At 70.4% G+C, this 57,671-nt stretch carries 49 protein-coding genes and 1 tRNA gene (2 of these 50 only partly in view); 16 read left to right on the top strand and 34 right to left on the bottom strand.

Going from position 1 to position 57,671, the window contains the following annotated elements; all coding sequences use genetic code 11:
• The 3 genes from AB4Y74_RS05905 to AB4Y74_RS05895 form a co-directional block, all read right to left on the bottom strand.
• Positions 1-633, bottom strand: partial view of a CDP-alcohol phosphatidyltransferase family protein gene (locus AB4Y74_RS05905; protein WP_441798186.1) — the 5' portion only. The gene continues 186 nt to the left of window position 1, outside the view; 633 of the gene's 819 nt are visible here — the first part of the coding sequence; it begins with the start codon at positions 631-633; the stop codon falls past the left edge of the window.
• Between the two features lie 2 nt (positions 634-635).
• Entirely contained in the window at positions 636-1,679 is a 1,044-nt protein-coding gene (locus AB4Y74_RS05900; RefSeq protein ID WP_441798185.1) for a glycosyltransferase family 2 protein, read from the bottom strand.
• Between the two features lie 237 nt (positions 1,680-1,916).
• The gene (locus AB4Y74_RS05895; RefSeq protein ID WP_441798184.1) at positions 1,917-3,632 is read right to left on the bottom strand and encodes a trypsin-like peptidase domain-containing protein; all 1,716 of its coding nucleotides are present in this window, start codon (positions 3,630-3,632) and stop codon (positions 1,917-1,919) included.
• 145 nt (positions 3,633-3,777) lie between these two features.
• Between AB4Y74_RS05895 and AB4Y74_RS05890 the strand changes: the two genes are divergently transcribed.
• Positions 3,778-4,977 carry an aminotransferase class I/II-fold pyridoxal phosphate-dependent enzyme gene (locus AB4Y74_RS05890; RefSeq protein ID WP_441798183.1) on the top strand — a complete coding sequence of 400 codons (1,200 nt, stop codon included), beginning with the start codon at positions 3,778-3,780 and terminating at the stop codon, positions 4,975-4,977.
• A 21-nt stretch (positions 4,978-4,998) separates the two neighbouring features.
• Here AB4Y74_RS05890 and AB4Y74_RS05885 read toward each other — a convergent pair whose 3' ends face one another.
• Genes AB4Y74_RS05885 through AB4Y74_RS05855 form a run of 7 tightly spaced genes read right to left on the bottom strand, consistent with a single transcriptional unit; the run spans position 4,999 to position 11,063 of the window.
• Positions 4,999-5,835, bottom strand: a complete 837-nt coding sequence (locus tag AB4Y74_RS05885; RefSeq protein ID WP_441798182.1) for a carbon-nitrogen hydrolase family protein — start codon at positions 5,833-5,835, stop codon at positions 4,999-5,001.
• Complete coding sequence (locus tag AB4Y74_RS05880) at positions 5,832-7,607, bottom strand: sensor histidine kinase (protein WP_441798181.1); 1,776 nt, start codon at positions 7,605-7,607, stop codon at positions 5,832-5,834. The genes AB4Y74_RS05885 and AB4Y74_RS05880 overlap by 4 nt, the downstream gene beginning before the upstream one ends.
• A complete protein-coding gene (locus AB4Y74_RS05875; protein WP_441798180.1) occupies positions 7,604-8,011 on the bottom strand; it encodes a response regulator in 408 nt (135 codons plus the stop codon). The genes AB4Y74_RS05880 and AB4Y74_RS05875 overlap by 4 nt, the downstream gene beginning before the upstream one ends.
• A gap of 7 nt (positions 8,012-8,018) precedes the next feature.
• Positions 8,019-8,177, bottom strand: a complete 159-nt coding sequence (locus AB4Y74_RS05870) for a hypothetical protein (protein WP_441798179.1) — start codon at positions 8,175-8,177, stop codon at positions 8,019-8,021.
• On the bottom strand, positions 8,174-8,974 hold the full coding sequence (locus AB4Y74_RS05865) for a PHP domain-containing protein (protein WP_441798178.1): 801 nt from the start codon (positions 8,972-8,974) through the stop codon (positions 8,174-8,176). Before AB4Y74_RS05865 ends, AB4Y74_RS05870 begins: the two co-directional genes overlap by 4 nt.
• On the bottom strand, positions 8,971-9,984 hold the full coding sequence (locus AB4Y74_RS05860; RefSeq protein ID WP_441798177.1) for an ATP-grasp domain-containing protein: 1,014 nt from the start codon (positions 9,982-9,984) through the stop codon (positions 8,971-8,973). Before AB4Y74_RS05860 ends, AB4Y74_RS05865 begins: the two co-directional genes overlap by 4 nt.
• Complete coding sequence (locus AB4Y74_RS05855; RefSeq protein WP_441798176.1) at positions 9,981-11,063, bottom strand: response regulator; 1,083 nt, start codon at positions 11,061-11,063, stop codon at positions 9,981-9,983. The genes AB4Y74_RS05860 and AB4Y74_RS05855 overlap by 4 nt, the downstream gene beginning before the upstream one ends.
• 118 nt (positions 11,064-11,181) lie before the next feature.
• On the opposite strand from AB4Y74_RS05855, the gene AB4Y74_RS05850 reads away from it, so the two are divergent.
• Positions 11,182-11,255 (top strand) — tRNA-Met (locus AB4Y74_RS05850).
• A 126-nt stretch (positions 11,256-11,381) separates the two neighbouring features.
• Positions 11,382-12,536: an ROK family protein gene (locus AB4Y74_RS05845; protein WP_441798175.1), complete on the top strand. Its 1,155-nt coding sequence runs from the start codon at positions 11,382-11,384 to the stop codon at positions 12,534-12,536.
• A 9-nt stretch (positions 12,537-12,545) separates the two neighbouring features.
• Here the strand turns inward: AB4Y74_RS05845 and AB4Y74_RS05840 are convergent, their stop codons facing one another.
• The 4 genes from AB4Y74_RS05840 to AB4Y74_RS05825 form a co-directional block, all read right to left on the bottom strand.
• Positions 12,546-13,019, bottom strand: a complete 474-nt coding sequence (locus AB4Y74_RS05840) for a hypothetical protein (RefSeq protein ID WP_441798174.1) — start codon at positions 13,017-13,019, stop codon at positions 12,546-12,548.
• Positions 13,019-14,212: an ROK family transcriptional regulator gene (locus AB4Y74_RS05835; protein WP_441798173.1), complete on the bottom strand. Its 1,194-nt coding sequence runs from the start codon at positions 14,210-14,212 to the stop codon at positions 13,019-13,021. The genes AB4Y74_RS05840 and AB4Y74_RS05835 overlap by 1 nt, the downstream gene beginning before the upstream one ends.
• Positions 14,213-14,384: 172 nt before the next feature.
• Positions 14,385-17,324 carry a UPF0182 family membrane protein gene (locus AB4Y74_RS05830; protein ID WP_441798172.1) on the bottom strand — a complete coding sequence of 980 codons (2,940 nt, stop codon included), beginning with the start codon at positions 17,322-17,324 and terminating at the stop codon, positions 14,385-14,387.
• A 105-nt stretch (positions 17,325-17,429) separates the two neighbouring features.
• Complete coding sequence (locus AB4Y74_RS05825) at positions 17,430-18,569, bottom strand: YlbL family protein (protein WP_441798171.1); 1,140 nt, start codon at positions 18,567-18,569, stop codon at positions 17,430-17,432.
• Positions 18,570-18,742: 173 nt separating this feature from the next.
• Here AB4Y74_RS05825 and AB4Y74_RS05820 point away from each other — a divergent pair, with 173 nt between their 5' ends.
• Both AB4Y74_RS05820 and AB4Y74_RS05815 read left to right on the top strand, forming a co-directional pair.
• Positions 18,743-20,104, top strand: coding sequence for a zinc-dependent metalloprotease (locus tag AB4Y74_RS05820; RefSeq protein ID WP_441798170.1), 1,362 nt, complete (start codon positions 18,743-18,745; stop codon positions 20,102-20,104).
• A gap of 78 nt (positions 20,105-20,182) precedes the next feature.
• Positions 20,183-20,989, top strand: coding sequence for a hypothetical protein (locus AB4Y74_RS05815; RefSeq protein WP_441798169.1), 807 nt, complete (start codon positions 20,183-20,185; stop codon positions 20,987-20,989).
• On the opposite strand, the gene AB4Y74_RS05810 is transcribed toward AB4Y74_RS05815, so the two are convergent.
• Positions 20,934-22,733, bottom strand: a complete 1,800-nt coding sequence (locus AB4Y74_RS05810) for an ATP-dependent helicase (RefSeq protein ID WP_441798168.1) — start codon at positions 22,731-22,733, stop codon at positions 20,934-20,936. The two genes, AB4Y74_RS05815 and AB4Y74_RS05810, sit on opposite strands and share 56 nt — an antisense overlap.
• Positions 22,730-23,749, bottom strand: coding sequence for an NAD(+) diphosphatase (gene nudC / locus AB4Y74_RS05805; protein WP_441798167.1), 1,020 nt, complete (start codon positions 23,747-23,749; stop codon positions 22,730-22,732). The genes AB4Y74_RS05810 and nudC overlap by 4 nt, the downstream gene beginning before the upstream one ends.
• 61 nt (positions 23,750-23,810) lie before the next feature.
• Between nudC and AB4Y74_RS05800 the strand changes: the two genes are divergently transcribed.
• On the top strand, positions 23,811-24,884 hold the full coding sequence (locus tag AB4Y74_RS05800; protein WP_441798166.1) for a phosphotransferase: 1,074 nt from the start codon (positions 23,811-23,813) through the stop codon (positions 24,882-24,884).
• On the opposite strand, the gene AB4Y74_RS05795 is transcribed toward AB4Y74_RS05800, so the two are convergent.
• The gene (locus tag AB4Y74_RS05795) at positions 24,815-28,186 is read right to left on the bottom strand and encodes a UvrD-helicase domain-containing protein (RefSeq protein WP_441798165.1); all 3,372 of its coding nucleotides are present in this window, start codon (positions 28,184-28,186) and stop codon (positions 24,815-24,817) included. The two genes, AB4Y74_RS05800 and AB4Y74_RS05795, sit on opposite strands and share 70 nt — an antisense overlap.
• Positions 28,183-31,326: an ATP-dependent helicase gene (locus AB4Y74_RS05790; RefSeq protein WP_441798164.1), complete on the bottom strand. Its 3,144-nt coding sequence runs from the start codon at positions 31,324-31,326 to the stop codon at positions 28,183-28,185. Before AB4Y74_RS05790 ends, AB4Y74_RS05795 begins: the two co-directional genes overlap by 4 nt.
• Positions 31,327-31,452: 126 nt before the next feature.
• Between AB4Y74_RS05790 and AB4Y74_RS05785 the strand changes: the two genes are divergently transcribed.
• Both AB4Y74_RS05785 and AB4Y74_RS05780 read left to right on the top strand, forming a co-directional pair.
• The gene (locus AB4Y74_RS05785; RefSeq protein ID WP_441798163.1) at positions 31,453-31,677 is read left to right on the top strand and encodes a DUF3107 domain-containing protein; all 225 of its coding nucleotides are present in this window, start codon (positions 31,453-31,455) and stop codon (positions 31,675-31,677) included.
• Between the two features lie 9 nt (positions 31,678-31,686).
• Complete coding sequence (locus AB4Y74_RS05780; RefSeq protein ID WP_441798162.1) at positions 31,687-31,989, top strand: hypothetical protein; 303 nt, start codon at positions 31,687-31,689, stop codon at positions 31,987-31,989.
• 97 nt (positions 31,990-32,086) lie between these two features.
• Here AB4Y74_RS05780 and AB4Y74_RS05775 read toward each other — a convergent pair whose 3' ends face one another.
• Positions 32,087-32,803, bottom strand: a complete 717-nt coding sequence (locus AB4Y74_RS05775; RefSeq protein ID WP_441798161.1) for a ferritin-like fold-containing protein — start codon at positions 32,801-32,803, stop codon at positions 32,087-32,089.
• Between the two features lie 125 nt (positions 32,804-32,928).
• Here AB4Y74_RS05775 and AB4Y74_RS05770 point away from each other — a divergent pair, with 125 nt between their 5' ends.
• Positions 32,929-34,437, top strand: a complete 1,509-nt coding sequence (locus AB4Y74_RS05770) for a DEAD/DEAH box helicase (protein WP_441798160.1) — start codon at positions 32,929-32,931, stop codon at positions 34,435-34,437.
• Positions 34,438-34,538: 101 nt separating this feature from the next.
• Here AB4Y74_RS05770 and AB4Y74_RS05765 read toward each other — a convergent pair whose 3' ends face one another.
• Both AB4Y74_RS05765 and AB4Y74_RS05760 read right to left on the bottom strand, forming a co-directional pair.
• Complete coding sequence (locus AB4Y74_RS05765; RefSeq protein WP_441798159.1) at positions 34,539-35,666, bottom strand: coiled-coil domain-containing protein; 1,128 nt, start codon at positions 35,664-35,666, stop codon at positions 34,539-34,541.
• 53 nt (positions 35,667-35,719) lie between these two features.
• Positions 35,720-36,592 carry a PHP domain-containing protein gene (locus tag AB4Y74_RS05760; RefSeq protein ID WP_441798158.1) on the bottom strand — a complete coding sequence of 291 codons (873 nt, stop codon included), beginning with the start codon at positions 36,590-36,592 and terminating at the stop codon, positions 35,720-35,722.
• 24 nt (positions 36,593-36,616) lie between these two features.
• Here AB4Y74_RS05760 and AB4Y74_RS05755 point away from each other — a divergent pair, with 24 nt between their 5' ends.
• Positions 36,617-38,143, top strand: coding sequence for an aminopeptidase P family protein (locus AB4Y74_RS05755; protein WP_441798157.1), 1,527 nt, complete (start codon positions 36,617-36,619; stop codon positions 38,141-38,143).
• Here AB4Y74_RS05755 and AB4Y74_RS05750 read toward each other — a convergent pair.
• Positions 38,140-38,787: a general stress protein gene (locus AB4Y74_RS05750; RefSeq protein WP_441798156.1), complete on the bottom strand. Its 648-nt coding sequence runs from the start codon at positions 38,785-38,787 to the stop codon at positions 38,140-38,142. The two genes, AB4Y74_RS05755 and AB4Y74_RS05750, sit on opposite strands and share 4 nt — an antisense overlap.
• A 78-nt stretch (positions 38,788-38,865) precedes the next feature.
• On the opposite strand from AB4Y74_RS05750, the gene AB4Y74_RS05745 reads away from it, so the two are divergent.
• The 3 genes from AB4Y74_RS05745 to AB4Y74_RS05735 are packed head-to-tail and all read left to right on the top strand — an operon-like array spanning position 38,866 to position 41,855.
• The gene (locus AB4Y74_RS05745; RefSeq protein ID WP_441798155.1) at positions 38,866-40,188 is read left to right on the top strand and encodes a magnesium transporter MgtE N-terminal domain-containing protein; all 1,323 of its coding nucleotides are present in this window, start codon (positions 38,866-38,868) and stop codon (positions 40,186-40,188) included.
• Positions 40,175-40,696 carry a DUF1003 domain-containing protein gene (locus tag AB4Y74_RS05740; protein ID WP_441798154.1) on the top strand — a complete coding sequence of 174 codons (522 nt, stop codon included), beginning with the start codon at positions 40,175-40,177 and terminating at the stop codon, positions 40,694-40,696. Before AB4Y74_RS05745 ends, AB4Y74_RS05740 begins: the two co-directional genes overlap by 14 nt.
• Entirely contained in the window at positions 40,689-41,855 is a 1,167-nt protein-coding gene (locus tag AB4Y74_RS05735; RefSeq protein WP_441798153.1) for an Mrp/NBP35 family ATP-binding protein, read from the top strand. The genes AB4Y74_RS05740 and AB4Y74_RS05735 overlap by 8 nt, the downstream gene beginning before the upstream one ends.
• Before the next feature lie 93 nt (positions 41,856-41,948).
• Here the strand turns inward: AB4Y74_RS05735 and AB4Y74_RS05730 are convergent, their stop codons facing one another.
• The 3 genes from AB4Y74_RS05730 to AB4Y74_RS05720 are packed head-to-tail and all read right to left on the bottom strand — an operon-like array spanning position 41,949 to position 45,208.
• The gene (locus AB4Y74_RS05730) at positions 41,949-43,442 is read right to left on the bottom strand and encodes a pyridoxal phosphate-dependent decarboxylase family protein (protein WP_441798152.1); all 1,494 of its coding nucleotides are present in this window, start codon (positions 43,440-43,442) and stop codon (positions 41,949-41,951) included.
• On the bottom strand, positions 43,429-44,799 hold the full coding sequence (locus AB4Y74_RS05725) for an MFS transporter (RefSeq protein ID WP_441798151.1): 1,371 nt from the start codon (positions 44,797-44,799) through the stop codon (positions 43,429-43,431). Before AB4Y74_RS05725 ends, AB4Y74_RS05730 begins: the two co-directional genes overlap by 14 nt.
• Before the next feature lie 43 nt (positions 44,800-44,842).
• Positions 44,843-45,208: a twin-arginine translocase TatA/TatE family subunit gene (locus AB4Y74_RS05720; RefSeq protein WP_441798150.1), complete on the bottom strand. Its 366-nt coding sequence runs from the start codon at positions 45,206-45,208 to the stop codon at positions 44,843-44,845.
• A gap of 98 nt (positions 45,209-45,306) precedes the next feature.
• Between AB4Y74_RS05720 and AB4Y74_RS05715 the strand changes: the two genes are divergently transcribed.
• Entirely contained in the window at positions 45,307-45,939 is a 633-nt protein-coding gene (locus AB4Y74_RS05715) for an O-methyltransferase (RefSeq protein ID WP_441798149.1), read from the top strand.
• A 72-nt stretch (positions 45,940-46,011) separates the two neighbouring features.
• On the opposite strand, the gene AB4Y74_RS05710 is transcribed toward AB4Y74_RS05715, so the two are convergent.
• The 3 genes from AB4Y74_RS05710 to dapE form a co-directional block, all read right to left on the bottom strand.
• Positions 46,012-46,185, bottom strand: a complete 174-nt coding sequence (locus AB4Y74_RS05710) for a DUF3117 domain-containing protein (protein ID WP_310128484.1) — start codon at positions 46,183-46,185, stop codon at positions 46,012-46,014.
• Between the two features lie 68 nt (positions 46,186-46,253).
• Positions 46,254-47,531 (bottom strand): hypothetical protein, encoded by a 1,278-nt coding sequence (locus AB4Y74_RS05705; protein WP_441798148.1) that lies wholly within the window; start codon positions 47,529-47,531, stop codon positions 46,254-46,256.
• Positions 47,500-48,597 (bottom strand): succinyl-diaminopimelate desuccinylase, encoded by a 1,098-nt coding sequence (gene dapE, locus AB4Y74_RS05700; RefSeq protein ID WP_441798147.1) that lies wholly within the window; start codon positions 48,595-48,597, stop codon positions 47,500-47,502. Before dapE ends, AB4Y74_RS05705 begins: the two co-directional genes overlap by 32 nt.
• A gap of 18 nt (positions 48,598-48,615) precedes the next feature.
• On the opposite strand from dapE, the gene dapD reads away from it, so the two are divergent.
• Positions 48,616-49,605: a 2,3,4,5-tetrahydropyridine-2,6-dicarboxylate N-succinyltransferase gene (gene dapD, locus AB4Y74_RS05695; RefSeq protein ID WP_441798146.1), complete on the top strand. Its 990-nt coding sequence runs from the start codon at positions 48,616-48,618 to the stop codon at positions 49,603-49,605.
• A gap of 82 nt (positions 49,606-49,687) precedes the next feature.
• Here the strand turns inward: dapD and AB4Y74_RS05690 are convergent, their stop codons facing one another.
• From AB4Y74_RS05690 to pdhA, 3 genes are read right to left on the bottom strand one after another with little or no spacing between them, the layout of a single operon-like run.
• A complete protein-coding gene (locus AB4Y74_RS05690; protein ID WP_441798145.1) occupies positions 49,688-51,022 on the bottom strand; it encodes a dihydrolipoamide acetyltransferase family protein in 1,335 nt (444 codons plus the stop codon).
• Entirely contained in the window at positions 51,022-52,032 is a 1,011-nt protein-coding gene (locus tag AB4Y74_RS05685) for an alpha-ketoacid dehydrogenase subunit beta (protein ID WP_441798144.1), read from the bottom strand. The genes AB4Y74_RS05690 and AB4Y74_RS05685 overlap by 1 nt, the downstream gene beginning before the upstream one ends.
• The gene (pdhA, locus tag AB4Y74_RS05680) at positions 52,029-53,189 is read right to left on the bottom strand and encodes a pyruvate dehydrogenase (acetyl-transferring) E1 component subunit alpha (protein WP_441798143.1); all 1,161 of its coding nucleotides are present in this window, start codon (positions 53,187-53,189) and stop codon (positions 52,029-52,031) included. The genes AB4Y74_RS05685 and pdhA overlap by 4 nt, the downstream gene beginning before the upstream one ends.
• A gap of 183 nt (positions 53,190-53,372) precedes the next feature.
• On the opposite strand from pdhA, the gene AB4Y74_RS05675 reads away from it, so the two are divergent.
• On the top strand, positions 53,373-53,837 hold the full coding sequence (locus AB4Y74_RS05675) for an Lrp/AsnC family transcriptional regulator (RefSeq protein WP_441798142.1): 465 nt from the start codon (positions 53,373-53,375) through the stop codon (positions 53,835-53,837).
• A gap of 161 nt (positions 53,838-53,998) precedes the next feature.
• Here AB4Y74_RS05675 and AB4Y74_RS05670 read toward each other — a convergent pair whose 3' ends face one another.
• The 3 genes from AB4Y74_RS05670 to AB4Y74_RS05660 form a co-directional block, all read right to left on the bottom strand.
• The gene (locus AB4Y74_RS05670; protein ID WP_441798141.1) at positions 53,999-56,287 is read right to left on the bottom strand and encodes a polyribonucleotide nucleotidyltransferase; all 2,289 of its coding nucleotides are present in this window, start codon (positions 56,285-56,287) and stop codon (positions 53,999-54,001) included.
• Positions 56,288-56,580: 293 nt separating this feature from the next.
• Positions 56,581-57,339, bottom strand: coding sequence for a fructosamine kinase family protein (locus AB4Y74_RS05665; RefSeq protein WP_441800399.1), 759 nt, complete (start codon positions 57,337-57,339; stop codon positions 56,581-56,583).
• A gap of 18 nt (positions 57,340-57,357) precedes the next feature.
• A protein-coding gene (locus AB4Y74_RS05660) for a VanZ family protein (RefSeq protein WP_441798140.1) crosses the window boundary here: on the bottom strand, positions 57,358-57,671 show its 3' portion. It continues 103 nt past the right edge of the window; only the last 314 of its 417 coding nucleotides appear in the window; its start codon lies off the right edge, out of view; the stop codon is at positions 57,358-57,360.

Raw genomic sequence — 57,671 nt, 5'->3', positions numbered from 1 at the left:
CAGGAAGCGGGCCGCGCGGCGCAGCGTCGCCACGACACCGTGGGTGGGTGCGTACTCGGACTGCGTGTCGGCGAGCTTGGGCAGCCCGGCGTTCGCGCGAGCGACGCGCACCATGTCGTTGAGTGCCTTGTTGAGCACGATCACCAGAGCGAGCAGGGTGCCGAGGTTTGTCCACAGGTAGTCCTGCGGCGCCTCGAACGGGTAGCCCGCCGCGCGGATGCCGAGCGCGATCGCGATGAGGGTCTCCGTCGAGTAGTGACCGACGTTGTCCAGGAAGATGCCCGCAGGCGACGACGTCCCGCGCCAGCGCGCAACCTCCCCGTCGCAGCAGTCCACCAGCATCTGCAGTTGTCCGAGGACGAGCGCAAAGGCCGCACCCCCGATTCCGGGGATCAGCAGGGAGGCGGCGGTGGCCCATCCGGTCAGAATCATCAGCCCGGTCACACCGTTGGCCGAGATCGAGGTCTTCAGCAGGATCCACGTCAGGTACGGTGACAGGTTCCGCAGATACAGCGAGGCCGTCCAGTGTTCGGCGTTGCGGCGTCCGCGCACCTCGGGGGGTTGCGCAACCGCCCTGAGTTCGGCGATCGACGTCGGACGGGCGCCGTGCGCCGCGGGTCCCGGTGCGGTCATGCCTACCTTCCCGTGTGGGCGGTGATGTTGCGGGTGAGCGACAGGTATCCGAGCACGAAACCGACCCCCCAGCTGAAGTGGATGCACGGCAAGACTACGAGAAACCACAGGAACGGGCGAAAACCGTCGCGGCGGCCCCAGAGCAGTGCGGACACGACCACGATGACGATGTACAGCGCCAGGATGGCGAAGCCCCAGAGCAGCCACGGTGCCGCGCCGAGGATCGCCTGCACGATCCCGCCCAGGCCGAGCAGTGTGCCGACGGCGACGCCGATCACCATCACGGGAGGCGCGAAGTAGCGGAGCCCGTTGGAGGCGGGGAAGCGCCGGGCGAGCTCGCCGCGCCAGATGCCGGTCGAGAAGAACTGGCGAGCGAGCCGGTACAGGTTGGGGCGCGGCCGGTAGGTGACCTTCAGCCGGGGCGTGAACCAGACCGTGCCGCCGGTGGTCCGGAGGCGCCTGTTGAGCTCCCAGTCCTGGCCGCGCTTGATCTCTTCGTCGAAGAGGCCGACCTCGATCAGGCGGTCGCGGCGGAAGACGCCGAGGTAGACCGTCTCGGCCGCTCCGGCCTCGCCGCCGACGTGGAGTTTGGTGCCGCCGAGGCCCACGCGGCTGCCGTATGCGCGCGCGACCGCGCGCTCGAAATCGGTGGTGCCCTGCGCATCCATCAGGCCGCCGACGTTGTCGGCGCCGGTCTCGACGATCGTCTCGACCGCGATGCGCGCGTAGTCGGGCGGCAGGACGCTGTGCGCGTCCACCCGGATCACCACGGGGTACCGCGACTCGCGGATCGCCAGGTTGAGCCCGGCCGGGGTGGAGCCGACCACGTTGTCGACGACACGGATGCGGTCGTCGACCGAGGCCAGCTCTTCCACCAGCTCGGTCGTGCCGTCCATGCTCGGCCCGAGGGCGATCGTGACCTCGAACGGCCCGGCGTAGTCCTGGCCGAGAAGACTGTCGACAGCGGCCCGGACGTGGGTGACCTCGTTGAGGACGGGCATCACGTACGAGACACCCGGCAGGGTGTTCACGGTGTCGTCCGGCATCTGATCCTTCGGTGTAGCGGGTCGGCGACGAGCCTATCAGCCGGCCCCTGCGACGATCCCGGGAGCCGCCCTGGTCGCTGAACGGGAGGAGACCTGCCGTCTCGGGGGCCCGCACTTCCTCCGTTCCCGACATATCGCCAGCCGACGCGAGACGTTCTCCTCCGTTGCCGGGTACGGGCACCGCACGAGGGAAGGCCGCCCCGCAGGTGCGGGACGGCCTTCCGACGTGGGGACGGGTCACTCCGCCTTGAGCGTTCCCAGGGTGACCGTCGCGGTCTTGGTCTGGCCGTCGCGGATGAACGTGACGTCGGCCTTGGCGCCGGCGGCCTGTGCGCGTACCTGCGCGGTCAGGTCGGTGGCGTCGGTGATCGGGGTGCCGTTGAAGTTGACGACGACGTCGCCCGCCTTGAGCCCCGCGTCGGCCGCGGCTCCGCCGCCGCTGACGCTCTTGACGAGCGCGCCGACCGTGGTGGCTTTGCTGTCACTGCTGGCGTCGGCCACGGAGGCCCCGAGCAGACCGTGCGTCGCCGATCCGTTCTTGATGATCTCGGTCGAGACGCGCTTGGCGAGATCGGACGGGATGGCGAAGCCGACACCGATGCTGCCGGACTGCGAGCCGTCGGAGCTGGTGCCGCCGGCACTCGCGATCGCCACGTTCACGCCGATCAGCTCGCCCTTGCTGTTGAGCAGCGCGCCGCCGGAGTTGCCCGGGTTGATGGACGCGTCGGTCTGGATCACCGGAAGGGAGATCGTGCCGGAACTCTGCGTCTGCGGCTGCTGCGAGCCGGAACCGCCCTGGTCGGGGAAGTTGAAGTTGAACGGGTTCTGGCTGCCGCCGCCGCTGTTGGAGTCGCCCTTCGGGGCAGCAGAAGAGGCGATGCTGATGCTGCGGTTGAGGGCGCTGACGATGCCGTCGGTGACGGTGCCGGACAGCCCGAGCGGTGCGCCGATGGCGATCGTGGTGCTCCCGACGTTCAACTTGCCGGAGTCGCCCCAGCTGATCGGGGTCATTCCGGACGCGTTGTCGAGCTTGATGACGGCCAGGTCGGTCGTCGGATCCGTGCCCACGATCTTGGCAGTGTAGATCTTGCCATCATTGTCGGTGACCGTGACGGCGACGTTGGAGGCCTGCCCGTCGAGGGTCACGACGTGCGTGTTGGTGAGCACGTAGCCATCCGAGCTCAGGACGATGCCGGAGCCGGTGCCGCCCGAACTGGATGCGCTCACCGAGATGGTGACGACGCTCGGAGACGCCTTGGCGGCGACAGCCGTCACGGTGCTCGCGTTGTTGGCGTCGTTGACCGTGATGTTCTGTGGGCCCGAGACGGTCTTGATGGTCGCGTTGCCCGCGTCCGTGGCGGCGAAGATGCCCACGCCTGCGCCGGCGCCGGCGACTCCACCGATCAGCGCGCCGATGGCGAGCGTCGCGATGATGAGGCCGGAGTTGCCGCGCTTGGCCGGCTTGCCCGCGGGGGCGGTGGTGGTCGTCGCACCCGGCGCGGTCGCGTAGGGCGGCTGGCCATTGGCGGCGTAGGGCTGCTGGCCGTAGCCGGCGGGCTGCCCGAACGAACCGTTGCCGTAGTGCGGCTGCTGCTGGCCGTACGGCTGGCCGTAGGGCTGCCCGTACGGCTGAGGCTGCACCGGCTGGGTCGGCTGCGTGTGGTGGGCAGCGGGCTGCACGGGCACGGTCGGCTGCTGCGCGGTCGGCTGCTGCGCGGTCGGCTGCTGCGCGGTCGGCTGCTGCGCGGTCGGCTGCGGCACCGTCGGCTGCTGAGCCGTCGGCTGCTGAGCCGTCGGCTGCTCGGCCGTCGGCTGCGGTGCGGCCGGGGTCTCGGGGGCGGCCGTCTCGGCGGCCGGGGTGTGCTCGGAACCGGCGGCAGCATCCACGACCGCGTCGGTGTCGGCGTCGTGCTGGGGCTTCGCGGGCTCCGGGGTGTTCGGGGTGTCGGTCATGGTGTTGCTCCTTCCAAGCACGATCAGCTTGGGACGCGAACCTGGACGTTTTATTTGCCGATGCTGTGGACGACCTTCTGCATGTCGATGACTCTCCACAACGTATCCGATGGGCCAGCCGCGAGTAAGGCCGTAGCGTTGTCCCATGACGATTCCTGGAGCGTGGCGCCGAGCCGCCGGCGGCGCGGGCCTCCTGGGCGCCGACGGCACCGTGCGACCGACGATCTTCGCCGAGATGAGCTCCCTGGCCATGCGAACCGGCGCCATCAACCTGGGCCAGGGTTTCCCGGACGAAGACGGGCCCGCCGAGGTCCTGGAGGCAGCTGTCGCCGCGATCCGCGACGGCGAGAATCAGTACCCGCCGGGGATCGGCATCTCCGATCTCCGGGTGGCCGTCGCCGAGCATCAACGTCGCTTCTACGGTGTCGAGCTGGACCCCGATCGCGAAGTGCTCATCACCGCGGGGGCGACTGAGGGCATCGCCGCAACGCTCCTCGCGCTGCTGGAGGCGGGCGACGAAGTGGTCACGTTCGAGCCGTACTACGACGAGTACGGCGCGATCATCGCCCTCGCCGGAGGAGTGCACCGCACCGTCCCGCTTGAGCCGCCGGCCTTCCGTCCCGATCTCGATCGGCTGCGCGCGACCGTCAACGACCGGACGCGCGTCATCCTGGTCAACACCCCGCACAACCCGACCGGTGCGGTGCTCGACCGGGAGACCCTGACCGCCGTGGTGGAGCTCGCCGAGCTGCACGACGCGATCATCGTCACCGACTCCGTCTACGAGCACCTGACGTTCGGGCCGGAACACATCGCCGTCGAGACGCTCCCCGGCGCACGGGCCCGGACCATCGCGATCTCCTCCGGCGGAAAGACGTTCAACACGACCGGCTGGAAGGTCGGCTGGCTGACCGCTCCGGCGGAGCTGGTCACGGCGGTGCTGGCGGTGAAGCAGTTCCTCACCTACGTCAACGGCGCCCCGTTCCAGCCCGCGATCGCGATAGGACTCCGTCTGCCCGACGCATACTTCTCCGGCATTGCCGACGCTCTCGCGCGCAAGCGCGACCTGCTGTCCGACGGCCTGCGCGCGGCCGGCTTCGGCGTGTTCCCGTCCGACGGGACTTACTTCGTGGTGGCGGATGCGGCGCCGTTGGGGTTCCCGGATGCGGTCGAGCTGTGCCGGACGCTGCCCGAACTCGCCGGCGTGGTCGCGGTACCGCTCGGCGCGTTCGCGCGCGACGAGTACGCCACGCGCACCGCAGCCCTGGTCCGATTCGCGTTCTGCAAGCGTGTCGACGTGCTGGAGGAGGCGGCCCGGCGGCTCGCCTCGATCAGCGCCCGCTGAGAAGCGGACGGATCGCGACGCTCAGATCGGGCTGACCCGGTACCGTCGCAGCCGTAGCGCGGGGTTGCGCTCGCGCACCTCGCGGATGCGCGCCGAAGAGACTTCGGCGAGCGCCACACCCGTCGTCTCACCGAGCCCGGCGAGCGTCACGCCCATCGGGTCGATCACGGCGCTCGCGCCGACACCGATCGACGGCGGATGGTCGGCGGCGGCGATGTAGAGCGTGTTCTCGATCGCGCGAGCGGCGAGCAGTGTGTTCCAGTGGTGCTCTTTGAGCGGCCCGCGGACCCATTCCGCCGGGACCGCGACGAGGTCGGCGCCCGCGTCGGCGAGCCGGCGGGTGACCTCGGGAAAGCGCAGGTCGTAGCAGGTCTGCAGACCGACGACGATGCCGTCCACCTCGAAGGTCTGCGGCTCCTCGAGGTCGCCCGCGACCACCCACTCCGACTCCTGGGCGCCGAACGCGTCGTAGAGGTGCTGCTTGCGGTAGACCGCGACGACGTCGCCGGTCGGGTCCACCGCAACAAGCGTGTTGGAGAACTTGCGGGGCGTGGCGGTCTTCTCGACGAGGCCAGCCACGACGAACACGCCGTGCTCGCCGGCGGCGGCGGCGAGCCCGCCGACGAACTCACCCTCGATCGGCTCGGCGTTCCGTGCGAACGACGGGCCGAGCGGGTCTGTGAAGTACGAGGAGTACTCGGGGAACACGACGAGTCGTGCACCCCGCGACGCGGCGACCGCGATCAGGCCGGCCACGACATCCCGGTTGTGGACGCGGTCCTCCCCCGGCGCGAACTGCGCGACCGCCACCGCCACCGCCCGGTCGTCGATGGTGAGCTCTCCGGGGCGGTCTGTCACGGCGCCATCTCCGCCCGCGGGATCGCCGCGGTCACCGGCTGCGGGGTCTCGACCGGCAACACGATGCTGATCGACGTGCCGATGCCCTCATCGCTCGCGATGTCGAGGCGGCCGCCGTGTGCGGTCACGATCGCCTTGGTGATCGTCAGGCCCAGCCCGACGCCCGGCACCGCGTTGCGCGTGGCGGTGGACGCCCGGAAGAAGCGCTGAGACAGCTGGCTCAACTCCACGGCGGGGATCCCGATGCCTGTGTCGGTGACGGCGATCACGGCTTGTTCGCCGTCCGGCCGCAGCGAGACGGTCACCGTCCCTCCCGACGGCGTGAACTTGAGCGCGTTCGAGACCAGGTTGTCGACGGCCTGTCCCAGCCGCACCGTATCGCCACGGACCACCAACGGCGACTCGGGTACGTCGCTGACCAGAATCACCCCGGCATTCGCCGCAATCGGCCGGGCCGACTCGACCGAAGCGGACACGACCCCGCCCAGCTCCACATCCTTGATGTCGAGCGGGAACCGGCCGGACTCCACCTGCGCGGTGAACAGCAGATCACCGACCAGCCGTAGCAGCCGGTGCGCATTCCGCTCAGCGACGCCGAGGTACTGCAACTGCTCCTCCGACAGCGGCGCGTCCTCGTCGTCGCGCATCAGCTCCAGGTAGCCGAGGATCGAGCTGAGCGGCGTGCGCAGCTCGTGCGAGATCAGGCCGACGAACTCGTCCTTCAGGCGGGCGAACTCGCGCGCCTGCGTCATGTCGGTGGCCACGAAGATGAAGCCCACCCGGTGACCGTTCTCGTCGAGTCGCGGGGTGGCGGCGACCTGCACGGCCACCCGCTTGCCGTCCGGGCGGAGGTACGTCCAGTCGCGGACGTCGGCGGAGCCGGCCCGGACGGTGTCGACGAGGGCGGAGAACTCGTCGACGCTGGAGACGGTGGTCAAGCGCGCATCCATGTCCTGGAGCCGCTGCTCGATCTCCGATGTCAGGTGGAAGTCGATGACATGGTGCTTGCCGTCGACCACCTGCTTCTCGGTGAGACCGAGCATCTTCTCGGCGCCGGGGTTCCACACGTCGATGAGGCCGTCGAGGTCCGTACCGATGACCGACTGCTCGGTGACGGCGTTCCAGATGCTCTGGATGAGACGATTCGCGGTTTTGAGACGCGCCTCGTTGAGCACCAGCTCGTTCTGCGCCGAGACCGCCTGAGCGAGCAGCGCATCCTGCTTCTCGCTCGACTCGTGCGCTGCGGCCAGCTGGATGCGCATCCGGTGCGCGATCTCATTCACGACGACGGCGACGATCAGGTAAATGACGGGTGAGAAGAACGCCCTGACCACGTCCCCGCCGGTGCGTGCTCCGTCGACGAACAGCGGAGCCAGCAGCACGACGAAGGTGGTCAGTGCCGCGATGAGGATGTTGATGCGCCCGGCCTCCGAGGCGATCCACACGAAGGGAAGGAGCGTCAGCACCACGAACGGAGAGGCTCCGGATCCGGTCCCCAGCCGCAGCAGGCCCACGGCGAGCAGGGACAGCGTCGGCACGACCACTGCCCACTCCGGGTGGAGACGCCGCCACGGGATGACGAACGAGAGGATGGACGCGACGGTGACGAGCGCGATACCGGCGACGAAGATCGGGCCGTTGGTGATGGGCACGCCGTTGGGGACGACCGCGATGATCACGGCGATGCCGAAGCCCAGGATGGTCGGCACCTGCTTCATGAAGGCCGACGGGGAGTCGATGGGGATGCGGCTCAGCCACCGGTCGATGGTCATGCGGGCTCCCCCAGTTCGAGCATCTCGCGGATGCGCGTCGACAGCAGGCGCGGACTGAACGGCTTCACGATGAAGCTGTCCGAGCGGTCGGCCACGACCCCATGGTCGGTCAGCAGCTGCACCGACGCGGAGACCATCAGGATCAGGGTCGACCGGGTCAGGTCGTCGGCTCGGATCGCCTCCGCGACCTCCACACCGTTCATGCCGGGCATGGAGATGTCCAGGACGGCGAGGTCGATGCCCCCGGCGCGAACCGCATCCAGGGCGGCCTTCCCGTTGTCGACGGCAGCGACGATCTCGACGCCGGCGCGGTTCGCCGCGATGGTCATCAGGCCTCGGATGTCGTCATCGTCGTCGGCGATGACGACGCGCTTGCTGCGCGAACCGGCCGCGGACTCAGACACGGACGACTCAGACATGCAGGAACACCACCCGCACCACGACGATGGCGGCGCAGACCAGCAACGCGATCCCGGCGTAGAGCGGCAGGCGGTACTCCCAGCGCCGGTTCCGCTCCAGCTCGTCCTGGATGCGCTCCCGCAGTTCGGCTGGAGGTTCTACCGGACTCATCGTGCTCGCTCCCTTTCGGTGGGCTCCCGCTCGGCGCCGACCAGGGCGGCCGCCGCGCCGAGAAGGGCCGGGACGCGCTGGTAGCGACCGACGTCGGTCGCGAGGTGACTGTCGGTGGAGGCAACGATACGCGCACCGGCGTCCTGCAGGGCAGCGATCGCGGCAGGCCCAGGACACCCCCACTTCTCGTTGACCTCGACGATGGTGCCGGTCGCGGCCGCCGCCTGGGCCCAGGCCAGCAGGCGCTCGTCGCCGAGCTGCGCCTCATCCAACCCCACCTTCGGCAGGATCGAGAACCAGTGCGCGAGCTGCGCGTGCGGCGTTCGCTCGCATGCCCGGATGCTCGCCTCGATGAGCAGATCGAGGGCGTCCTCGTCGGAGAGTCCGGCGTCGAGCCGCTCGCGCGTCGCACGCGGAGACCAGGGGCCGTCCGTGCCGGGGAACTGGTGGTCGCCGATGACGACCGCATCCACCCCGCCCGGGCCGACCACCAGGTCGGCGGGGGTGTCCACGGCGCCTGTGGCGTCGAGCAGCTTGGCCTCCACACCGGTCAGGACGCTCAGTCCGGCCGGGATGCGCTCGGCCGCCACCGCGGTGACGAACTCCGGCACCCACGTGGTGGCGCCGCGCACGTGGTCGGTGAGACGGACCGTGCGGAGGCCTGCGGCGGACGCCGCGGCGATGTTCTCGGCGAGCGTGCTCTGGGCGTCGTCGGAGAACGTCGAGTGGACGTGGAAGTCACCGAGCAGTAGGTCGGGCAGCAGGCCGGGCACCCGGCCCGCCTTCGTCCCGCTCACTCCTCGGGTCCCTCCGTGTGGGCGGCGTTCTCGGAGAGGAGGACATCGCTCGGACGCAGGAAGACATCCTCGAGGAAGCGCACGTTCGCCAGTTCCTCGAAGTCGACCGCGGACGGCACCGGCCGCCCGAGCACCAGATCGAGCAGCAGCGACGGCATGTCGACACCCGACGCGATGGTGAGCGGCATGGCTCCCGGGAAGCGCGGGTTCACCTCCAGCAGTGCGGGGACGCCGTCCGTGCTGTAACGCAGCTGGACGTTGGCGACGCCGGTGAGGCCGATCGCCCGCGCGACGTCAGCAGCGGTGTCCGACAGCTCCGGCCGGCGTACGGTGCGTCCGGCGATCGAGACTCCCGAGTCGACGCGCTCGCGCGACCGCGGGACAGCGGCGATCACATCGCCCTCCAGGCTCGCGATCACATCCACCGAGAACTCCTCGCCGGGCAGGTTCTCCTGGATGATGATGCTCTCGTCGGTGCCGAGCGCCTCCAGGGTGCCGCGGTCCGGGATCAGGCGGACGCCGCGGGAGCCGGCGCCGGAGCGGGGTTTGACGATCACGGGGAAGGTCCAGTCGGCTCCGACGCCCTCCCGGTTCAGCAGCCGAGTGACGGGCACGCGCGCCTGGCCGGTCACGCGCTGGACCAGCGCGAACTTGTCGAGGCAGGTGACCAGGGTCTCGTGCGACGGCGCAGCGAGCTTCGTGCCGGCTGCCTCCAGTTCGTCGCGGCGGGCGGCGAGCCCGGGAAGCTCCACGTCGACCGTCGAGAACAGCACATCGATGCCGTCGCCGCGGCTCATGTCGATGAGCGCATCCACGAACCCGTCCGACGTGCCGGGCGGGACGATCCTGCGGCGATCCTCCGGGACCAGGTACAGGCCACTCGCCCAGCCGTCCATGTCGGCCGCGAACACGTCCACGTCCTCGCGGGCGAGCAGCGAGCGGATGACGGCGACGCCGGCAGGGCCGCCGGCGCCTGTGACCAGGACGCGGGTGCGGGTGGAGTCGGTCATTCAACGGTCCTGTTCAGTCGGTTTCCGGAGAGGCGGGCCGCAGCATCCAGCGAAGACGCGGGCATGGAGATATCCGCGGTGTCACGGATCACCTCCAGGGGTTCGCAGCTCTTGCCGCCGCCGAAGCGCGACCAGTAGCGGGCGGTGGCCAGCACGAAGTCGGGCTCCAGGTAGGAGCGCAACTCCGTCTGCGACCGGAAGCAGTCGATGAGCTGCAGCTTCGTCTCGGTGAACCCGTCGATCGGCACGAAGCGTGTCGGCCGGAAGTCGATGGTCGCCGAGGGGCTCTGGTAGCAGCACACCGTCCGCACCGATCGGGTGGCGACATCGGTGGCGGCGTGGACCGCCCGGTGGTCCTGGTGCCGGTCGTGCGAGGAGTGCGTGTAGACGATGTCCGGCTGGATCTCGGCGACGACGCGCTCGATGATGCCCACCGTCGGGTCGGCCGCGGAGATCTGCGTGTCCTGGAGGTCCTCGAGGAACAGCCGCGCACCGAGCAGCTCGGCCGAGGCGAGCGATTCGTGCTGGCGGTCGTTCGCGTCCCCGCCGCGCGCGCCGCGCGACATGGTGAGAATCACGACCTGGTTGCCCGCGTCCCGGTGTGCCGCAAGGATGCCGCCGACGCCGATCTCGACGTCGTCGGGGTGCGCGCCGACGGCGAGCACCACCTGCTGACGTTGCGCCGAGCGCTTCACGCGGCCTTCCGCAGCGAGGCGGTGCACGATCGCGACCAGCTCGGCCGAGGCGATCGGCTTGGTCAGGAACTCGTCCGCCTGCGAGCGAAGCGCCGAAACGGCGTAATCGACGGAGACGTGTGCGGTCATGACGACGACCGGCATCCCCGGATACTGGCTGCGCAGCTCCTTGAGCAGGTCGAGACCGGAGATACCCGGCATCTCGATGTCGGTGATCACCAGGTCCGGTTCGAACTCGGCGATCCTGGCCAGGGCGAGTGACGGATCGGTTATCGCGATCGCGACCGCATCAGCGCGCTTCTCGAGCACTGTCTTCATGAAGAAGGCCACATCCGGGTCGTCCTCGACCACCGCCACCCGGTACTTCGTCACCGCACTCGCCATCGCATCCCCTGTCTCGGAACGACTCTAGTAGGACGACCGGTCCACACGACGGAACGCCCCGACGAGGTGTTCGCGATTTCACCCCGCTCGATTCCCGTGCTAGAGTCATTTCTTGTGCCGCGGGGTGGAGCAGTTCGGTAGCTCGCTGGGCTCATAACCCAGAGGTCGCAGGTTCAAATCCTGTCCCCGCAACTGAAGAAAGACCCTCTGATCGGGAATCATCCCGGTCAGAGGGTCCTTTTGCATGTCTGGCGTTGCCATTACCCCGACCGGCTGCCGCTTCGCTAGGGTCGTCGCAACGAGACTTCGGGAGCAGCAGTGGCAGAGGAGCACGGAAAGGCGACGCAGGCCGCCGTCCGCGAGCGGAACCTCACGACCGCTCTCCAACTGGTGCTGTCCGGCAACGGGACTGCCACCCGGGCGGGGATCGCCCGGAGAACGGGGCTCACCAGCGCCACCGTGTCCTCCCTTCTCGCCGGGCTCATCGCCGACGGCCTGGTCACGGAGGGCCAACTGGCCGAGAGCACCGGCGGCAAGCGCGCGACGACGCTGCGCGTGGCCGCCGAGAACCACGTGCTGCTGTCGCTGATCGTGCAGCCCGGCCTCGTGCGCGGCGCCGTCATCGACCTGCTCGGCAGCGAGGTCGCGACCGCGGCACAGCGTCCGGCGACCCCCGGTTCGCTGGAAGACGTCCGCTCGGTCGTCCGCAGACTCGTCGCGGCGACGTCGGCGCGGATCGTCGCCGTCGGCGTCCAAGTGCCCGGCATCGCGGACGGGCCCCTCATCCGCGAGTCTGTGCAGCTCGGCTGGACGGACGTCGACCTCGGGCGCGAACTCTCCGGCATCGTCGATGCGCCCATCCACCTCATCAACGACGCGGATGCGGAGGCGATCGCCGACACCACAGCCGCCGACGACCCCGGCGCGGACGACTTCGGGGCCAGCCAGCTCTTCGTCTCGCTCAGCACGGGTGTCGGTGCGGCCGTCATCATCGATGGCGAGGTCGTCGCGGGTGCATCGCATCGAGCCGGTGAGATCGGCCATGTGCCCGTGCTCTTCGGTGCGGACGCTCCGCTGTGCGCCTGCGGCAATCGCGGGTGCCTCGAAGAGATCGTCTCGGTGACGAGCCTGCTCGGCCTCCCCCACGGCACCGACCTGGAAGCTCTGGACCTCGCCGCCCTGGCGGCCACGCCCGACTCCCGGCATCGCATCGCGGACGGCGCTCGGGTGCTCGCTCGGGCGCTCCTGCTCGTCGGCGCTGCGCTCGACGTGCCGAACATCGTCATCGGCGGCGCCGCGCCCCGGCTCGGGCCCGAGTTCATCGGCCACCTGCGCGCGGAGGCCGCGCGGCATCCGGTCAAAGCGGCCATGCCCCTCGGGTTCCGGTACGCGCGTGTCGCCCAGGACCAGCCGTACCGTGGCGCAGCCCAGTACGCGCTGCGGTCGGCGCTCGGCATCAGCTGGGTGGGCTGACGCTGCAGCTCAGGATGCGGTGAGCAGCGCCAGCAGGGCGGCGCCGCGCCGGCGGTCGTGGCCGAACGTCGCGATGTCGGCGTACGAGGGCTCTGGGCGCTGGCCCATGTCCACGACGAGGACGGAGCGGCAGGTCGCCCGAACCGCATCCACCACCTGGCGGGTCCACCGGGATGCGGCGTTGTCCGCGCCGACCACGACGACGGGCGTCGCGGTGGCGAGAACCAGCTCCGGGTCGTCGGAGGGTCCGACGGAGACGACCGGGTTGCCGCCCCAGCGCGCCGCGGCCGGACTCCCCGGCTGCGCCCACGCCTCCTGAAGCGTGTACCAGCGGGGCACCCCGAGGACATCGTTGTCGAGCGTCGCCAGCCGCACCACCGTGCAGCGGCTCTGGAAGCGGGGCAGCGTGTCCCGGACACCCGGGGCGAATCCCAGCCGCACGGGAGACTCCGCACGGACCTCGGGCTCGGCGACCAGCGTCATCAGGACACCCCCAACTGCGCGGAGAGCACCATCACCACGCAGCCGCGGAGGACGATGTCGCGGCCGAGGCCCGTCATCCGGATCGTGACACCCGAGTGGAAGCCGGCCATCGTGCGGTTGCGCAGCGTCTCGCCCACCGCGTCGAGCAGGACTCCGTCGATCAGCTCCTCAGGGCCGCTCAGCACCACCTCGGAGAGGTTGAGGGCTCCGACGATCGGTGCGAGGGCCACACCGAGGCGCTGCCCCGCCTCCCGCAGCACCGGGGCGGCGGAGCCGCCGTCGGCCTCCGCGGCCGCGACGCGCGACTCCAGCCGGGGCACGGCGAGCCACGCCTCCAGGCAGCGCTCGCGGTCGTACGGGGCCTCCGGATCGCCATCCGTGCCGACCATGACCTGACCGATCTCACCCGCGGCGAACCGGCTGCCGAAGACGAGCGCGCCGGCGACCAGCAGGCCGGAACCGACACCGTGCCCGAGCTTCACCAGCATCATGTCGCCCTGCGCATCGGCGAAGCCGTGCTCGGCGAGCACCGCGACGTTGGCGTCGTTGGCGACGAACACGGGCAGAGCGGTTCGCTCGGCGACACGGCGCTGGAGCGGCTCATCGATCCAGCCGAGGTTCGGTGCCGCGGCGACGGTGCCCTCCGCATCCACGATGCCCGGCGACCCGATCCCGATGCCCAGCACGGGTGCGGTCGTGGCAGCGACGAGACGGTCGACCAGAGCAAGGACCTTCTCCGTGGCCTCCTCGCCCCTGCTGCCGGCAAGCTCCACCTCGACCGCGCTCAGGATGCGCCCGTCCATGTCGAGCACCGCGCCGCGGAACACGGCGTGCTCGCTGAGGTCCACACCGATGATCTGGGTGGCGCCCCGATTGACGTCGAGCAAGACTGCGGGCTTGCCCGGGCGGGCGTCGTCGCGCTGGCCGAGCTCGACGACGAGGCCCTCGGCGATCAGCTCCCCGATCAGATCGGAGATGGTGACGCGCGTGAGACCCGTCGTGCGGGCGAGGTCGGCTCGGCTCACCCTCCCTGAGCGGTAGAGCGACTGAAGCACGAGCGAGCGATTGTGGCCGCGCGCGTGCTCGGGGAGCACCTTCGTGTGCGGGCGGAGGGCCCGGCCGGGGACGAGTCCTCGGTCGACCTGCGCGGGCCGGTCGGCGACGGCGGAACGCGCGCCCTGGTCGATCACCATGTTTGTTAGTAAAGCTGACAATCAAAGTATGCGCAACCGTTCAGCCCGAGTTTCCCCGAGAACGCCAGAAGGTCGGACACGCATGCCGGGCTCCCTGCGAAGACTTCGAACGGGCCCCGAACATAGCGAAACGGCCCGCGCACTGGTGCGCGGGCCGCCTCGCCGGCTCGTCCTACTTCGCCGCGGGCTGCCCCTCGGCCGCCACGGCGTCGGAGATCGCCTGCTGCAGACGCTTCTGCGCTTCACCGTAGGCAGCGAAGTCACCCGACTTCAGAGCTGCCTGGCTGTCCGAGAGCGCCTGGTTCGCGCGCTGCAGGGCCTCCTGCAGGGCGGTGTTCGAGCCGGACGAGGAACCGCTGCCGGTCCCTCCCCCGGCCGTGCCGCCGCCGGTCTCGCCGCCGGTCTGACCGCCGGTGCTTCCGCCGCTGGACGGGACGTTGTTGTCGCCGGCGTTCGCGCCCGAGTCACCACCGAACAACGCATCCAGAGCCTGGTCGAGGGTGTCTTCGAACTCGATCTTGTCGCCGAAGGCGACCAGCACCTTCTGCAGCAGTGGGTAGCTGGTCTCACCCGACGACCGGACGTAGACCGGCTGCACGTAGAGCAGACCACCACCCACGGGCAGAGTCAGCAGGTTGCCGTTGATGACCTCGGATTTACCCTGCCGCAACAGGTTCAGCTGTTGCGAGACCGTCGGATCGGAGTCGAACTGGTTCTGCATCTGGCCGGGACCGGGAATGGTGTCGCTCGACGGCAACTGCAGGAGCCTGAGTTTGCCGTAGCCGGACGAGACCTTGCCCTTCGTATCGCCGGCATCCGCATCCACGGCCAGATAGCCCTTTAGCACCGACCTGCTCGACTCGCTCGTTCCCGCAGGGATGAAGGTGGAGTAGAGCGAGAAGGCGGGAGCATCCTGCCCCGGCATCTTCATCGTCAGGTAGTACGGCGGCTGGAGGGCCGGGTTGCTCGACGGTGAGGTCGGGTCATTCGGCGTCGTCCAGGCGTCCTCACGGGAGTAGAACGATCCCGCGTCGTCGACGTGGTACTGGCCGAGCACCGAGCGCTGCACCTTGAACAGGTCGGACGGGTAGCGCACGTGGCTCATCAGCTGCGCGCTCATGTCGCTCACCGGCTTGATCGTCGACGGGAAGACCTTCTGCCACGTTTTCAGCACCGGGTCCGAGGTGTCCCAGGCGTACAGCGTCACCGAGCCGTCGTAGGCGTCGACCGTGGCCTTCACCGAGTTCCGGATGTAGTTGATGTCGTCGAACGCGTATGCGGGCTTCGGGGTGTCCTTGTCGGCCGTCGCCTCACTCAGGCTGCCGACGTGCGAGTACGGGAACTGGTCGCTCGTGGTGTAGCCGTCGATGATCCACTTGACCCGGCCGTCCACGACCGCGGGGTACGCCTGCGAGTCGACCGTCAAGTAGGGCGCGACCTTCTCGACCCGCTTGACCGGGTCGCGGTCGTAGAGGATCTGCGAGTCGCTGTTCACGGCGTCGGACAGCACGATCTGCTCGTCCTGGAACTTCAGCGCGTAGACCAGCCGCTTGAAGATGTTGTCGAGCTTCGGGCCGCCGTTGCCGTTGAACGTCGTGTACGTCTGCTGAGCCCCGTCGGAACCGCCCGGGTAGTCGAGCTCGACCTTCTTGCCGCCCTGCGGCGCACCGACGATCGAGTACGTGGGCGACTGCTCGCCGAAGTAGATGCGCGGCTGGTACTCGCCCAGCGTCCCGGTGGACGGGATGCCGGACTCCATGAAGACGGGCTGGCCGTCAGGCGAACGCTGGTTGCCGTACGCGGCCACGAGCCCGTAGCCGTGCGTGTACACGATGGTGTCGTTGAACCAGTTGCGCGTTCCGCCCAGGCCCGACTGCTGCAGCTCGCGCACCGCGACCACCGCATCCTGCTGCGTGCCGTTGAGGTTGTAGCGGTCGACGTTGAGCTTCTCGGGGAACGCGTAGTACTGACGGAACTGCTGCAGCTGCCGGAACGACGGGCTCACCACGGCGGGGTCGAGGATGCGGATCTGCGCCGTGGTCTGCGCGTCCTGACGCAGCGCGCCCTGCTCGGCCGTGGTCTTGGCGTTGTAGGGGATCGTCTCGATATCGCTGAGGCCGTACGCCTCGCGGGTGTAGTCGATCCCCTTCTGCACGTAGGGCGACTCCAGCGTCTTCTGGCTGGGGTCGACCTGGAACCGCTGCACCACCCACGGCACGATGGCGCCGACGACGAGCGCCGCCACGATGAGCAGCGCGGTTCCGACCATCGGGAAACGCCAACGGCCGACGAAGGCGGTCAGCACGAAGAGGATCGCGACGAACACCGCCGCACCCGCCAGCACCGCGCGGCCGGGGATGGTCGCGTTCACGTCGGTATAGGCCGCTCCGTTGATCATGTCGTTGACATTGGAGTCGGTCACCGTGGCGTAGCGGTCGAGCCAGATGCTGATGCCCTGCAGCAGCAGGTAGAGAGCGGAGATCACGGAGATCTGAACGCGGGCGGCGCGCGAGATGCGCACCTCGCGGCCACTCACCCGGATTGAGCCGTACAGGTACGTGGTGGCCAGCGTCGCCAGCAGCGAGATGAGGACCACGGCGGAGGCGAAGCCCACCGCGCTGCGGTAGAAGGGCAGCGCGAAGAGGTAGAAGCCGATGTCGAGGTGGAACAGTGGGTCCGTCTTGCCGTAGGCCGTGCCGTTCAGCCACAGGGCCGCGGTCTGCCAGCGGCTGGCGGCCGAGACGCCCGCGAAGATGCCGAAGACGATCGGGATGCCGTACATCGCCAGCCGGCGCAGCGGCTCGATGACCTGCTGGTAGCGGTCGAGCTGCGAATTCAGCTTGGCGTAGACCGGACGAAGGCGGTACGCGAGTTGGATGGCCAGCCAGAGCGGCAGCGCCATGCCGAAGAACCCGATGAAGAACATCGCGATGCCCGCGAACCACTGCGTCGTCAGCACGTTGAGGTACCCCAGCTGCTGGTACCAGAGGATATCGGCGTACAGTCCGGCGAAGACGAAGAAGAGGATGACCACCGCCACGATCGCCCCGAGGGTGATCCAGATGGCCGCGCGCCGGCGGCCGGGTGGTCGGACTGCAGCAGGTGAACTCACGAATGGCCTTCTTGGTCTCGCGTGGCAGGGGCGAGCACCATCCTAGGCAGTCGACGCTTGGAGAAAGCTGCGCCGTGCATGAACAGTGGCCGCAAGGCCGCTGGGTCAGCCCGCCGGGCAGGTCGGGAGGTCGGCGGTGCTGGATCCGCCGCGCACGGCCTCCAGCACTTTGAGGGAGTCGGCGAGCGTCTTCACCGCGAAGACCTTCAGACCGGACGGGATGTGTCCGCTGACCTCGTCGCAGTTGGACGCGGGCGCGAGGAAGTAGGCCGCTTTGCCGGTGTCGCGGGCGGCATACATCTTCTGCCGGATGCCGCCGATCGGGCCGATCTCGCCCGCGTTGTCGATGGTCCCGGTGCCGGCGATGCGCTTGCCGCCGTTGAGCGCGCCGGGGGTGAGCTTGTCCATGATCCCCAGGGCGAACATCTGGCCGGCGCTCGGACCGCCCACGTTATTGAGCTGGATCTTGACGTCGAACGGGAACGTGTAGTCCATCCCGGCGCCGATTCCGAGCACCACCTGGCCCTGGGACTCGATCGGGGTGATGGAGACCGTCGACGCGGCGCCGTCGCGCACGATGCCGAGCTCGGCCGCCTTCTCCGTGCCGTTGGCTTTCACCGCGGAGCGCAGCGCGTCGATGCTGGTGACGGTCGTTCCGTTGACCGAAGCGATCTCGTCTCCCACCTTGAGCACCTCGGAGGCGGGAGTTCCCGTGATGAGCTGCTTGACCGCGACGTTCTCGGGGAAGGTGTAGCCCAGCTCGTTGAGAGCCGCGGCGATCGCGTCCTGCTGGGAGTCGACCATCAGGGCCGCGTTCTCGGCATTCGACTGCTCGGTCGTCGTTCCGGGCGGGAAGACGGTCTCCAGCGGGAGCACCGCCTTGCTGGGCTGGAACCAGGCGCCGGCGATCTCGAACCAGCTCGGTCGCTGCTCGGGATTGCCGACCACCGAGACCGTCAGCAGGTCGAGGGAGCCGGACGTCGGATACGTCTTCTGGCCCGGGATGGTGATGAGCTCCTTGGCATCCTTGGCGGGCGGGGCTCCGACCTGCTGGTCCGTGCCGAGTGTGTTGAACACGGGACCGGGCTGCTCGATGACGAACGGGGCGGGGACCAGCGCGAGCACCAGCGCCAGGACGACCGCGACGCCGATGGCGACCCAGCCGACGATGACGCGGCGGGGCGGCGCGACGCGGACCGGCTCATCGCCCTGCAGCGTCGGCTGGTCGTCGCTGAACAGGGTCACAGGCCCGTCCTCTCGATCGGTGTTCGCCACGGGCGCACGGCCCGAAGGCGAGCATAGGCCAATTCCCATGCGCCTCCCCGGCGCCAGCGGCTAGCGTAGATGACGAGCCTGAAGCCGAGCCGACGGCTCTTCACCCGACGGCCGGCTCACTTCGAGAAGTAGGGACGCTGACCATGGCCGACGATCGCAACGACGACCGGGACCCGGACCGCGAGGACGACGAGTTCCGCGACATGCTGAGCCAATTCCTGTCAGGGAACGGCGCATCCATCGACCCGAGCCGGTTGGCCGGCGCAGCAGGTCTGCCGAATGATCCGGCCAGCATCCAGGCACTCCTCGGCCAGCTGCAGAACGCTCTGATGAACCCCGGTGGCGGTATCAACTGGGACATCGCCGGGCAGCAGGCCCGCCAGCTCGCCGCCGAGGACGGCCACTCGGTCACTCCGGCCGAGCGCGCCTCCCTCGATCAGGCCTTCCATGTCGCCTCGCTCTGGCTCGACCAGGCCACCGGGGTCGCCGGACTCAGCAGCACGCCCGAATTGATCGGCCGCGCCGAGTGGGCGCGCCAGACGATGCCGCTCTGGACGCAGCTGGCCGAGCCGGTCGCCCTGAGCATCTCGGACGCGCTCACGCGCGTGCTCGCCGAACAGGCGCCGGAGGAGATGCAGGCGATGCTGCAGAATGCCGGCCAGGTGATGCGTTCCATCGGCGGCGCCCTGTTCGCGATGCAGCTGGGCCAGGTGGTCGGGCAGCTCTCCAAGGAGGTGGTGTCGGGCGGAGACATCGGCATCCCGCTGCTGCCGGACGGCCAGGCCGCGCTCATCCCGCAGAACGTGGCGGGGTTCGGTGACGGGCTCGACATCCCGGAGGATCAGATCCAGCTGTACCTCGCCGTCCGCGAGCTGGCGCACGCGCGCCTGTTCCGGCACGCGAAGTGGCTGCGGCTGCAACTCATCACCCAGATCACGGCCTTCGCGAAGGGCATCACGATCGACACCGACGCGCTGGAGTCGCTGGCCGAGAACTTCGACCCTGCCAACCCGGAGGAGCTGCGCGACGCCATGGTGAGCGGGCGGCTGATCCCGCCGCGCACGGAGGAGCAGCAGGAGGCGCTGGCGCGACTCGAGACGGTGCTCGCGCTCGTCGAGGGCTGGGTCGACGTCGTCACCGCGAACGCGACACGGCTGCTGCCGCGCGCCGACGCGATCGCCGAGACGGTCCGCCGTCGCCGGGCCTCCGGAGGGCCGGCGGAGTCGGCCTTCGCGACGCTGGTCGGGCTGGAGCTGCGGCCCCGCCGGCTGCGGGAGGCCGCCGCCATGTGGCAGGCGGTCACCGAGGCGGTGGGGATGGACGCTCGCGACGACCTGTGGTCGCATCCCGACCTCCTTCCCCAGTCGACCGACCTCGACGACCCGTCGGGTCTCGTCGCCCGGCTCACCGCGGCGGCCACCGGCCAGGAGCCGGAGCAGGACGCGCTCGACCAGGCGATCGAAGACCTCCTCCGCGACGATCGGGACCGGCCGACCGAGGGCTGAACCTGTGGACCGATCCCGTCTGCGGATCGGTCTGTGGACAACCGCTGACCCGGTCTTGCCGTGCGGCAGGATTCGGGGATGGTCCTCGCACTCGATCCCCGCATCCCCCGCGTCTGGCGCACGCCGGACTGCATCCAATTCGGGGTGGATGAGCCCGCGCTCGTCCTCGACGGGGTGAGTTCCGCCGACGAACGGATGCTGGTCGCCCTCGCCGCGGGAGTCAGCAGGGAGGGGTTGCAGCTGGTCGCCGACCGCGCCCGTGCGCCGAGTGCGGCGGTTGCGGCGCTGCTCGACCGGCTCGGCCCGGTGCTGGTGACGCAGAGACGGGAGCCGCCGCCTCGTCCCCCACTGGTGGTGCTCGACGGAGCCGGTCCGACAGCGGTGGCCGTGGAAGCGCTCCTGCGGGATACCGGCGCAGAGGTCCGCAGCGGGCTCGACTGGGCGGACGCGGCGGTCGACCGGGCGGACGTCGCCGTGATCGTCGCGGCGTATGCCGTCGAGCCGCAGCGCCATGCCCGGTGGCTGCGTCGCGACGTGCCCCATCTGCCGATCGTGTTCGGCGATGCGGGCGTCACGGTCGGGCCGTACGTCCGGCCTGGACGCGGGCCCTGCCTGCGCTGCGTCGACCTGCACCGGACGGACGCCGACCCGGCCTGGCCGGCGATGGCGACGCAGCTGCACACCCGCGACGCTCCCGCGGAGACCGGGATCGTCGCGGCCGCGACCGCGGCGCGGGTGGCCGCCCTTCTTCTCGCAGAGCGAGGAGAGGGGCGTCGCACGACGCCGTCGGGAGTGAGCGCTCGGCTGCCGAGGGGTGCCTGGGACTGGGTCAGCCGCGAGTGGGCGCCGCACCCCGAGTGCGGGTGCCTCGGCCTCCCGCCGTGACGGACGGTCCCGCATCGGACGGGCGCGGGGCGGTCGGGCGCAACTCCGCGAGGAACCGCGAAGGCTGCCGGTGGGAGGGACGGCCCGCCTGGTTGCTGCGCGCCGCCCAGCTGAGGCGCAGCCGTCGCCGGGCACGGGTGATGCCCACGTAGAGGAGTCGGCGTTCCTCATCCACTTGCTCGAATGTTCCGGCGTAGCTGATCGGGACGAGGCCCTCGCTCAGACCGATCACGTACACGGACGGCCATTCGAGGCCCTTCGCCGCGTGCAAGGTGGCCAGCGTGACGGCGGACATGGTCGGCTCGTGCTGTCCGGCCTGCCGCGCGAGCAGCTCGTCCGTGAAGCCGCGCATCGTCTGCCCGGGCGGCTGCTCGTCGACCAGGCCCATGAGGGCGTTCAGCGACTCCCAGCGCTCCCGCACGGCCCCCCGCACTTCCGGTGGCTGGACGGACCAGCCGAGCGAGCGCAGGACATCGCTGACCGACTTGAACAGCGGGTCTGCGCTCGCCACCAGGCTCGCTGCTCGGAGCGACATGACCGCCTGACGCACCTCCGGCAAGTCGAAGAACCGCCGGGCGCCGCGGATCTGGTAGCTGATCCCCCGGTCGCCGAGCGCCTGCTCGAGCGCCGCGGCCTGAACGTTGACGCGGTACAGCACCGCGATGTGCTCGGGTCGTGCCCCTGCGGCGAGCTCGCCCGCGATCTGCTCGGCGACCGCACGAGCTTCGGCACGGTCATCCTCGTAAGCGGCGGGCTCCGCCACCGGCTCGGCCACCCGGTCGTCACCGTGCGCGACGTCGGCCGGCCGCAGCGTCAGGGCGCCGGACCGTCCGCGCATCAGGCGGTTCGCCGTGTCGATCACCGGAGGAGTCGACCGATAGTTCTGCTCCAGTCGGACGACGGTGGCGCCGGGGTGCTCGTGCTCGAACCCGAGCAGGTAATCGCTGCGGGCGCCCGCGAACGAGTAGATCGTCTGGCTCGCGTCGCCCACCACGCACAGGTCCTTCCGGGTGCCCAGCCAGAGGGCGAGCAGCTGGTGCTGCAGCGGTGACACATCCTGGTACTCGTCCACCGTGAAGAACCGGTACTGCTCGCGGACCTGCATGGCGACAGCGGGTTCGCTCTCGATCATGCCGGCGCACGCGAGCAGGACATCCTCGAAGTCGATCTGCTTGCGCTCGTCCTTGAGATCCTCATACCGCTGGAGCAATGCGGCGACCTGCTCGGGCGAGAGCGAACCGGGAGTCGGTCGCGCGGCGGCGGTGTACTGCTCGATGCCGAGCCCCGAGACCTTCCGCCACTCGATCTCGGCCGCCACATCGCGCAGCGTCGCCGTGTCGACCTTCAGTTTGAGGGTTTCAGCGGCGTGGCCCAGGATGCGGCCCTTGCCGTCGAGCACGGACGGCAGCTGGCCACCGACGACCTGCGGCCAGAAGTAGTTGAGCTGCGCCAGAGCCGCCGAGTGGAACGTGCGCGCAGACACGCCACCGGCTCCGAGCTGACGCAGCCGGCCCCGCAGCTCCGCGGCCGCTCGGGCGGTGAAGGTGAGTGCCATCACCCGGTTCGGTGCGTACGCACCAGAAGCCACGCCGTACGCGATGCGGTGCGTGATGGCCCGCGTCTTGCCGGTGCCGGCGCCGGCCAGGATGCAGACGGGACCGAACAGGGCCTCCGCCGCCACCCGCTGCTGAGCGTCCAGACCGGCGAGCAGCGCGTCCGGACCCGTGGAGGGCTCCGTGCTCACGGTGCCGGCGGCTCGTCGAGTGGTCCGCCGTACCAGTCCTCGATGAGGGATCGCGCGATCGACGACCGCCCCGGCAGGATGATCTGCTCCCGCGCCTCCCACAGCTCGTCACGGCTGAACCAGCGCACGTCGAGGATCTCCTCGCCGTCCGGATCGAGCGCCGACGCCGACTGGTCGTCGGCAAGGCGCGCCGTCATCCCCACCATCACCGACGCCGGGAACGGCCACGGCTGAGAGCCCTTGTAGCGCGCGTCCACGACTCGCACCCCGGCCTCCTCGAACATCTCGCGCTCCACCGCCGCCTCGAACGACTCCCCCGGCTCGACGAAACCCGCGAGCAGCGAGTAGCGGGAGTGCTCCCACATGGCGTTCGAGCCGAGCAGGAGCCGGTCGTCCTTGTCCAGCACGGTCACGATCACGGCGGGATCGGTGCGCGGGAAGATCTCGGACCCGTCCTCCAGGCAGCGGCGCACCCATCCGGCCTGCTCGACGACGGTCGGTGAACCGCACCGCGGGCAGTGCGTGTGCGAGGCGTGCCAGTTCGCCATCGCGAGGGCTTCCGTGAAGAGCCCGGCGTCGCGATCCGTCAGCGCGGTCGCCACCGTGCGGAGGTTGCCCCAGCGTGCCTCGTCCGGCTCCAGCTCCAGAGCGGCCGCGTCGGTCAGAACCTGCAGAACGACAGCAGTGCCGGCCGGCTCGGTCTCCGCGGCCACCGTCGTGCGGCCGAGGTAGACACGAATGAGCGCAGAAGTGACCCGCTCCACCGGGAGGAGTTCGAGGGACGCGGGGCCTGCATCCGGCGACGACCAGCCGTCCGAGGCCGGGGTGGCGGCGGCGATGCTCTCGGCGGTCAGCAGCGCGCGGCCCTTCCAGAGCGCAAGCACGCGCGTGGTCGGCTCCTGCCACAGCTCGTCGAAGAGTGCCGGACGAGAACGCGCCGCATGGTCGCGGTCGGTCGCGTGACGCGACAGCGGGAGTGCCGCGAGCGGCAGAGTGGGAGTCAGTGCGGACGACATCGAGGTCCTTTCGGGGCGTGGCGGAGGCCGAACGCAGGTGAGGTCCAATTAGCCTAGATGCATGGCCAGATCCCACTTCACTCTAGCCGCGCTGGCCACCTCGGCCGTCCCCGACCTCGACGTCTCCGGCGCTCGGAGTCACAGCGCCGGCGGCTCCGGCGACTTCGACTCCGCGCTGCTGAGCACGAGGGACGGCGCGACCGTCATCGTGCGCGTCCCCACGACTCAGGTCGCGGAGACCGAGCAGAGCGCCGACCTGGTCGCCTTGCGCGCGCTGACCACCGGCATCCGCAGCAGGCTGCCGTTCGACGTTCCCCACTACCGGGGCCAGGCTCCCGTTGCCGGAACCCGCGCGGTCGTCTACGACTACCTGCCCGGCCGCCACATCACGGTCGAGGACGTGCCCCCGGGCGACGGCCTGGCCGGCTCCATCGGCCACGCCATCGCGGCCATCCACGCCCTTCCCACCGCGTTCGTCGGCGAGGCGGGGCTGCCGGTGATGTCGGCCGCCGAGTGCTTGACGGCGGCCAACTCGGTGATCGAGTCCGCCGCATCCACCGGCCTGCTGCCGACCGCGCTGCGTGACCGCTGGCGCGACGCCGCGGCCGACCACTCGATCTGGCAGTTCCAGCCGACCGTGATCAACGGCTCGCTCACCGCCGAGTCGTTTCTCGTTGAAGACGATGTCGTCTCGGGAGTCCTCGGCTGGTCGGCGCTGCGCGTCGGCGACCCGGCGCGCGACCTGCACTGGCTGCTGGCGATGAACCCGGAGGCGACCGACGGCGCGCTGGGCGCGTACGCCTCCACCCGCCAGGTGGCCACCGACCGGCAGTTCACGCAGCGGGCGATGCTCTACGCGGAGCTCGAGGTCGCCCGCTGGCTGCTGCACGGCCGGGAGGTCCGCGACCAGACGATCGTTGACGACGCCGTCGAGATGCTCGACGGCCTGGTAGATCGGGTGCACAGCAACTCGATGAACCCGCTGTCGACCGCCACCGGCCCGATCATGGCCGTCGGCGATGTCGAGGCGATGCTCGACCGCACGCCGGGCGACCGGGCCGAAGGCTACAACCGCTCGGGCGGCATGAAGCCGGTGGCCGACGACCAGAGCGACGTCAACTCCTCCTCCGCGTAGAGCCGTTCGGGCCGCACCACGCGGTCGTCGGCGACGAAGTAGAAGACGGCGTCGATCCGTTCGGGGTCGATGCCGGCGTAGCGCGCGAAGGCGAGACGGTAGAGCGCGAGCTGAAGCTGCTTGCGCTCCAGATCGTCCGCGTCGCGCGGCGCCTTCCCGGTCTTCCAGTCGACGATCTGGTAGTCGTGGAGTCCGTCCTCGGACCGGTAGATCGCGTCCAGCTTGCAGACGACGACCTGTCCGGCGAGCGTGATGTGGATCTCCAGCTCGACCTCTTCCGGACGGCGCCCCGACCACTCGCTCCGCTCGAACGTCGCCTTGAGCTCCGCGAAGCGCTCGGCCTCGAGGATGTCGCCCGCGGGGTCGTCGAGCTCGGAACTGTTTGCGTCGAGTTCGTCGGCGGCTCCGGCGATCGTGCCGAACCGTTCCTCCACCCAACCGTGGAAGAGCGTACCCAGCCGGGTCTGCCGGTACGGACGCTCGGGCATCGGCCTCCGCAGCGCCGTGGCGACAGCCGCCGGGTCGCTGACGTAGTCCTTGAATCGGGACGCCGGGATACGCGCGGGCAGTTCGACGAGCCCGGCCTCCTCCGCGCGGCGGGCGCGCTCGGCGAGCAACAGGTCGAGGTCGCGTGCGTAGCTGCCGCCGTCGCCCGCGCCCTGCTCACGGGCTCGCCGCACGGCGTCGGCGGCGGCCTCAACCCGGGTACGGCGCGCACCCAGCGGCTCCAGGGGCCAGGTGACGGTCGCGGAGGTCAGCGCCAGCGGGTTCTCATCGGGTTCGTCGCAGTCGGGAAACGCATCCTCGGCGAGCAGACCCGCCGCCTGCAGTTCGAGCAGGTAGGCGCCGGGGCCGCGGGGTTTCGTCTGCGTCGACCAGTACGACCCGGTCAGCAGCAGACGGCGTCGGGCGCGGGTGACCGCTACGTAGATCAGGCGGCGCTGCTCGTCGAGGTGACGGGCGACGTTCTCCTCCTCGAACGCGACGATCGAGTCGTTCACGTCCTTCTGCGTGTCGGCGGTACGCCACGCGATCACCGGCAGCTCGGCGGAGTCGCCGCGGAACTCGTTCGGCAGCTGCCCGAACGACAGCCACCCCTTCCGGCTCTGCGGCGGCCCGGGCAACTCGCCGTCGACGAGGCGCGGGATGGCCACAACATCCCATTCGAGCCCCTTCGCACCGTGGATGGTGAGGATCTGGACCGTTCCGGGCTCCGCGTCCTCGTTCCGCGGCGCCAGGTTGTCGCGCTGCTCGGCCTCGGCGAGCCAGGAGAGGAACGAACCCAGGGTCGCCTGATCGTCTGCCGCCAGATAGGAGGCCACCTGCTCGGCGAACGCGTCGAGACTGGCCTGGCCGAGCTGCGCGGTCTCGTTCGCGGCGACCTCGATGTCGAGCAGCAGCTCCTGCTGCACGAGGGTGACGAGGTCGAGCAGGTCGAGACCTACCCGGGAGCGCAGGTGGTCGAGGCGCCGTGCCGCATCGCGCATCCGCTCGAGCCCGGCCGGGCTGAAGCCCTCCAGGCGCCCGTGGCCGTCGGGCGCTTCGAGCACGAAGTCGAGCGCGTCCACCAGGGAGGCGCCCTCCTCGCCGGCGACGGAACGGCGGAGGCGGTCGCGGAGGTCGGGGTCGAGTCGCTGGTGCCGGTGGTCGCGCTCGGCGAGCCAGGAGGCGACATCCCGGAGCGCAGCAATGTCTTTGGGGCCGACGCGCCACTTCGCGCCGCTGAGCAGCCGGATCAGCTCCGACCCGGCGGTCGGGTCGTGCATGACCCGGAGGGCGCTCACGAGATCGGCGATCACCGGCTGCTCCAGCAGACCGCCCAGACCGAGCACGTGATACGGGATGCGGTGCCGCGCGAGCGCGCTCGTGAACACGTCGATCTTCTTGAGCGACCGGCAGAGCAGCGCCGCACTGGGCGGGACGCCCCCGGCGTCGCGCTCCCGCAGCCGCTCGCCGAGCCAGCGAGCGACGGTGTCGGCCTCGTCGGCCACGGTCTGCTCGAACGCGGCCGCCAGCTCGCCCGCGACCGCACCCGGCCGCGGTTGAAGCTGCTCGACGTGCACCGGCGATGCGGCGGTGAGCGGTGCCACCAGCACGTTCGCGGCGTCGAGGACCCGCGTCGGGTTCCGCCAGCTCGTGCTGAGGGCGTATTCGTCCGCCGCGCCCGGGGTGCCGGGACGCTCGCCGGTGAAGTCGGCGGAGAACCGACCCAGGTTCGCCGCACTGGCGCCGCGCCAGCCGTAGATCGATTGGTGCGGGTCGCCGACGGCCATGACCGGCTGGCCGGCGAACAATCCGGAGAGCAGACGGGTCTGGACCACCGAGGTGTCCTGGTACTCGTCGAGCAGGACAACGCGGAACCGCCGCCGGTAGTCGGCGACGACCTCGGGCTGGCGTTCGCACACCGAGAGCGCCAGTGCCACCTGGTCGGAGTACTCGACGAAGCCGCGTCGCCGCTTCTCGTCCGCGAACGCGCGGGCGAGGTCGAGCAACGGCGGCAGCGAGCCGACCGCGTCGACCGCGGAACGCACCGAAGCGTACAGCTCCTTCACCCGGCCGTTGCCCGTGGGAAGCTCGGCGACGCGCGCGAAGTGCTCGACCATCCGCTCGACATCCGCCGCGTCGGCGACGTTCTCGCTGAGTGCCCGGCTGAGACCGACGACCGCGCTGGTGACCGCCTCCACCCCGCGGTCCAACTCGACGAGGCGGTCGTCGGTACTGGTGACGACGAGGCGCCGCGCGAGCTGCCAGGCGGACGCCTCACTGAGCACCGCCGACTCGGGCTCACGACCGATGAGGAGCGCATTCTCGCGGAAGATCGCGTTCGCGAAGGCGTTGTACGTGGCGACTTCCGGGGCCTCGAAGGGGTCGAATTCGACATCGGTCACCCCGGACGCGACCAGCTGCTCGATGCGGGTGCGGATGCGCCCGGCGAGCTCGCCCGCCGCCTTGCGGGTGAAGGTGAGCCCGAGGATCTCGGGAACGCGGACGTGACCGTTCGCCAGCAGCCAGACCACCCGGTTCGCCATGGTCTCGGTCTTGCCGCTGCCGGCGCCCGCCACCACGATGGCCGGACGCAGCGGTGCCTCGATGACCGCCTGCTGCTGCGGCGTGGGCATCGGCAGGTCCAGAGCCTCGGCGATGGCGGCAGCGCTGAGTGCGCGAACAGGCTTCCGGGTGGCGGCCTCGGGCTCCTGCGCTTCCGCCAGCGTGAAGGCCTGCTCCACCAGGTCCAGGTCGGCCTGCTCGGCCGCCCACTCCAACAGGCTGTCGTCGTCGATGTGCGTCGCCTCGTCCGTCATGCTCCCCCTCCCGCGCTGACCGCCGGCACCAGGTGGATGCGGTACTCGTACTTTCCGTGCGGGTCGCGTTCGCCCAGGTCGACCACTCCGGCGAAGGTGGCCGCAGCCATCCCGTCGGCGGCCCGGGCGACGCGCTCGCGCAGCCGCTCGAGGGCCGCGTCGTCGACGCGGTCCTGGGCCACCTCTCGGTAGCCCTTGCCACGGACGCCTTTCGCGACGAAGAGCAGCTTCGCACCACCGGACGGCCGCTCGCCGGCCTGTTCGATCGCTCCGTGTTCCAGCGCGAGCTGGTAGGCACCCAGCTGAGCGTGCTCGGCGGCCGCGGACGGCGTTCGGTTGCCGGTCTTGAGGTCGACGATGACGACCGTCCCGTCGGGCGTGTGCTCGACGCGGTCGATCGTTCCGCGGACGAGGGCGCGGCCCACCCGCAGCTCGAAAGCGCCCTCGGAGCCGAGCAAGGTCCCGCCGGCGCGTTCGAAGTCGCGCAGGTACTCCGAGACGCCCGCCGTCAGCGTGCGCGTGCGCCTGCGCTCCTTCTCCTCCAGCCACGGCGATTCGAAGGCCAGCTCTCCCCACCGCTTCTCGATGCCCTGCCAGAGCCGTTCGACGCTGAGATCGCGGTCGTCGCTCGTGCTCGCCTCCTCCATGACGGCGTGGACGACCGTGCCGATTCCGGCGGCGAGCCCGCTGGGCGAGGCGGCCATCGTGTCGACGAACCAGGCCAGCGGCGACTTCTCGAACGTCTCGAGCCGTGACGGCGAGACGCGGACCACCGTCTCCGGGTCGTCCAGATCGACCAGAGGTTCGACGGTGGACGGTTCGAGCAGTCCGTACCAGGACGACGGATCGGCGCCGTCCACCTCGGCGTCCGCCAGGCGGGCCAGGGCGTGTGCCGCGTCGGGCGCACCGGTCGTGACCAGACGACGGCGCAGTCGTCCGACCATGCCGCGCAACGACAGCGGATGGGCTCCCTCGTCCTCGTCATCGGTCGCGAGCTCCCCTGCGAGGCGGAGGAACGGGGAGGGCTGCTCGTCGTCGTTGGCCGTCGCGGTGATCAGCACCTGGCCGCGGGAACGGGAGACGGCGAGCGCGAACATCCGCAGTTCGTCGCCGAGCACCTCGGCGCGCGCATCTTCCGTTTCGGTCGCGCGACCCTCCACCGCATCGGCGAGCTCCTGCGGGTGCAGCAACGAACCGCGGAGGCGGAGGTTGGGCCAGACGCTCTCCTGCAGCCCGGCGACCGCCACCACTTCGAACTCGCGACCGATGGCCGCGCTCGGCGTGCAGACGAGCACGGCCTCGCCCGCGGTGCGGGCAGCGAGGGTGTCTTCCGGCACCTCGGCACCGAGGAGCTCCACGACGAAGTCCGAGGCCGGCCGCTCGGGGTACCGCTCCACGAACCGCCGGGCGGCGGTGAACAGGGCGACGATCCCGTCGAGGTGGCGGTTGGCCTCATCGGCGACGATGCCGCTCCGCTCCGAGTGCGCCAGCCAGCGCGCGGCCAGACCGCTGCGCTCCCAGGCGTGCCACAGCAGCTCCTCCACCGAGGCGCCCTGCGCCGCCTTCTCGCGGCCCGAACGCAGCGTCTCGGCCAGCCGGGCGGCGCGGCGTGCGGGCGCGGCGTCGATCGTGGCGAGGTGGGCAGGATGCTGCAACGCCTCCACCAGTAGTTCGTCGCCGGGACGGTTGCCCTCGCCGGAGAGCTCCTCCTGGCGGAGGGCGAGCCGGAGCCGGCGCAGGCTGACGCTGTCGAGGCCGCCGAACGGCCCGAGGAGAAGCTCGGTCGCGGCGATCGGCGTGAGCTCGATCGCGCCCAGCTGGACACCCACCACGGTCACCAGCTGACGAGCGGCGAAGTCGTCGCGCAGCGGCCTCCCGGCGATGCTCGTGGTCGTCGGCACCTCCGCGACCGCGAGGGCGCGCGCGAGGGCCGGGACGTGTGCGCCGGACCGCACGATCACCGCCATCTCGCTCCACGGCACCCCGTCGAGCAGGTGCCGCTCGCGCAGCTTGCGAGCGAGTCGTGACGCCTCCGACGGGGCGGAGGATGCGACGAGCCGCACGACCTCTGGGCGCTCGTGCTCGTCGCCCGCCACCGCCTCCGGCTCGGGCCGCCCGGCTGCCGCCGTACGCTGCACGCCCGCCGCCGCCGTCCCGATCCGCTCGGTGACGCGCGCGGTCAGCTCGCGAAGTGCGGGTGTCTGCCGGTGTGCCGTCGTCAGGACGAACCGCGTCACCGGGACGCCGAGCCGTGACTCCAACTGGCCGAGCGCGGTCGTCTCGGCGCCGCGGAACGTGGTGGAGGCGACATCCGGGTCGCCGAAGGCCACGACGGCGACACCGCGATCGGCGAAGGCGCGCAGCAGAGCGAGGGTGGCGACCGTGGCCTCCTGCAGATCGTCGACGAACACGGCGCGCAGCCCGTCGAGCGAGCTGCCCTCGCGAACGACCGTCACCGCGGAGGCGATCAGCTCCGCGGAGTCGACGAAGCCACCGCGATAGCTGTCGACCACCAGTTGGTACTCGGCGATGAAGCGGGCCGCGGCACGCCACTCGTCGTGGCCGGTGATCGCACCGAGCTCCGACAGCCTCGCCGGCGTGACCCCGCGCTCGGCGCAGCGGGCCATCAGCTCGCGCAGCTCCGTCCGGAAACCGCGCAGCGCGCGCACCTCCTCGACGAGCGGCTCGGGCCACGCCGGGCCCGTGCCGTCCTCCATATGGCCGCTGAGCAGCTCGGCGATGATCTGGTCCTGCTCGCCACCGGTCAGGAGGCGCGGCGGCTCGGCACCTGTGCGGCGGGCGCGCTCCCCCACCAGTTGGAAGGCGAGCGAGGTCGCGGTCCGCGCGAGCGGGCCGTTGGTCGGTACGTCGAGGCGGAGCGCGATGCGGTCGCGCAGGGCCGTCGCTGCTGTGCGGGATGCGCTCAGCGCGAGAACTTCGTGCGTCGCGTAGCCGCGCCCGAGCACGCGCTCAGCCACCGCCTCCACGAGCGTCGTCGTCTTGCCGGTGCCCGGTGCGCCGAAGACCGCCGCGGCCGCGCCGTCGGGCAGGGTGAGCACCTCCGCCTGGGAGCCGTCGAGCGCCACGGGGCCCGCGACGGCGTCCCGTTCGGCGCGCATCCGGAAGCCTGGCGTCGTCATGTCTTTCACGGTATCGGCGTCCGCCGACAGAGAACGCGAGCGGGGGCCGCGAGCCGTGTGCCGTAGTCTGAACTCACACCCGCCGGTCAGACTCGAAATGACCCAGAACACCCGAAAGGTACTGTCGTGGAGATCCGCATCGGAATCGTCAACGCCCCCCGCGAGCTCAGCTTCGAGTCCTCGCAGCCGGCCGAAGAGCTCACCGGGCAGGTGAAGACCGCGCTGACGAACGGCGGCGGCGTGCTCGAGCTCACCGACGACAAGGGCCGCCACTACGTCGTGCCCACTGCCGGCATCGCTTACGTCGAGTTCGGCACCGAGGAATCGCGCCGGATCGGCTTCGTCGGCTAGCCTCCACTCGTGGAACTGCTCTTCGTCGTCCTCGGCGGCGCCATCATCGGCCTCGCCGGACGCTACCTCTTGCCGCACCGCCACACCCACGGTTCCGTGCTGATCCCGGCCGTCGGGGTGGTGTCCGCCTCCGTCCTCTGGGTCGCCCTCACCTGGGCGGGCCTCCGATGGAACGGAGGCTGGATCTGGTGGATCACGCTCCTCGGCACAGCGCTCGTCGTCGCCCTGACCGATGTGGTGGTCGGCCGCCTGCGCACCGCGGGCGACGACCGCATGCTGCACCAGCTGACCAAGGGCGCCGTCGCGCGCTGACCGCGCCGGCCTTCGGACGAGTGCGGTCGTTCGTAACGTCTGCGGCTGCGCGCCGGGCCGCAGATGTCCCCAATCGGGGCAGACGATCCGCGGCCGGCTAGGCGGTCAGGCCGAGCGCATCCATACGGCGCGTGTGTGCGGCGATCAGCTCGGTGAAGATCGGTTCGATCCGCTCCTCGTCGGTAGCCCGGTTGCCCGACAGGTGCAGAGCCGAGCGGGCGACGAGCAGCGTGTCTCCGACGAGACGACGACCCCACATCGCCAGACGCGAGCCGAGCAGTGGATCTGCCCCGATCTCCGCGCGCAGCACCTCGAGCACGCCCTCCTGCCCAGACTCCGAGCCGAGGAGGTGGGCGATGCGCGAACCGACATCGCCAGGCAGTCCCGCAGCGAGCCGGATGAAGAAGTCGTCGAGCAGACCGCCGGTCACGAGCGCAGACAGCAGCGTCTCGCGCCAGTCGGCCCCGACGATGAGCGCGCTGAAGCCCTCGATCTCGGCCGCGAACGGCTCCATGGCCTCGGCCGGGTCGCTCCCGCGGCGCCGGATCTCCGCCACGATCCCCTGGTGCTTGGACAACGCATGCCCCGCCGCGGCGGAGACCAGGCCTTTCGCGTGCAGGTCGTCCGTCTCCGCGGCGACCCGCGACAGCGTCTCGAACTGCTCCAGCTGGAGGTAGGCGGCCTGGCCCAGATAGGGCACCAGCTCCGGCATGACCTCATGCAGGTCCACGCGCACAGAGGCGACAGGCCGCGGACGCGGAGTCAGGCGCGGGAGTTCGACGGACGACCGTCGTCGGGTGAACCAAGTTGACACGCTCAGCAGTGTATCGGGACGGTCCAGTAGGCTTGTGTCGCCGTCGGCGCAGGATCGACGGCCCTACGCCTGCGACAGAGAAGAGGGCGTAGAAACTCCGATCGAATCGACAGGCATACTCACCAGTGACTTTCTCAGAACTCAACATCGACCAGGACATGGTCGACGCCCTCGCGGCCAAGGGCATCATCGAGCCGTTCCCCATCCAGACCCAGACGATCCCCCTCGCTCTCACCGGCCAGGACATCATCGGTCAGGCCAAGACGGGCACGGGCAAGACCCTCGGCTTCGGCCTCCCGCTCATCCAGCGCCTCGGGCTCGACCCGGAGCCCGGCGTGAAGGCCCTCGTCGTCGTCCCGACGCGCGAGCTGGCCATCCAGGTCTACGAAGACCTCGAGACGGCCGCGTCGGGCCGCCCCACCACGATCGCCGCGATTTACGGCGGAAAGGCCTACGAAGGCCAGGTCGCCCAGCTGAAGGCGGGCGCGCAGATCGTCGTCGGCACCCCTGGCCGCCTGCTCGACCTCGCCGGCCAGCGGTTGCTGAGTCTGGCGAACGTCAGCGAGATGGTGCTCGACGAGGCCGACAAGATGCTCGACCTCGGCTTCCTCGCCGACATCGAGAAGCTCTTCGCCCAGACGCCGGCCACCCGGCACACCATGCTCTTCTCTGCCACCATGCCGGGCCCGATCGTCGCGCTCGCGCGCCGGTTCATGACGAAGCCCGTGCACATCCGCGCCAGCGACCCCGATGAAGGCCAGATCCAGGCCAACATCAAGCACCTCGTCTACCGTGCGCACTCGATGGACAAGGACGAGGTCATCGCCCGCATCCTGCAGGCCGAGGGTCGCGGCAAGACCGTCATCTTCACCCGCACGAAGCGCGCAGCGGCCAAGCTGGTCGAGGAGCTCAACGACCGCGGCTTCAACGCCGCTGCCGTGCACGGCGACCTCAACCAGGAGCAGCGCGAGCGCGCCATGGCGTCGTTCAAGGCCGGCAAGCGCGATGTGCTGATCGCGACGGATGTCGCCGCCCGCGGTATCGACGTCGACGATGTGACGCACGTCATCAACCACACGATCCCCGAGGACGAGAAGACCTACCTGCACCGCGTCGGCCGCACCGGACGCGCGGGCAAGACCGGCATCGCCGTCACGTTCGTGGACTGGGACGACCTGCACAAGTGGGCGCTCATCAACCGGGCGCTGGAATTCGGCCAGCCGGAGCCGACCGAGACCTACTCGTCGTCGCCGCACCTCTTCACCGACCTCGACATCCCTCAGGGCGTCAAGGGCCGGCTCAAGCCGACGCCCGCCGTGAAGTCCCCGGACGTCCCACGGGGCGGCCGCAACGACTCCACGCGTGGCGGCAGGACCGATGCTTCGCGTCCCGAGGGAGGCGATGGCTCACGCCGTCGCCGCACCCGCGGAACCGCGAGCGAGGGTGCCTCCGGCGACGCGGCGGCTCAGGGCGGCTCGGAGTCGCCAGCGCAGAACACGACGCCGGACGGCGTCGATAACGTCGCGACCGGGACCCACGACGGCGGCGGTGTCCAGCACCGCGACGGCAACAGCGCTCCGCGCCGTCGTCGCCGCCGTTCGCGCGGTGGCTCCGCTGCGACGCCCGCCAGCTGAGCGCACGCCCACCTCACGCCCAGAGCTCCTGAGTTCTTCGAGCGACACACCGTCGCAGAGCCGAAGAACTCAGGAGCTCTTCGCGTCGATACCGACTGGGGTCAGTACCAGTTCGGGTCGTGACTCATCTCGAAGGTCCACGCGGCGCACGGTGAGCCGTAGGCGCGGTTGATGTAGTCGAGTCCCCAGTTGACCTGCGTGTTCTGGTTGGTCATCCAGTCGGCCCCGGCACTCGCCAGCTTGCTGGCCGGCCAGGCCTGCGGGATGCCGTAGGCGCCGCTCGACGTGTTGTACGCGTCGGCGCGCCAGCCGGACTCGTGGTTCCACAGCTTGATCAGGCACGGCATCTGACCACCGTCCCAGCCGTACGCGCCGAGGCGACTCGCGGCGTACGCCTGGGCGCCCGCCGGGTCGACGACCATTCCGGGCGGCGGGGCGAACCCGTCGGAGCCGCCGCCGGGGTTCGCGGCAGCCGCGGCAGCCGCTGCAGCCGCCTGCCCCGCGGCATACTGCTGCTCGACCGACGCCTCGGTGTTCTTGAGGCTCGCGAGCTGGGCGTAGAGGGTGTTCGCGTGCTGTTTCTGGTCGGCGAGCTGCGCATCCGCCGCCTGCTTCGCCGCCGTGGCGACCTCGAGGGCCTTCTTCGCCGCGGTCGCGAGCTGGTCGCGGATCGTCTGGGCGTTCGCCGCCTGCGCACTCAGCGATGAGGCCAGATTCTTCTGAGCGTTCGCCTGCGCGAAGAGTGAGCTCGAGCGGTCTGCCAGCTTGGAGACGGCGCCCAGTTGGTACAGGAGCGACTGGGAGCTGGAGGCGGTCGGGCTGAGGAACAGCCGGAGCGACACGGACGATGTGCCCGCGCGGGTCAGCTGCTCGGCGAGCTTTCCGCTCTGCGACTTCAGCTCGTCGGCCTTGGTCGCCGCGTCCTGCGCCTGCTGCGCGAGGTCCTGCGCTTTCGCCGTGGCGTTCTGCAGCGCCAGCTCGGCCGCACCGTATTCGCCCAACCGCTTCACCGCGAGGTCGCCCGCCGCGTTGGCAGCGGTCTGGAGCCCCTGGAGGAGACCGTTGATGCGGTTCACCTCGGCCTGCGCGGCAGTCGCGTTGTTCTTGGCGGCCTGCACGTCATCCCACGAGGGATACGAATCAGCGTTGGCCGGAGCGGCACCACCGGCGATCACCAGTGCCGCGGTCAGGGCGGCCGCGACCGCAGATCCTCGCCAGAACCGTCTCACCCGCGCACCTCGCTTCCCGATCCCCCGCCGGGGTCAAGGCTATGCGCTGCCGGTCACGGAGCGTAGAAAGGCGCCGCGCCTGTCGCTTCTTCGATCATCGCGTCGAGAACGGCAGGATCGGTCGTGTTCTCGCCCAGCCGGTTGGGCTTGCCCGCACCGTGATAGTCGCTGGAGCCGGTGATCCGGAGGCCGTAGCGGTTCGCCAGCTCACGAAGCCGAGCGACCCCATCCGGGGTGTTCTCGCGGTGATCGAGCTCCAGGCCGAACAGGCCGGCGTCGACCAGCCGCCGGAGCCGGTCCTCCGGGATCACACGGCTACGGCCTCCCGTCGCGGGATGCGCGAGCACCGGCAGGCCGCCCGCGCCGCGGATCAGACGGACACCGGTCAGCGGCTCCGGGGCGTAGTGCGGCTGGAAGTAGCCGCTCCGCCAGTGCAGGATGCCGGCGAAGGCGGCGCTGCGATCGGACGCCAGCCCACGGGCGACGAGTGCGTCGGCGATGTGCGGACGGCCGACGGTTGCGCCCTCGGTCGCCTGCGCGAGCACGTCGTCCCAGGTGACGTCGTAGTCGGCGGAGATGCGGCGCACCATGTCCTCCGCCCGCTTCATCCGTCCCTCGCGGATCCGCTTCGTCTCCGCGACCAGGGCCTCATTGGCGGGGTCGAAGAGATAGCCGAGCATGTGGACGCTCGCGAACTCGATGCGCGTGGACAGCTCCATGCCGGGGATGAAAGTGACGCCGAGACGGCCGGCCTCGGCTGCGGCATCCGGCCAGCCTGCGGTCGAGTCGTGGTCGGTGAGTGCGACCGTGCCGAGACCTGCCGCCGCGGCGGCGCGCACCAGCTCGGCCGGCGTCTCGGTGCCGTCGGAGACGCTCGAATGCGTATGAAGGTCGACGGGACCACGGAACCGTCGCTCATCAGCCATGCTGACCATCCTAGGAGTGGAAGAATGGTCGGCATGTCGCAGTCCACCCAAGCCCCGGCCGACCAGGCACCCCGCGCCACCGAGAACCGCTCCACCACCCCCGGGTCGGATGCGTTCCGGCAGTACATCGGGAGCGGCTGGGCCGAGAGGCCGGAGGTGCTGCCCGACCCGCGCCGCCAGTCGGAGTACGCGGCGGCACGGCGCGCGCGCGTCTCCGAACTGTTCCCCGGAAAGCGACTGATCATCCCGGCCGGCCGCCTGAAGCAGCGCAGCAACGACACCGACTTCCCGTTCCGCGCCCACTCGGCGTTCGCCCACCTCACCGGCTGGGGTTCCGACTCAGAGCCCGGCAGCGTGCTGGTGCTGGAGCCGACCGCATCCGGTCACGAGGCGACCCTGTACTTCCGCGAGCGCGCCGCGCGCGACTCCGACGAGTTCTACGCGAACCCCGAGATCGGCGAGTTCTGGATCGGCCCGCGCCCGTCGCTTGCCCAGGTCGCCAGCGACTTAGGTCTGGCCACCCGCGGCATCGCCGAGGTGCAGACGGTGCTCGACACCGTCGACGGCGAGACGGTCGTCCTGCGCGAGGCGGACTCCGCGATCACGGACGAGGTGGATGCCGCCCGCATGCTGCTGTGGGACGACACCGACGGCGACCGCGACCCGGAGGACCACTCCGAAGACGACCGGCTCGCGCGCGATCTCTCCGAGCTGCGGCTGGTCAAGGACGACTACGAGGTCGGCGAGTTGCGCGCGGCCGTCGACGCGACCGCGCGCGGCTTCGACGACGTGATCGCCGATCTGCCGCGCATCACCACGCACCCGCGCGGCGAGCGCCTGGTCGAGGGCGTCTTCAACGGACGCGCCCGCGCCGACGGCAACACGGTCGGCTACGACACGATCGCCGCGAGCGGTCCGCACGCCTGCATCCTGCACTGGACGCGCAACGACGGTCCAGTGGTGCCGGGCGACCTCATCCTGATGGACGCGGGCGTCGAGCTCGACAGCTATTACACGGCCGACATCACCCGTACCTTCCCCATCGACGGGACGTTCAGCGAGACCCAGCGGCAGATCTACGAAGCGGTGCTGGAGGCGGCCGACGCCGCATTCGCCGTCGTGCGCCCCGGCATCCGGTTCCGCGAGATCCACGCGACCGCCATGGCCGTGATCGCCCGGCGCACCGCCGAGTGGGGCCTGCTGCCGGTGAGCGCGGAGGAGGCGCTGAAGGCCGAGAACCAGCAGCACCGCCGGTACATGGTGCACGGCACCAGCCACCACCTCGGTCTGGATGTGCACGACTGCGCCCAGGCCCGACGCGAGCTCTATCTGGATGGCGTCCTGGAGCCCGGGATGGTGTTCACCATCGAGCCGGGGCTGTACTTCCAGCCGGACGACCTGACGGTTCCCGAGCGGTTCCGTGGCATCGGCGTGCGGATCGAGGACAACATCCTCGTCACCGCGGACGGCGCGGAGAACCTCTCCGCGGCGATCCCCCGCACGGCGGACGACGTGGAGGCGTGGGTCGCTCGCCTCTCCCGCCGAGGTTAGGCGGTCGGTGTCGGCGGGCGCTCGTCGCCCGGCGGTGCCGCAGCGGGCGGCGGCGCGACCGGCGGTGCCGCGGCGGGCGGCGCGGGCGGCGGGTCGGACGGATGCTGCGGCTGCGCGGGCGGCGTCCATCCGGGTGCCGCCGCGGCCGGCTGCTCGGCTCCCCCGCCCTGCAGGAGATTGCGGGCGCGGTTGCCCAGTTCGGAATCGACCAGCACGGAGTAGCTGGTGGCGATGACCTGCTGGACGGACGTGAAGTCCCGACGACGGCGGTTGACGCCGTACGAGACGAGCCCCCACAGCATCCCGAAGCCCGCACCGAGCAGCAGCGCGGCGAACACGAAGGCTAGGCTGACCGTCGGCGAGAAGATGATGAGCAGCAGGCCGAAGAAGATGCCCAGCCACGCACCGGAGGCAGCTCCTGCCAGGGCGACCCGCCCCCAGCTCAGCTTGCCGGTGACCCGCTCGACGCTCTTCAGGTCGCTTCCGACGATGGAGACTTTATCGACCGGGAAGTCGGCGCGGGCCAGCACATCCACCGCCTCCTGCGCTCCGGGATAGCTCTCGAAGGTGGCGACCACCTCGCCACGCGGCAGGGTCGGATAGAGGGTACGGTTGCGTCCGTTCAGGGGCCCGGGTGTGCTCATGCCTCCATTGTTCCATTCGAGCCCGCGCGGAGCACAGCTAACAGCCGTCGATCACCCGTGAGGGCTTAGGTTTATAGGGTGAGTGCCGCCAGAGTGTTCGTCGCCCGCCTCGCCGGGACGACCGTGTTCGACCCCGTTGGTGACCGGGTCGGCAAGGTTCGTGACGTCCTGGTGGTGTACCGCAAAAACGACCCGCCGCGCGTCGTCGGTCTGATCGTCGAGATCCCGGGCAAGCGCCGCGTCTTCCTGTCGATCGGCCGGGTGACCAGCATCGGTAGCGGCCAGATCATCACCAACGGCATCATCAACGTGCGTCGCTTCGAGCAGCGCGGCGGCGAAGTCCGCGTCATCGCGGAGCTGCTCGGCCGCCGGGTCGTCTTCGCCGACGGCACCGGCGAAGCCACCATCGAGGACGTCGCCATCGAGGAGACCGAGACCGGCGACTGGGCGGTGAGCCAGCTGTTCGTACGGAAGCCGAAGACCGGCCCCTCCCCGTTCGGTAAGGGAGCGACGACCTTCGTGTCGTGGAACGAGGTCCACGAGAAGCAGAACCGGGGTGAGGCGCAGTCGGCGGAGCAGCTGATCGCGACGTACTCCGAGCTGAAGCCGGCCGACCTCGCGAACACGCTCCTCGACCTCCCCCAGCAGCGGATGCTCGAGGTGGCGGAGGAGCTCCCCGACGACCGCCTCGCCGACGTTCTGGAGGAGATGCCCGAGAGCGAGCAGGTGCAGATCCTCGCCCAACTCAACGACGACCGCGCCGCGGACGTGCTCGACCAGATGCAGCCGGACGACGCCGCCGACCTGATCGCCCAGCTCTCCGATGAGCGCGGCGAGCACCTCCTGGAGCTGATGCAGCCGGAGGAGGCGGAGGACGTCCGCATGCTCCTCAGCTACAACCCGGACACCGCCGGCGGTCTGATGACGACGGAGCCCATCATCGTGTCCGCCGACGCGACCGTCGCCGAGGGCCTGGCGCTCATCCGCCGGCACGAGCTCGCACCTGCGCTCGGCGCCGCCGTCTGCGTCACCCTCCCGCCGTACGAGGCACCGACCGGGCGGTTCCTGGGCGTTGTGCACTTCCAGAGGATGCTGCGCTATCCCCCGCACGTCCGCCTCGGCACCCTGCTCGACCCGAGCCTCGAGCCGGTGACCGCCGATACGTCCGCCGCGGAGGTGTCGCGCATCCTCGCCTCGTACAACCTCGTCTCCATCCCGGTGGTCGACGAGAAGTACCGGCTCGTCGGCGTGGTGACCATCGACGACGTGCTCGACTACCTCCTCCCCGACGACTGGCGAAGTCAAGACGAGGACGAGCCCGTGAAACGGGCGAAACCGTCTGAGGAGACCGGCAGCATCCGCATCGTGAACGGAAGGAGGGGCGGAAGTGGCACGAGGTAGGCAGGACACGGGGCTCGACGCCCCCAAAGGCCTCCGCACGCCGGTGCTCCGGCGGGATCGGGCGAGTTCGAACGACCGTTTCGGCCGCTTCACCGAGTGGATCGCCCGCGCCATGGGCACGCCGTGGTTCATCCTCGGGCTGACCGTCTTCGTCATCGCGTGGATGGCCTGGAACACGCTCTCGCCGAGCTCCTGGCGCTTCGACTCCGCAGCACTCGGCTTCATCGCGCTGACCCTGGTGCTCTCGCTCCAGGCCTCGTATGCCGCCCCGCTCATCCTGCTCGCCCAGAACCGGCAGGACGACCGCGACCGCGTGCAGATCGAGCAGGACCGCCAGCGGGCGGAGAGGAACCTCGCCGACACCGAGTACCTGGCGCGCGAGGTGGTCGCCCTGCGGCTGGCCGTGCGCGACATGGCGACGAAGGACTTCATCCGCGCCGAACTGCGCTCCCTGCTCGAGGACCTCGAGAAGAGCGAGTCGGGCGAGGGCGAACAGGCCCGTGCCTGACGTCGTGCCCGATCCCGCCTCCGGGCTCTCTGAGGCGGTGCGCGGTGCGCTGGCGGCAGTGCTCGATCCGGAGATCCGCAAGCCCATCACCGAGCTCGATATGGTGGACGCTGTCTCGGTGGATGCGGCAGGCCGCGCCTCCGTCGGCATCAAACTGACCATCGTCGGCTGCCCCGCGGCGGACGCGATCGAGCGGGACGTCCGAGCGGCCACCGCGTCTGTGCCTGGGGTCACCGACGTCGCCGTCGACCTCTCGGTGATGACGCCGGCAGAGCGCCGTGCGCTCACCGAGAAGCTGCGGGCGGGGCGCCCGGCGCGCGGCCAGCAGTTCGGACCAGAATCACTGACCCGCGTCTACGCGGTGACGAGCGGAAAGGGCGGTGTCGGCAAGTCGACGGTCACCGCGAACCTGGCGGTCGCACTCGCCGAGCGCGGCTTGCGCGTGGGCATCGTGGATGCGGACGTGCACGGCTTCTCGATCCCCGGCATCCTGGGCCTCACCGATGAGAACGGCGTGGCCCCGCGGCCGACGCGGGTGGACGACATGATCCTCCCGCCCGTCGCGTACGGGGTGAAGGTCGTGTCGATCGGGATGTTCGTCGACTCCGCGTCCGCCGCCGTAGCGTGGCGAGGGCCGATGCTGCACCGCACCATCCAGCAGTTCCTGACCGATGTGTACTTCGGCGACCTGGATGTTCTCCTCCTCGATCTGCCGCCCGGCACCGGCGACGTCGCGATCTCGGTCGGGCAGCTGCTGCCGACAGCGGAGGTGCTCGTCGTCACGACGCCGCAGCCTGCCGCCGCCGACGTCGCCGAACGCAGCGGTGTGGTCGCGCGGCAGACCGGCCAGAAGGTCATCGGCGTGATCGAGAACATGGCCGGTCTCGTGCAGCCGGACGGCAGCATCCTCGACCTGTTCGGCTCAGGCGGCGGTGCGGAGGTGGCGCGGCGGCTGTCCGTCGGGCAGGACGAGGAGGTGCCGCTGCTCGCCAGCGTGCCGCTCAGCATCCCGCTGCGGGCCGGCGGAGACGCCGGGGCGCCCATCGTCGTGACCGACCCGGTGGATCCGGCGGCGGCGGCGATCCGCGCGGTCGCGGACCGTCTCGCGACGCGCAGCCGCGGCCTCGCCGGCCGCAAGCTCGGGCTCTCCGTCCGCTGACGCCCCCGCTGCCGCTGCCTCCTCTCCCCGAGTTGCGACACCGTGTCGCAACTCGCCCCAGATTCCAGCATCCACTCACGACTCGCGACCACGTCAGGCGTCGGGCGGCTCGACGGCGCGGGCGAGCAGTTCGACGAGGAGGCGCTCGGCGACGGGACGCGGCAGCGCCTCCACCAGCGCGAGCAGCGGGGCCTGGTCGTCCGGAAGACCGGGAGTCGTACCGCCCGTGAGCCCGAGCGACCCGAGGATGTGGGCGGCCGTCGCCGAATCGAGATCGGTGCTCGACAGGTCCGGCAGCGCGGCCAGCACCGCCCCGCGGTCGACCGGCGGCACGCCGCGCGCCTCGTCCGCCGCCCCGCGCAGGGCCGCCTCCAGCTCGTCCAGCCGTCCCTCCGTCACGGGAGTGATCGTCAGGTGCGTCGTGTGCGGCAGCCGCGTCCCGTCCGCCTGTTCGAGCCCGGGCTGCAGCTGCAGCACCCATCCGCGTCGGCGGACACGGTCAGCCCAGTGGTGGGGGTCCACCCGGTGTGACTCCGGCACGGCATCGTCGGTGGCCACGGCCAGCAACGGCCCCGTCGGCTCACCAACGACGCGAAGGCCCTCGATGTCGCCCACGATGTCCTGCAGCCCCCGGGTCGCACGACGGCACGACTCGGCGAGGTCCGCGAAGCCGCGCGCCCCGAGCGCCTGCACGATCGCCCAGGATGCGGCGAGCGCGGCCGCCGACTTCGACCCGAGCAGGGTGGAGTTGACCACCGGGTAGCCCGGCCAGCCGGTCGTCGCGAAGTACTGCCGGCGCTGCCGGTCACGGTCCCGTTGCATCAGCGCACTGGCGCCCTTGGGCGCATACCCGTACTTGTGGAGGTCCGCCGACACGCTGGTGACGCCGGCGACGCGGAAGTCCCAGGCGGGCAGCGCCGAGCCGTCCGCGGCTCGCCAGAACGGCAGGATCCAGCCGCCGATGCACGCATCCACGTGGCAGGACACGCCCACTTCATCGCACGCGGCCGCCACCTCCTCGACCGGATCGAGGGTCGCGTACGGGTACGACGGCGCAGACACGACGACCAGGGCGACGTCCGTCCCGATGCGGCCGATCAGCGCGGAGGCGTCCATCCGGCCGGTCGCCGGGTCCACCGGCACCAGGTCGAGGTCCAGGTCGAACAGGGCTGCCGCTTTCTGAAAGGCCGCGTGCACGGTCACCGGCGCGAGCAGGCGCGGCGTCCCCGCGCCGCCGGCCGAACGCCAGAGATCGCGTGCGGTCTTCACAGCCAGCAGGCACGACTCGGTACCGCCCGAGGTGACCGAGCCGACGACGTCGTCCCCGCCGTGGAGGAGCTCGCGCGCGAAGCCGACCACCTCGCGCTCCATCACGGCCACCGATGTGAAGGTCGTGGGGTCGAGGCCGTTGACCGGCTGCACCAGGCGCATGGCCTCCGCCGCGAGTTCGTCGAGCTCCGGCATCCCCGAGTCGTACACGTAGCTGAGTACGCGGCCGCCGTGCGTGGGAGCGTCGGCCGCGCGCAGCGCGTCGAGCCTCCCCAGAATGGCCCGGGCGGCGTTGCTTCCGAGTTCAAACGACCCCATCGATGTCTCCCTTCCGCAGGCGGTAGCGCGCAAGTGGCGCCAGGCTGACCGCAATGATGACCGCGGGGACGAGACTGAAGCTCAGCACGATCCCCGCGACCGCGCTTCCCGGCTGACCTGCGGCGTCCGCGACGGCCGCACTGCGCGATACGTACCCGCTCACGGCCAGCACGATGCTCAGCACGGTCGCGCCGAGCGCCATGCCGGTGGTCTCGCCAGCGGTCCACATTCCGCCGAACGTTCCGGCGCGACCGTCCCCGTTGCGACGCGCGTCGTGCGAGATCACATCGGGCAGCATAGCCATGGGCAGCGACTGCATGCCCGCGTAGGCGGCCCCCGCGACGGCGACCGGGGCGTAGACCCAGACGCCGGGCGCCCACAGCAGCGCGACCATGGACAGCGCGGCGACGCCGAACAGGATGCTCGCGATGACGAAGCCGCGCTCCTTGCCGATCCGCCGCGCCACCACACCCCACAGCGGCGTGACGATGAGCGCGGGCGCGATGAGGGCGATGAACAGGAACGTCACCGCGTCCTCGGAGCGCAGCACCCAGGTGGCGACGTAGTTCGCGCCCGCCAGCATCATCCCGGTCGCCAGGCCCTGCAGCAGGAAGGTGAGCAGGAGCGCGCGAAACGGCTGGCTGTCTCGCAGGACCCGCACCCCGGCCGCGTAGTTCGACCGAAGCGTGGCGAATATGCTCTCCCGTGGGGGGAGGCCACCCGCGGGCAGGCCACGCGGCGCCACGAAGGCCGAGACGAGCATCCCGGCGCCGATCACCACGCCGGCGACGAGAGCCATGAGCAGGTAGCCGGCGAACGTGTTGCCGCCGCCGAGCGAGCGCAACGCCGGCCCCCCGGCCCCGAACAGCAGGATCGCGAACGTGAGCACCACCACGCGCCAGGTGAGCAGGCGGGTGCGCTGGTCGTAGCCGGACGCCAGTTCGGCCGGCAGGGCGATGTACGGCACCTGGAACAGGCTGAACGCCGTCGCGGTCAGCACGAAGGCGACGAGCACCCAGACGGCGGCCGGCCCCGCCGCCGTCCCGGGCAGGACCGCGAACGTCAGCAGGAAGAACACCGGCAGGGCGATCGCGCCGATCAGCATCATCGGCCGCCGTGACCCGTGCTCGGCGAGCATCCGGTCGCTGCGTGCGCCGATCACCGGGTCGATGATGACGTCCCACACCTTCGCCACCGTGACCACGGCGCCCGCGACGATCGCCGCGACGCCGAGCGAGTCTGTGAGGTAGTACACGAGCACGAGGCCGGGGAGGGTGGCGAATCCGCCGGTGCCCAGCGACCCGACCGCGTACCGCGCGACGGTCGCCCGGGTGAGCGACTGCTCCGTTGCGATCATGTCCGCAGCGTAGTGGATGCGCGGGGGCGCGCCCGACAGCGGCTCAGGTGGACTCGGTGTCGTAGGGAGGCACTGCTCCCGCCGTCAGCGGCATCCTGCGCTGCGCGTACGCGGACTGCGTCACCGGCTTGATCGCGCCGGGCGGCTCACCGGCCGTGTCTTCCAGCAAGGCTTCGCGAATGATGCGCCGCGGGTCGTACTGCCGCGGGTCGAGCTTCTTCCAGTCGACTTCGTCGAACTCGGGACCCATTTCGTCGCGCATGCGGTCTTTCGCGCCGTTGGCGAAGTCTCGCAGGGAACGCACCAGCTGACCGAGCTTCGCCGCGTACGCGGGGAGGCGCTCGGGTCCGATGACGAACGCCGCGATCACCGCCACGATCAGCAGCTTGTCGAAGGTCAGCCCGAACACGATTCCAGAGTATCGCGGCGGTGCCTCCACGTATGCCGCGCCAGCCGACCGTATCCTCGGAATTGGCCGACTGGATACGGCCGATCGACGGGAGCGCTGTGTCAGACAAGGACTCGAACTGGAGGTTCGCCGACGACGTCGTCGTCGAGAGCGAGGTGATCGCCCGCGCGCGGCAGCAGTCGCTCGAGCTGGGCATCGACCCGATCTCCCCTGCCACCGGCGCGCAGGTCGCCGTCGTGGTCGCCGCCACCCGCGCGGAGAGCGTCGTCGAGATCGGCACCGGGGTCGGCGTGTCCGGCCTGTGGCTGCTGACCGGCGGCACCGAAGCGCAGTTGACGTCGATCGACGTGGAGGTCGAGAACCAGCAGCACGCCCGGGCGTTCTTCACCGAGGCGGGGATTCCCTCGAACCGCGTGCGCCTCATCCCGGGCCGTGCGCTCGAAGTGCTGCCGCGGATGAACGAGAACTCCTACGACATCGTCTTCATCGACGCCGACCCGCAGTCGGTCATCGAGTATGTCGAGCACGGTCTGCGCTTGGTGCGCCCGGGCGGGACCGTCCTGGTCGCCCGCGCCCTGTGGCGCGGCCGCGTCGCCGATCCGGCGGCGCGGGACGAAGTCGCCACCGGCTTCCGCACCCTCATCACCGAGACCTCAGCCTCCGGAGCCGTCATCAGCGCACTGTCGCCCGCCGGCGAGGGGCTGCTGCAGATCACCAAGCTCGCGCCGTAACGGGCGGAGTGGCTGCGTCCGCGACAGAAGGGCCCCGATCTCCTCGATCGGGGCCCTTCTGTTACAGCGAGTTCAGGCGGAGGTCACGACATTCGCGAGCGCGTCATGCAACTCTTTGGCTTCCGCGTCGTTGACGGAGACCACCAGTCGTCCCCCACCCTCGAGCGGCACGCGCACGATGATGAGCCGTCCCTCCTTCACAGCCTCCATTGGCCCGTCCCCGGTCCTCGGCTTCATGGCCGCCATGCAGCTCCCCTTTCGTGGATGTCCTCCTATTATCCGACATCCGTGCGGGCCTGCGGAAATCGGAGGCGTCACGGGGGTGACCAGTCGTATCCGTCGATCCTCCAGCAGATCGCCACCCACCCGACCTGGAGCGCGATGAAGAGCACGACCATGCCCGCCCGATAGAGCCTGCTCCGGGGCAGCGCAAGAGCGCCGAGCAGGGGAAACAGCGGCATCAGCAGCCGGAAAGTGCTCGACTGCGGAAAGAACACGGCAAGGAGGTAGAGCGAGTAGGCCGCGACCCAGAACCGCAGGTCGACGCCCAGCCGGCGCACCGGGGGCGAGAACAGCAGGATGCTGAACGACGCGATGAGAACGACCAGCGCGACCACGCCGATCCACCCGGGTATGCCCAGCATGGCGCTCGCCCACCAGTCCGCGCCCTGGAACCACGCGGCGAACGGGATGAGCTGCGTGAAGCCGATGTATGGTGCCCGCCAGGCCAGTTCGGTGTCGGTGTACGCCGTCCACGATCCGGTCGCGATACCGGCGATCGCCGGCCAGGCGAGTCCGGCCACCCCGCTGAACACGGTGAGTGCGACACTGAGAACGCGCTCGCGGATCGGGAAAGGGTCGCTGCGGCGACGCACCCAGCGATACACCACGTGCATCGCGACCGCCAGCGCGAACGCCAGCCCGCTCGGCCGGGTGAACGCCATGGCCAGCACCACCGGGAACAGCCAGCCGTAGCGGCGTTCCACCAGGAGCAGCAGGGCCGTGACCAGCAGGAGGATGTATAGCGACTCCGCGTACGCGACCTGGAACAGGGGCGAGACCGGCGCGACGCAGAACAGCACGACCGCGAACAGACTCTGCGACGCGCTCAGGCCGACCCGGCGCATCAGAAGGTGGAAGACCACTGCGGCGCCGGCGCCGGCCAGGAACGAGACCAGCACTGCGGCGGCCGGCCAGGGCAGGCGGGTGACGAACATGACGGCATCGACGACGCCCGGGAAGCCGGGCATGAACGCCCAGGCGTTCTCGCTGACGTGCACGCCGTCGCTGGTCGGCAGTGTCGCCGGGTACCCGTATCCCGCGACGATCTCGTACCAGCGGCCGTCCCAGAGGTTCGCGAAGCTGAAAAAATCCGGCGCTGCGGACGTCCAGGCGTTGTTCCCCTCGCCGGCCGCGAAACCCAGCAGGATGACGGTCGTGACCGCCCGCGCCGCGAGGTAGACGGCGAGCACGCGCACCCACCACAGCGTCCACCAGGGCCGACTTCGCGAGGCGAGGGTGCCGTCGGCCGCGTCGTCCGCGTCGCTCAGAGCGACGGACTCAGCGCGCGCCGGTGCCGCTGAGCCACGCACGCAGCCCCTCCTCGACAGCGACGATCTGCTCCACGTCGACGCGCTCGTCGTCGGCGTGCGCCTTCAGCGGGTCGCCCGGGCCGTAGTTGACCGCGGGGATGCCCATCGCGCTGAACCGGGCCACGTCCGTCCACCCGTACTTCGGCTTGGCCACTCCGCCGACCGCCGCGACGAATTCCTGCGCGAGCGGAGCATCCAGGCCCGGCCGGGCGCCGTCGGCCCGGTCGACGACGGTGATCTCGTAGTCGCCGAACAGCTCGTGCATGTGCTCGATGGCCTCCTGCGAGCTGCGCGAGGGGGCGAACCGGTAGTTGATGTGGACCATGCACTCGTCCGGGATGATGTTGCCCGCGACGCCGCCGGAGATGCCGACAGCATTCAGGCCCTCCTTGTACACGAGTCCGTCGACCTCAACCTCGCGCGCCTGGTAGCCGCTCAGGATGTCGAGGATGGGCGCGGCCTTGTGGATGGCGTTGTCCCCGACCCAGCCGCGGGCCGAGTGCGCACGCAGCCCGTAGGTGCGGACCTCGACGCGCAGGTTGCCGTTGCAGCCGCCCTCGACGACGCCGTTGCTGGGCTCGCCGAGGATGCCGAAGTCGCCGACGAAGAGGTCGGGGCGATTGCGCGCGAGCCGGCCGAGACCGTTCAGCTCGGCGTTGACCTCCTCGTGGTCGTACCACATCCACGTCACGTCGACCGCGGGATCGGTGAGCTCGGCGGCGAGCTTCAGCTGGACCGCCACTCCCGCCTTCATGTCGACGGTGCCACGCCCCCAGAGGTAGCGGATGCCGTCGTGCTCTTCGAAGCGGGTCGGGAGGTTGTCGTTCAGGGGCACCGTGTCGATGTGGCCCGCGATGAGCGCTCGACGCTCACGCCCGAGGTTCGTGCGGGCGACGACGGTGTCCCCGTCGCGGATGATCTCGAGGTGCGGCAGGCCGCTCAGCGCCGCCACGATGGCGTCGGCCAGCGCCCCTTCATTGCCCGAGACCGACTCGATATCGCACAGCTGACGGGTCAGGTCGATGGAGGTCGCATGGAGGTCGAGGGGCACGCTGCTGATCGTCACCCTACTAACCTAGGGGGCATGCCTTCCGACGTGCCTGAGAACTCCGCCGTGCCCGCTTCATCCCGCTCGGCGTGGGGCTACGGCCTCGCGACGATCGCCGGCGACGGAACCGTGCTCGACACCTGGTTCCCGGAACCCCGACTCGGCGCGCTCCCGGCCGGCCGCGACCGCTGGATCGCCCCGGCCGAGCTGGAGGAGCTCGCCGGGGACGACCCCCGCCGCGCCGTCCGCGTCGACATCGTCACGGTCGAGATCGAGTTGGATGCGCCCCCCGCCTCCACGTCGGACGCCTACCTGCGCCTGCACCTGCTCTCGCACCTGCTCGTGCAGCCCAACGGGCTCAACCTCGACGGCATCTTCGCGCACCTGCCCAGCGTCGCCTGGACGAACGCCGGACCGGTGAACCCGGCCGACCTCGACCGGCTGCGCCCCCGCTTGCAGCGGGCGGGCATCCAGGTCTCGGGCGTCGACAAGTTCCCGCGCCTGCTCGACTACGTGACGCCCGACCGCGTCCGCATCGCCGACGCGTCGCGCGTCCGCCTCGGTGCGCACCTCGCGCCGGGGACGACGGTCATGCACGAAGGATTCGTGAACTTCAACGCCGGGACGCTCGGTACGTCCATGGTCGAAGGGCGAATCTCGCAGGGCGTGGTGGTGGGCGACGGCTCGGACATCGGCGGGGGCGCATCCATCATGGGCACGCTGTCCGGCGGCGGCAGTCACCGCGTGTCGATCGGCGAGCGCGCCCTGCTCGGCGCGAATTCCGGCATCGGCATCTCGATCGGCGACGACTCGGTGGTCGAGGCCGGACTCTACGTGACCGCGGGGACCAAGGTCGTCGTCGTCGGCGAGGCCCCGACCGCGGACGGCCGCCCGCGCACGGTGAAGGCCGCCGAACTGTCCGGGATGCCGGGGCTGCTGTTCCGCCGCAACTCGCTGACCGGCGCGGTCGAGGTGCTCCGCCGCGCCGGCGCCGGCGTCGAACTCAACGCCGCGCTGCACGCCTAGCGAGCGGGTCTCTGCAACCGGTGGTCCCGACGTGCCGTTATCGCCCAGGCATAACGGCACTTCGGGACCACTAGCTCGCGCGTCAGACCATGGCGAGCACAGAGGCCGGGTCGGTCAGGATGCGACCGATGTCGGCCAGGAAGCGCGACGCCTGCTCGCCGTCGACGATGCGGTGGTCGAACGTCAGCGCGAGGGTGACCACCTCGCGGAGCGCGATGCCCCCCTGGTGCTCCCACGGCTGACGGCGGACAGCGCCGACGGCGAGGATCGCCGCCTCCCCGGGCGTCAGGATGGGCGTGCCCGCATCCACGCCGAACACACCGACGTTCGTGATCGTGATCGTTCCGCCGCTCAGGTCGGCGGGGGCGGTGCGTCCGGCGCGGGCGGTCTCGGCGAGCTGCCGGATCGCGGCCGAAACGCCCCCGAGCGTCAGGGCGTCGGCGTCCCGGATCACCGGGACGAGCAGTCCCCGCGGCGTCGCGGCCGCGATTCCCAGGTGCACGTACTCGGTCTGCACGATCTCGTTCGCCGCTTCGTCCCACCGGGAGTTGACGGCGGGCGTCCGACGCACCGCCAGCAGCAGCGCCTTAGCGACCACCGCGAGCAGTCCCGGACGCGCTTCGGCGAACTCGGGCTGCGCCCGCAGGCGGCCGACCAGCTCGATCGTGGCGGTGGCATCCACCGTCAGGAAGACGGTCGCCTGGGGCGCCCCGAACGCGCTGCGCATCATGGCGTCGGCGGTCGCCTTGCGGACACCGCGAATCGGGATGCGCGTCTCGCGCGACCCGTCGGCACGCGTGGTCTGGGGCGGCTCGGCCTGCGCCCCGCGGTCGGCGAAGGACTGCACGTCGCCACGCGTGATCAGCCCGCGGTCGCCGGAGCCGGCAACCGACGCGAGGTCGATGCCGAGCTCGCGGGCCAACGCGCGGACCGGCGGCGTCGCCCGCGGCCGCTCGGCGAGCGCCGTCGCGGCCGCGGGTGCGGCTGACGCGGCGGGTGCGGCTGACGCCGCGGTCGTCGCGGGCGCCATCGGGGCGAGCCCCGGTCGCGCACGGCGCGCCGGGCGATCGCGGGACTCCGGCCGGGCCCCGTACCCGACCAGCGTCGGCTCGCGCTGCTCCACCTCAGCCGGACCCTCCGACGGTCCGGCGTCGCCGACCACCTCGGGCTCCCCCGAATCCACCTCGAACGCCACCAGCGGCTCCCCCACCGCAACGGTCACGCCCGGCTCGACGAAGAGCCGCGACACGCGGCCGTCGTACGGCGCGGGCAGCTCGACGAGCGCCTTCGCCGTCTCCACCTCGGCGATGATCTGGTTGAGCTGCACGATGTCGCCGACGGCGACCTTCCACGTCACGAGCTCCGATTCGGTGAGTCCCTCACCGAGGTCGGGAAGCGCGAACTCCTTGAGCGCCATCAGTCCTCCACCCCGCTCAGCGAGTTGGGCCGGTCGAGGGCACGGTCGATGCCGTCCAGGATGCGATCCAGGTCCGGCAGGTGAGCTGCCTCCAACCGTGCAGGCGGGTACGGGATGTCGTGCCCGGTCACCCGCACCGGCGCGTGCTCCAGGTGGTAGAAGCAGCGCTCGGTGATGGATGCGGAGATCTCGGCGGCCAGGCCGCCGGACAGTGCAGCCTCGTGTGTCACGACGAGCCGCCCGGTGCGCTTCACCGAGGCGACCACGGTGTCCAGGTCGAGGGGCGACAGCGAGCGCAGGTCGATCACCTCGACCGACACGCCGTCGTCGCCGGCGGCGAGCGCCGCATCCCGAGCCAACTGGACCAGACCGCCGTACGTCACCAGTGTGACGTCGTTCCCCTGGGCGACGACGCGGGCGGTGCCCATCGGGCGGGCGTCGGCGAGCGGAGCATCCTCATCCACCTCGCCCTTGGCGTGATAGCGACGCTTCGGCTCGAAGAACAGCACAGGATCGTCGGAGGCGATCGCCTGCTGGATGAGCGTGAACGCGTCCTGGGGGTCGGACGGACTGACCACGCGCAAGCCCGCCGTGTGGGCGAAGTACGCCTCGGGAGAGTCGGAGTGGTGCTCCGCCGAGCCGATTCCGCCGGCGAACGGCACCCGGATGACGATCGGCATCCGCACCGCACCCTGGGTGCGGTAGTGCATCCGCGCCACCTGGTTCACGATCTGGTCGAAAGCGGGATAGATGAAGCCGTCGAACTGGATCTCGACCACCGGACGGTATCCGCGGTACGCCATCCCGACCGCCGTGCCCAGGATTCCGGACTCGGCGAGCGGCGAGTCCATCACCCGGCGCGGACCGAACTCCGTCTGCAGCCCGTCCGTGACGCGGAAGACCCCGCCGAGCGTGCCGATGTCCTCACCCATCAGGACGACATGGTCGTCCGCGGCGAGCGCGCGGCGGAGGCCGGCGTTGATGGCCTTCGCCATGCTGAGAGCCGTCATCCTCGGTCGCTCCCCACGAACGTGCGCAGGTAGCGCGAGTAGTGGTCCCGCTGCCGGGCGATGCCCGTGTGCGGCTCGGCGTACACGTTGTCGAAGACGGACAGCAGGTCGGGGTCGGTCAGCGCCGTGATGCCGGAACGCATCTCCGCCGCGACAGCATCGGCTTTCGCGACGACGGCGGCCATCCGCTCGTCCGTCAGCACTCCCTGCGCCCTGAGATACGCCTCCACCCGGCTCACCGGGTCCTTGGCGCGCCACTCGTCGAGCTCGGCGGCGTCCCGGTAGCGGGTGGGGTCGTCCGCGGTCGTGTGCGGACCCATCCGGTACGTCACGGCCTCGATGAAGGTCGGTCCTCCCCCGGAGCGCGCGCGGTCGAGCGCCGCGCGGGTGACGGCGAGCACAGCCAGGACGTCGTTGCCGTCGACGCGGACGCTCGGCACCCCGAAGCCCGGCGCGCGATCGGCGATGGGACGCTGCGCCTGCAGCGACACCGGCTCGGAGATCGCGTACTGGTTGTTCTGGCAGAAGAAGATGACCGGGGCCGCGTAGGTTGCGGCGAAGATCAGCGCTTCGCTCACATCCCCCTCGCTGGTGGCCCCGTCGCCGAAGTACGCGACGGCCACAGCGTCGGTGCCGTCGGCCTGAATGCCGAGCGCGTATCCCGTCGCGTGGAGCGTCTGCGCGCCGATGATGACCTGCGGCGTCGCCATGTTGATGTCGTACGGATTCCAGCCGCTCTGGGTCGTGCCGCGCCAGACACGGAGCAGGTCGACGAGACCGGCGCCCCGGCAGTAGGCAACGCCGTGCTCGCGGTAGCTGGAGAAGACGAAGTCGTCACCGCGGAGGGCGCGCCCGGAGCCGATCTGCGCGGCCTCCTGGCCGAGGAGCGGCGGCCACAGGCCGAGTTCGCCCTGACGCTGCAGGGCCGTCGCCTCGGCGTCGATGCGGCGGATGACGCGCATGTCCTCGTAGAGCGCAAGCAGTTGGTCGGTGCCGATGTCCGAGACCCAGGCATCGAACCGGTCGTCCTGGTGACGGACGCCGTCGGCGTCGAGCAGGCTCACGATGTCGATCCCGGCGAGCCCGAGCTCTCCGAGAGAACCGAGGTCGGTGTGGGATCCGCCCCGGCGGGTGGCAGGCTGATTGTCGATCGTCACGGTTCACGCAACCTTCACTCTCGCGCCCGGTCGGCACTGCTTGTGGCGTGCACGACCGGCTTCCGGCCTCCTTGCCGGAATTAGGGGAAGGTTACGCCGTGAGGTCAGCGCGCACAACTGACGGCGTGTCGCCTGTGCAAGGTGCTCTATCCGGCCGGGCTGCGGGATGCTAGTTTTCACACTATGCGCAGCTTCGACAACACCGACCGCCGCATCCTTCTGGCGCTCGCGGACGACCCCCGATCGACGAACGTCTCGCTCGCCGACCGCCTCGGGCTGAGCCGCAACACGGTGCAGGCGCGGGTGGCCGAACTCGAGAGGAGCGGGGCGTTCCTGTCGTTCGAGCGGCGGATCTCCGCGCGGGTCGCCGGCTATCCGCTGGCGGCGTTCGTAAACGTCCACGTGCAGCAGCAGCGGCTCGCCGCGGTGGTGGAGAGCCTCGCCTCGATCCCGGAGATCGTGCAGGCGCATGGCCTGTCCGGCCCCTCCGACCTGCTGCTCCGGGTGGTCTGCATCGACGCGGAGGACCTGTTCCGGATCACCGGCATCATCCAGTCCACCGACGGCGTCGACCGCGCCGAGACGTCCCTCGACATGGGCGAACTCATCCCCTACCGCCTCCGCCCGCTCCTCACCCGCGATGCCTGACCCCCCTCCCCGCCATCGCTTCCTCACTTAATCCGCCGACGCGCCGTCGCCGGCCGGATTAATCGAGGAAGCGATGGCGGGGAGGGGGGTCAGGGGCGGGGGCGGGCACGACGAAGGCCGCGTCGACGGGGTCGACGCGGCCTTCGGTGGGGCGAGAGAGGTTACGCCTCCGCGGGAGCCTCGACGGGCTCGGTGGGGGCGTCGGAGGCAGCGGCCTCGTCAGCGATCACCGGAGCGAGCGACAGCTTTCCGCGGTCGTCGATCTTGGTGATCTCGACCAGGATCTTCTGGCCGACGCCGAGCACGTCCTCCACGTTCTCCACACGCTTGCCACCGGCGAGCTTGCGGACCTCGGAGATGTGCAGCAGGCCGTCCTTGCCCGGGAGCAGCGAGACGAACGCACCGAACGCGGCGATCTTGACGACGGTTCCGAGGAACTGCTCGCCGACCTCCGGGTTGGTGGGGTTCGCGATCGCGTTGACCTGGGCACGGGCCGCCTCGGCCGACGGGCCGTCGGTGGCGCCGATGTAGACGGTGCCGTCCTCCTCGATGGAGATGTCGGCGCCGGTCTCGTCCTGGATCGCGTTGATCGTCTTGCCCTTCGGGCCGATCAGCTCACCGATCTTGTCGACCGGGATCTGGACCGAGATCACGCGGGGCGCGGTCGGGGCCATCTCGTCCGGGCGGTCGATCGCGGCGTTGAGCACGCTCAGGATGGTCGTGCGAGCATCCTTCGCCTGCTTCAGCGCGCCCGCGAGGACCGACGACGGGATGCCGTCGAGCTTCGTGTCGAGCTGGATCGCGGTGACGAACTCGCTGGTACCGGCGACCTTGAAGTCCATGTCGCCGAGCGCGTCCTCCGCGCCCAGGATGTCGGTCAGCGCCGCGTAGCGGGTCTCACCGTCGACGACGTCGGAGATCAGGCCCATGGCGATGCCCGCGACCGGGGCGCGCAGCGGCACACCGGCGTTGAGGAGCGACAGGGTGGAGGCGCAGACGGAACCCATCGAGGTGGAGCCGTTGGACCCGAGGGCCTCGGACACCTGACGGATCGCGTAGGGGAACTCCTCGCGGCTCGGCAGCACCGGCACGAGCGCGCGCTCGGCGAGGAAGCCGTGCCCGATCTCGCGACGCTTCGGCGAACCGACGCGGCCGGTCTCACCGGTCGAGTACGGCGGGAAGTTGTAGTGGTGCAGGTAGCGCTTCTTGGTGACCGGCGACAGCGAGTCGATCTGCTGCTCCATCTTGAGCATGTTCAGCGTGGTGACGCCCAGGATCTGGGTCTCGCCGCGCTGGAAGATCGCCGAACCGTGGACGCGCGGGATGACCTGCACCTCGGCGTCGAGCGGACGGATGTCGGTCAGGCCACGACCGTCGATGCGGATGCCCTCGCGGAGGACACGGCCGCGCATGACGACCTTCGACACCGACTTGTACGCCGCCGAGAACTGCGTGAGGACCTCGGGGTCGAGGACGCCCGCCTCCACCTTCTCGGTCAAGGATGCCTTGACGCGGTCCTTGAGGGCGTCGTCGGCGTTCTGGCGCTCGATCTTGTCGGCGATCTGGTAGACGTTCACCAGCTCGTCGTAGGCCAGGCCGGCGACGTTGTCGTAGGTGGCCTTCGAGTAGGGAAGGAACACCGGGTAGTCGGCGATGGCCTTGGCGGCCTGCTCGGCGATGACGTTCTGGGCACCGACCAGCTGGCGGATGAACGGCTTGGCGGCCTCGAGGCCCTGCGCGACGATCTCCTCGTTCGGCTTGACCGCGCCCGCCTGGATGAGGTTCCAGCTGTTCTCGGTGGCCTCGGCCTCGACCATCATGATCGCGACGTCGCCCTCGGAGCCGTCGTCGTTCGTGAGGACGCGACCGGCGACGATGAGGTCGAAGACGGCCTCCTTCAGCTGCTCGGCCTTCGGGAACGCGATCCACTGGTCCTCGTGCGCGCCGTTGCCGGGGATGAGCGCGAGGCGCACACCGGCGATCGGGCCGGAGAACGGCAGACCGGAGATCTGCGTGGACAGGCTGGCCGCGTTGATGGCGAGCGCGTCGTAGAACTCGTCCGGAGCGATGCTCAGGACGGTGATGACGATCTGGACCTCGTTGCGGAGGCCATCGACGAACGACGGGCGCAGCGGCCGGTCGATCAGACGGCAGACCAGGATCGCCTCGGTGGAGGGGCGGCCCTCGCGGCGGAAGAACGATCCGGGGATCTTGCCTGCGGCGTACGAGCGCTCTTCGACGTCGACCGTCAGCGGGAAGAAGTCGAAGTTGTCCTTCGGGTGCTTGCTGGCGCTGGTTGCGCTCAGCAGCATGGTCTCCTCGTCGAGGTAGGCGGCGACGGCGCCCTGCGCCTGCTGGGCGAGGCGTCCGGTCTCGAACCGGACGGTGCGGGTGCCGAAGCGGCCGTTGTCGAGGACGGCTTCGGCGAACTTGATTTCAGGACCTTCCAAGAGGTCTTTCTCCTTTGTTTAACGTCGCGGTCCCGTGTGGACGCGACTTTCATCCAAGGAGCAGGAACAGGCAGTTCGACACGTTTCTGTGTACGCGGCATGCCATGCAAGTGCGTGGGCTGAGCCCGTCTGGCCATCAGTAGAAATACACGGTTGCACCGCCACGTCATGCGGGTGCATCCGGATACCACCACCGAGGACCAGCTCCTGCCGGCCTGCTCCGGTCGATCGGCACACAGCCGACCACCGAACATCCTATCAGTCGGGGGCTTTTGCCGGGGGATGCACGGATATCAAAGCGCGAGCGTCGCGCGTGCTGCATCCGCCAGCGCGCTGCCGTACGAGGGGCCGTGACCGGCGGCATGAACGGCGAGCGGATGCAACTGGTGCAGCGGGATGCGGTCCCGCCAGCCCGATCGAAGCGGCCGCGCAGTGTCGTACCCGGCGACCAGTTCGTCGAGGAAGGGGGCGCCGAACAGGGCCAGCATCGCCAGATCCGTCTCGCGGTGCCCACCGTGGGCTGCGGGGTCGATGAGGACGGCGCCGCGCGCATCCCACAGCAGGTTGCCGCTCCACAGGTCGCCGTGGATGCGGGCGGGCGGCTCGTCGTCGTCGAACGCGCCCGCCGCGACCCGGTCGACGGCCTCGCGGATGACCGGGAGTTGCGCGCTCGTCACGCCGCCCGCCTCCACCGCGATGTCGAGGTACGGGAGGACGCGGTCGCGCGCATAGAAGCGTCCCCAGCTGGTCTCGTGCGCGGCGGGCAGCGGGCGCCGTCCGATGAAGAGCGGGCCGTCCCAGCCGTCCGGCGGCGCCCCGAAGGCGGCCGCGCCCGCGGCATGCGTCAGGGCGAGCGCTGCACCGAACGCGCGCGCCGCCTCAGCCGTCGGTCGGACTTCGCGGATCCGCTCGAGCTCGATCCGCCCCGGTCGCACAGACGCGACCTCGACGACACGCGCTCCCCCGGAAGCCTCCGCCTGACCGAGCCAGCGCAGTCCCGCCGCCTCCGCCTCGAAGAACCGCGCAGGCGCATCCGCCCGCTCCTTCACCACCGTCTCCACGCCGCCACCCTACGTCTGGCGCGAGCGCCCACGAGCTGAGAGCACGACGACCGCCGTGCCGACAAGGGCGCCGAGGGTGTTCGCGAGGAGGTCGCGCGGGTCGCTCACGCGCTCGGGAAGGAACAACTGCACGAACTCGATGATCAGCGTCGCCGCCACTCCGATCGCGACCGCCAGCCACCACCTCCAGACGCCCAGCAGCAGTGTGAACAGGACACCCATCGGAACGAACAGCAGCACATTGGCCGAGAACTCGGCGACGTCGTAGTCGATCCAGGACAGTCCGGGCACCGCGGAGAACGCGCGCAGCAGCGCACGAAGCA

Source organism: Leifsonia sp. RAF41 (genome assembly GCF_052114085.1).
Taxonomy (GTDB): Bacteria; Actinomycetota; Actinomycetes; order Actinomycetales; family Microbacteriaceae; genus Leifsonia.
The sequence above is the reverse complement of the archived record's forward strand: the minus strand, read 5'-3'. Positions and strand labels throughout refer to the sequence as shown.

Coding starts and splice junctions, on each gene's coding strand:
- AB4Y74_RS05800 (WP_441798166.1), top strand. CDS start 23,811: ATGGCCAGATCCCACTTCACTCTAGCCGCGCTGGCCACCTCGGCCGTC.
- AB4Y74_RS05685 (WP_441798144.1), bottom strand. CDS start 52,032: ATGACGGCTCTCAGCATGGCGAAGGCCATCAACGCCGGCCTCCGCCGC.
- dapD (WP_441798146.1), top strand. CDS start 48,616: ATGCCTTCCGACGTGCCTGAGAACTCCGCCGTGCCCGCTTCATCCCGC.
- AB4Y74_RS05690 (WP_441798145.1), bottom strand. CDS start 51,022: ATGGCGCTCAAGGAGTTCGCGCTTCCCGACCTCGGTGAGGGACTCACC.
- AB4Y74_RS05755 (WP_441798157.1), top strand. CDS start 36,617: ATGGTCGGCATGTCGCAGTCCACCCAAGCCCCGGCCGACCAGGCACCC.
- AB4Y74_RS05870 (WP_441798179.1), bottom strand. CDS start 8,177: ATGAGTCCGGTAGAACCTCCAGCCGAACTGCGGGAGCGCATCCAGGAC.
- AB4Y74_RS05730 (WP_441798152.1), bottom strand. CDS start 43,442: ATGGGGTCGTTTGAACTCGGAAGCAACGCCGCCCGGGCCATTCTGGGG.
- AB4Y74_RS05675 (WP_441798142.1), top strand. CDS start 53,373: ATGCGCAGCTTCGACAACACCGACCGCCGCATCCTTCTGGCGCTCGCG.
- AB4Y74_RS05790 (WP_441798164.1), bottom strand. CDS start 31,326: ATGACGACGCCAGGCTTCCGGATGCGCGCCGAACGGGACGCCGTCGCG.
- AB4Y74_RS05750 (WP_441798156.1), bottom strand. CDS start 38,787: ATGAGCACACCCGGGCCCCTGAACGGACGCAACCGTACCCTCTATCCG.
- AB4Y74_RS05815 (WP_441798169.1), top strand. CDS start 20,183: ATGGTCCTCGCACTCGATCCCCGCATCCCCCGCGTCTGGCGCACGCCG.
- AB4Y74_RS05895 (WP_441798184.1), bottom strand. CDS start 3,632: ATGACCGACACCCCGAACACCCCGGAGCCCGCGAAGCCCCAGCACGAC.
- AB4Y74_RS05760 (WP_441798158.1), bottom strand. CDS start 36,592: ATGGCTGATGAGCGACGGTTCCGTGGTCCCGTCGACCTTCATACGCAT.
- AB4Y74_RS05900 (WP_441798185.1), bottom strand. CDS start 1,679: ATGCCGGACGACACCGTGAACACCCTGCCGGGTGTCTCGTACGTGATG.
- AB4Y74_RS05880 (WP_441798181.1), bottom strand. CDS start 7,607: ATGACCATCGACCGGTGGCTGAGCCGCATCCCCATCGACTCCCCGTCG.
- AB4Y74_RS05860 (WP_441798177.1), bottom strand. CDS start 9,984: ATGACCGACTCCACCCGCACCCGCGTCCTGGTCACAGGCGCCGGCGGC.
- AB4Y74_RS05835 (WP_441798173.1), bottom strand. CDS start 14,212: ATGGTGATCGACCAGGGCGCGCGTTCCGCCGTCGCCGACCGGCCCGCG.
- nudC (WP_441798167.1), bottom strand. CDS start 23,749: ATGTCGTCCGCACTGACTCCCACTCTGCCGCTCGCGGCACTCCCGCTG.
- AB4Y74_RS05710 (WP_310128484.1), bottom strand. CDS start 46,185: ATGGCGGCCATGAAGCCGAGGACCGGGGACGGGCCAATGGAGGCTGTG.
- AB4Y74_RS05855 (WP_441798176.1), bottom strand. CDS start 11,063: ATGGCGAGTGCGGTGACGAAGTACCGGGTGGCGGTGGTCGAGGACGAC.
- AB4Y74_RS05795 (WP_441798165.1), bottom strand. CDS start 28,186: ATGACGGACGAGGCGACGCACATCGACGACGACAGCCTGTTGGAGTGG.
- AB4Y74_RS05725 (WP_441798151.1), bottom strand. CDS start 44,799: ATGATCGCAACGGAGCAGTCGCTCACCCGGGCGACCGTCGCGCGGTAC.
- AB4Y74_RS05840 (WP_441798174.1), bottom strand. CDS start 13,019: ATGACGCTGGTCGCCGAGCCCGAGGTCCGTGCGGAGTCTCCCGTGCGG.
- AB4Y74_RS05890 (WP_441798183.1), top strand. CDS start 3,778: ATGACGATTCCTGGAGCGTGGCGCCGAGCCGCCGGCGGCGCGGGCCTC.
- AB4Y74_RS05820 (WP_441798170.1), top strand. CDS start 18,743: ATGGCCGACGATCGCAACGACGACCGGGACCCGGACCGCGAGGACGAC.